This window comes from Niabella aquatica (assembly GCF_054779315.1).
In genome coordinates this window covers 1-57,384 of the sequence record NZ_BAAGYM010000013.1, presented here as the reverse complement: position 1 = coordinate 57,384, position 57,384 = coordinate 1, and the positions used below count along the sequence as shown (strand labels likewise).

The window sequence follows — 57,384 nt, the reverse complement described above, 5'->3', positions numbered from 1 at the left end:
TCTTTCGGGAGATATTCTTTATAATAATCCCGAAGCTCTTCCAGCACCGAAGCAGGCAGGTTGACATAGCGGTCTTTTTTACCTTTTCCTTTGTTGATGCGCACTTTCATATCCCTGCTGTCGATGTCCGAAATTTTCATATTCACGATTTCGCTTACGCGAAGACCCATTCCATAGCAGAGTTGCAGGATGAGGCGGTGTTTAAGGTTTTCGGTTACGGAAAAGAGGCGTTTTACTTCATCGGGGTTCAACGATTTAGGCAGCAGTAAAGGTTTTTTAGGACGGGGAATATCGAAGAATATTTTTGGCTGGTGCAGTACCTGTTCATAATAGAATTTAATAGCATTCATCCTACTGTGGATTTGATTTTCGGATAAATGCAGTTCTTTGTGGCAATACAGGAAGTAGCCTTGCAGTTTTTCGGCAGAAAGGTTTTGCACAGGGAAGTCCTTTAGTACATACAGTAGTTGGGCAAACTCTATAGAATAGGTTCGGATAGTATTGGCAGCGTAGGCCTTGAGCGTAAGCATATTTTGGTATTTTTCAAATTCAGGCAGGTTGGTTGGTGAAATTTTGAGTAAAACCTCCTTGCCTACAACATCTGGTTTCAGACCACAAAGATCCCTGTTGTGCTGATTGTCGGCCATGTACCAGGCTTTTTGTGATGCCGACCAGCGTGCTTTTACGTGGTTTCGCAAATGTTGGATAAGCGCTTTATCATAGTTGAACCGTAGCCAGATCACTTTTTTATCATGATGTATGCCCAAAGAAACCCCGAACAAACTGGTATCAAAAACAGGCTTCGCATTTTGTGTATCCATAGTGTTTCGCATTTTGTATATCCTAAAGGTAACAAATCATAATCAACTGACAGGCAAGGGAATAAAAATTTTATGGTATGCGAAAAGTTTCGCATATTTGGGAGTTAGCGGCAAGCATAAAACCGACATTGACCATTGACAACAAGAATGACTGCAAAAGAAAAACAGACCGAGTTCATCAAAACTTATTTGAAGCCGACTTTAAAAAATCTCGGTTATCAGACAAGTGGACAAACTTGGTGGAAAGACAAGGGCGACTTTTTTACTTTAATCAACTTGCAGAACTTTTCTTGGAATAGTAAGGACAGCGTTGACTTTTGTTTCAATATTGGTGTTGCTTTAAAAGCGACAATGAAAGATGCGGACAAAAAGAAACCAACCGTTCACGACCTGACAGTTTATTTAAGAGAAAGTTCATACTTGCCTGATAGCAGACGGGAATATAAATTTAGAAACAAAACAGGTTATGTTTTGACGGAGAAAGTAGACACCAATGACTTTATAACTGAACTTAAATCTGACTTTGACAATCATATTTTGCCGACTTTAGACAAATTAAATTCACTTCAAAATTGTGTCGACAAGTTTGGCGACATAACATTTTGGGGCGACAACTTGAAAAGAGTAATTGCGGAAAATAAACTTTTAGCACAATGACGACAAGAATGCCAGCCGCTAACAAGGTATTGCCAAAAGCGAGGCTGAACGACTTCGACTGGACATTTGTGCAAGGTTCAACATTGAACTTTGGTGCTAATAACCCCCGCCTTCGGCAATACCTAAACCGTTAGCGGAAATGCAAAAACAAACCGCACAAACAAATTTCTAAAGAGAATATAAATGAGCAATGAAAAAACAACTATTCACGAATTTGACATAAAACTGATTTATGAATATTTTGCAAGCACTCAACGACAAGGTCCTGGAAACGCAACCGAAACAATCAAAGCATTGAATTTTATAAGTGGACTAAATGAAAACTCAAAAATTGCTGATATTGGTTGTGGAACTGGTGGTCAAACCTTGACTTTAGCCGAAAACACTAATTGTGAAATCATTGGAATCGATATTTGGCAAGACTTTATAGACAAATTGAATAACGAAGTTAAAAACAAAAATCTTCAACACAGATTAAAAGGAATCGTTGGAGATATGGAAAATTTTCCATTCCAAGAAGACGAATTGGATTTAATTTGGTCAGAAGGCGCAATTTATAATATTGGGTTTGAAAAAGGTTTAAACGATTGGCGTAAATATTTAAAAATGGGTGGATATATCGCTGTGACAGAAAATACTTGGTTTACAGAAGAAAGACCAACGGAAATTGAAGAATTTTGGCAAAAAGCATATCCGCAAATTGATACAATTGCTAATAAAGTTGACCAAATGCAAAAAGCAGGTTTTCTGCCAATTGCAATTTACACATTGCCCGAAACTATTTGGACTGACTATTACGCTATCACCAAAAAGCTTCAAGAGCTTTTTTTAGAGAAGTATAAAGGAAATAAAACAGTTGAAGAATTTGTAGCATCTCAAAAATACGAAGCTGAATTATACGATAAATACAAAGATTATTATGGATATGTCTTCTATATTGGTAAGAAAATATAAGTTGTAAATACAGAATTTAGAAACCGCACTTCCGCTAACAAGGGTTTTGCAAAATGGCGGGGTTAAGTCTAAGTTGAAAGTTTGTACATTCTATGCCACAAAAGCCAATTTTATTGGCTTTTTTTCATAAATTAGCAAATAGAAATTGGCTTTTGCTACGTTCCGTCTAAATCGAAACTTTCGGCTTCGATTTTCCGCCACTTCGCAAAGCCCCGAACCGTTATAGGCAAGGCGCAACCAACAGCCCTCTAAAAAATAAAACCAACGTGACTTACCCTATACTATTGGACTGTTCGCATAGTGACAGCTACTAAGGAAATAAAATTCCATTTGACACTTGGCTGCATAATAAATTTCCTATATTTGCCTTGCGAATATCCCAAAAGACAATTCAATGATAACTTCATTATTTAACAATATGCCTGGCAGAGAGCAGGTGGAAGTCCTGTACTTCTCAAGTCTTCTTGGGTGTTCGCAGCACTGCCGGGCTACTTTTTTAAAATCTTCTAAAAGTTATGCGAACACCCAAGAAGAAAAAAGTAAGCAAACGACCAGAGGTCAGGAGCTTAAAAATTCAGCCAGACACCAGGTTTAACGAATGTAGCAAGACTATAGTTCCTGTTATCAGACTAAGTGGCGTTTGGCTTGACAAGTTAGGGTTTGCTCCGGAGCAACGGGTGACAGTCACTACAATGGACAAATTACTCATTATCCGGCTGGACGAACAACAGTAAGACTTAAAGCCGTCAGTTCAAAACGAATTGGCGGCTTTACTCACCTCGACACAGTACGGAAACTCTTGAATGCCCTGCCTATAACAGGTGCATTTGTGTTATGTCGGCGGACAGATAACGCCGCTTCAGCTTCACCTATCTATCATCTATAGTTCCGGCCGGACGTTATAAATTGGGCTATAGAATAAACAATGAACTTTTATATCTTTATTCGGCATTTGTACCCAGCGGGACGTTTTCCAAATTCCGCCACAAACACAAATGCTCAACCGTTAGCTGTCACCCTATCAGCGACAGTACGTATATCAACGGACGGACACAAAACACTACATTTGATTTTACCACGATAGATGAATTATTCTAAATAGGAAATATGATAACAGTAATTTTTGAGGTAACACTGAACGAAGGGATGAAAGACGCTTATTTGAAAATGGCAGCTAACCTTTCCGATGAACTTTCCAAACAGGAAGGGTTTATATCAATTGAAAGATTTACAAGTATTGAAAGTGAGAACAAAATGCTTTCTTTGCAGACGTGGAGAGATGAAGCAGCAATTGTGAAATGGCGGGAAAATGAAAAACATAAAAAAACGATGCCTGCCGGTTACAATAAGATTTTTAAAGATTACAAATTGAAAATTTTGTCCAATATTCGCACTTACGGTAAATACGACAGAACGGAAGCCCCTATAAATATTTCACACTTTGGCAAATGAACCTCCTATAAAAAACTAAAGCCGCTTTCATCATCGGCACAAAATCCGAGAGAGAAGGAAGCGACATCACACTGAAAATATACGACATAAATTCGGATTGGTGCATTTTTTTTGCAGCTTTGCACCGATTTTATGACAGCACAGCAGTTAAAATACTATCTATCAAGCCCAAGATTTAATGTATATCTTGCCAAAACAAACAACAATTTTGGTAGAGCCTATCAACTTTATAAGACAAACATAGAACTTTCAGAAGCATTCTACCCTGTTCTTTCAGTGCTTGAAATCAGTTTACGAAATGCTGTTCACGAAACGTTGAAACAACATTTTCAAGACGAGTATTGGTTTAAAAACTGTTTGCCTGTTGAGTTTTTGCCGTTTGTTTCAGATGCTACACAAAAATTAGCCAAACGATACAGAACTATTACGGCAGACAGAATTGTTGCTGAACTTACTTTTGGTTTTTGGGATAGATTATTTAATCGCAACTATACAGGCTTGTTGTGGAAACCGCTACGGACTATTTTTAAAAACACACCAAAACAGCTACGACAAAGAGATACAATCGCAGACACATGAGTGGCATTCTATAGGACAGAAAAATCATTGTATATAATAAAGCCCTACTGAAGGAGAGGAAATGAATCCTTATCTTTACCCAAAACACAGACAATGACATCTGAAGTAGTATATAAAGGAGGGTTACGCACCACCTGCACACATTTGAAAAGCAGCTCAAACTTTGAAACAGATGCACCCGTTGATAATAACGGTAAAGGTGAACGGTTTTCCCCTACCGACCTGCTGGCTACCAGCCTGGCCGCCTGTATGATCACGGTAATGGGTATTAAAGCGCGCAGCCTGGATTTTGATCTTAATGATATTAAAATAGAAGTGCTTAAAACAATGGCTGCTGACCCGCGCCGTGTAAGTGGTATTGATCTGAAGTTCCATATACCGGCCTCACTTGCAGGTATTGATGATAAAACAAAAACAATCTTAAAGAATACGGGGCTTACCTGTCCTGTAGCTAAAAGCCTGCACCCTGATATTGTGGTAAATATTGAATGGGGGATGTGGGCCTGATCTTTTTAACCAATGTTACGTTAACTGTAAGTTGTCCATTACAAAGTTAAGTGCTAAAAAATAAGCAATAATCAACGCTCAATATTCAATAATCATTTTAGGAATGATTAGCATTGTGTATTGAGTAATTACTTTTTGCCACGAAAGCACTAATACCCGATTGGATATCCGTTTCGTATAAGATGCTAAGTTTTTTCTTTGTGACTTCGTGTCTTTGTGGTAATCATTCTTTTGCAACAGCCTTTTTTAGCTTTCCGTTAGTATTTAACCTCATCGGAAAAATCATATTTCACGCCCTCATAACCCAAGGCACGGCGCATAATACCTAGCTGACCCAGCAGGTAACTTTCCCTGTCCATTGCCATGCCCACTGCGTTCAAAATGTTTTCTTCTACAAAATCAATACCCATACCCAGGTTATAGGGCTGAGCCAGATATTCATCTGTAATTCGGTGCAGTTTATCGTATAGCTGGGGAGAGACCCGGTGCCATTGCTTTCTCAGTTCTTCCAGTTCAGGATAAGTTATACTGGTATCCAACGCTTTGGCATCTTTGAATAATGTTTCATTCGGATCTTTATCTTCAACACCCAAAATATTCGCCAGCCAATAACGGGTATTAACCATGTTTCCTGTTATCCATATAAAATGGTTGGTGGTGTTATTAATGCGCTTCAAAGCATCAAGTCCGGTTATGTTACGTACCATATTATCAAAAAGCTGGGTATGTGTACGATATTGCGGGATTACAATCTGTAGCGCCTTTGACTGAAGCATCAACTCCTTTTCTTTAACATCAAACATAATAGCTGTTTTAAAGGTAAAAAGAACAATTACAGTTAAAAATGGCACTAAAAACATGCCATTAGATGTGTGTTCATTATTTTTTAACTATCCTTCTTCCGCCAATTTTTTCACTTCAGCAATTCCTTTTGTAAATCCGTTGATCATCATCTGTTTGAAATCTTCAAAAATTTCGACCGACATTTGGAGGTGTGTAATCCCGTCTTTTTCTTCCAGGTCATACTTCTCCAAAGCTCCCGCAAAAGCTTTTACCTCATCGCTGGTCGTATCTTCCACACCTTTTAGTATGTGGCCCTGATGAGAAAAATAAACTTTACGCGGCACATCCAGCTCTATAATAGTAGCAATCATGCCATTACCATCGGGATCAAGAAAAACAGTTCTGCCCCCCACCTCCCAGTCACTTTCCATGCGCGACCCTTCTGTAAAGAACCTGGTCCAAGTACCATAGGTATCCTCGTTCCATAATATATCCCAAACTTTTTGTACAGGAGCATTGATCTCTCTTGAAAATTTCAGCTCTTTCATTTTTAGTTGTTGATGATTAAAATATTATATCTCAGAAGCCGCTTCCAGATCGGCTATTACAATTTTTTTCATTTTCATCATAGCTTTTGTAACTTTTTGGACTTTTTCTTTATCAGGCTGATTTATTCACCGGATTAGCTGCTGGGGTACAATTTGCCAGCTTACGCCAAATTTATCTTTCAGCCAGCCGCACCTGCTTTCCCCGCCCCCATCTCTGGTCATATTATTCCAGTAATAATCGGTTTCCTCCTGGTTTTTTGTTAATACTACCATAGAGATCCCTTCATCGAAATTGAAAGGATGTGGGTACGAACTATCCATACAGGCTAATGTATAGCCGCTTATACTAAACTGCGCATGCTGCACATTACCTTTTATATCTTCCTTTCCATCATACTCGAGAATGCCTTCAGTTTTAGAGCAGGGAAACAATGAAGTGTAAAAATCAATGGCCGCTTTTGCCCTGCCATTCTGCTGGTTTACAAACATCAGTGTTGGCGTAAAATATTGGTCCGTATCACCTTTGTCACCTGTATAAAGCTGCCAGGTTACACCATACCGGTCGCGTACCCAACCATACTTTTTGCTAAACGGATAGCTATCCAGCGGCATCAGCACCATTCCGTTAATTGACAGCTCATGGAACAGCCTTTCAGTTTCTGCTTCACTTTCATTTGCTATTAAAAAGGAAATAGAAGCATTAGGCCTAAACATAGGACCGGCAGTGAGAAACATCATGTGCTGCCCGTTTATGCTTAATATTTGTACCGTTCCCGTATCAGTACTGATTTTTGTATCTGGGAAAATGCCGCAATAGTATTGAGCGGCCTCAGTACCCTTATTATCAAACCATATGCATGGGTAAAACTGATTATTCATAACAGCTATTTTAAAGAGTTTCAGGAAAGTAACGATCAAAACTAATATCATAATAAAAAAAATCTCTTATCATTTGGCAAGAAATGAGGAATACTATTCACTTGTAAAAAACAACACCCCTCAGGTTAAGGGGTAATTTTATATATGGAACTAACAGGATAATGATCGGAAGTACTGCCCGTTGTATAATCAGGCACCACATTAATTACATCCGTTCTTACTTTTGCCAAAGCAGTAACGTACCACCGCGTCATGGCGCAGCTGATGATCTGCTGATCGATAACAGAATTTGCAAATCCCAGCGAAGACTGGTTTCCCGGAATATTCAATGGCCACGTAATAGCATGATAGCGGGCAGAATCATTCAAAAAAACCTGGTAAGGAGTAACTTTTCCCGGGGTGATACTCTTATCGAAATTATCATTGAAATCTCCCAGTATGATAAAGCTCCCGGACCGGAAATAAGTATCCAGGCTATCTTTCAGTTCTATAGCACCTGCCTGTCTGCGGTTGTAGCTGTCATTATCGGTATTGGCTTTGGCATGGATCAGGATCAGGCTGATATTTTTCCTGACGCCATTTACAGCTACATCTGCATTTAGCAAATAGGGATACCGGTTACCAAAATTATAATAGGCCTGCGTACTCACACCCATGAATGGCCGTACTGTAATATTCCGGAAGATATTTTTATTATATGCAAATGCCAGCTTTTGGGTGCCGCCGGTAAAGTAAGAAACAACATACCTGAACTCGCTACCCAAATAGGTCCTTATCATGCGCCCGAGCCTTACGGTATCTACAATTTCACAAAGCCCATACAGATCTGCATCCAGATACTTCAATACCTTGCCGACATTGTTTTCCTGGCGGTCCAGGTCGCTTTTGAAATACGCAGCATCTCCAAACCATTCAATGTTCCAGTTTGCGATAATAAGGTTTTTATTATAATGAATTAACAGCGCAGTATCATCTTCCGGCTGGCTCTGTGTTGAAACAGGCTTTTCTTTTTTGCATGAAAAAAGAAACAGCAACAAGAGAAATCCTAACAGGAAGTGTTTCATAAGTTTGACTAATCGGCTATCGAATATAATCATTTTTTGCGGGCAATGTTTCAGATCAATTAAAAGCCTGATTTCTTCACAAAATGTAAGTTTTACATGCCCGGAAGGAACGATCGGAAAATTTGATTTTGAGCGCCGGATCTATACAAAAAAATATCAGGCAGTCATTATATTTGCCGGATTGAACAACAATCATAAACATGACAAAAAAATCCGCAATCTTGCTGCTCCTGCTGTTATCGTTGTTGCATTTTGCCAATGCTCAAACCAAACAGGAACAAACAGGATGGCTCTTCTTTTTAAACAGCACCAAACTGAATAACAAATGGGGGATCCATTTGGACCTGCAGGTACGCAGCCATGATCACTGGAATGGACTGCGCAATGTGCTGGTAAGACCGGGCATTACTTATTATATAAAACCTAATCAGAATGCAACTATCGGGTATTTATTAACCCCGACTTTTACAAAAGCTTACGGCAGTGCAAATACAACGATTACAGAACACCGTATATGGGAACAATACATTGTATCACATAAAGCATTTACAGGGAGCCTCAGCCACCGTTTCAGGCTTGAACAGCGGTTTATAGAAAAATCAAATAACAACCGGGCTTTTGCTCAAAGATTCCGCTATTTCTTCAGACATGTACAACCACTGGCCAAAACTGAAGGAACATTTGTAAAAGGACCATTTGCCGCTTTGCAAAATGAAATCTTTTTCAATATACAAAATAAAGAAACTACCAATAATCGTTTTCTTGATCAAAACCGTTCGTACCTGGCAGCAGGTTACCGATTCTCACAAAAACTGGATATTGAAGCTGGGTACATGAATGTGTTTGGGAAAGGGGCTGTTACAGATAATATAAACAACGTAGCCCAGCTGGCGGTTTACACAAGGTTTTAACTTGCCATGCTGATTTACATCAGATGGATTAGTATGATTTTTTAAATACATAATAAGTATAGCCGGAGATACGGTCTTTTCCATAGCAGTAAACAGATGCCAACTCCCATCCCATTTTGGCCATGAAGTTCAATGCAGCAACCCTTGTATTAAATGAGAGCGCCTTTCCGTTTTCGTCCTTCAAAGTTCTTTTCCCCCCGTTATCTTCTATATCCACGACAAACCCTTTTTTAAAGAGAGTGCCAGTGATTGTCACCTCACAATACCGGAGTGTGCTGTCTGCGTTTTGGCTAAAACAGCCCAACGACAGCAGCCAAAAAGAAAACAGAAAAATACACTTCATAACAGCTGTTTTAAGAGTCATGACGCGTTTCTGTTTTGCAGAAAAGTTAAAACAAAGCCAATTTTAAAATTAGATCCTTGCACCAAACAACAAGCTTCCTATTCGTACCATATTGCTTCCCTCTTCTATAGCAATCTTATAATCGTCACTCATGCCCATCGACAATATCGAATGTTGAGTGCTGAATGTTGAATATTGAATGGAATCGAACAGCCTTTTCAAACCGGCAAACTCATTTCTCACTTTTTTTTCATCGTCTGAAAAACTGGCCATGCCCATCAAACCCCTCAACCTGACATTTTTCAGGTCAGCGGTTTTTTCAAGTATTTCTTTGAGTTCCTGTTCGTTTATACCAAACTTGGTTTCTTCCTGCGCAATATGCATCTGCAATAAACAATCTATAGTACGGTTATTTTTTGCCGCCTGCTTGTTGATTTCCTTTAGCAGGTTATAGCTGTCTACCCCGTGTATCAAATGCACAAACGGCGCAATATATCTTACTTTATTGCTTTGCAAATGGCCAATAAAATGCCAGCGGATATCTGATGGTAATTGGGTCTGTTTCTCCACCAGCTCCTGCACGTAGTTCTCTCCAAAATCGCGCTGCCCTAAATCGTATAAGGCTTTAATATCGGATACAGGCTTTATCTTGGATACCGCAACAAGGGTAACATTTTGTGATCCCAACTCTTTTCTTAACTGCTGATATGCTTGCTGATTTACTGCCATAGCTGCAAAAGTAATTAATGTGCAAACGTTTGAACAAAACTTTACAGCAGCCTGTCTGCTAAACCCATATAGTTTTCAGCAAAGGCGATAATATTAGGCTGATTAAATTCTTCTTTACTATGCATCGTTGTCAGTACCACACTATCCATTCCGGCCCGCTGCGCAGATTCCACGCCTTTAGGAGCGTCTTCAAAAACCAGGCATTCGCAGGGTGTTATGCTTAACAGTTCAGCACATTTTAAATAAGTTTCAGGATCGGGCTTGCTGTGCAATACATCGTCGGCACTTACCAGCACATCAAAATAGTTGCGAATACCCAACCCATCCAAAACAAAGTCAATATTAAACTTGATAGCTGCAGAACCTATTGCCATTTTAATTCCTTTTTCAAAAGCATCCTTTAAAAACACATCCAGGCCGCCGATCAGCTTCAGGTTGGGCCGAAATTCATGCTGGTACTGTCTTTCTTTTTCAAAGCTCATATTATACTTTTCTTCATCGGAAAAACGCCCCGGGAAAATACGCTCCAGCAGTTCATAATTCTTACCATAACATTCTTCCTTGGTACGCTCTAAAGTTATAGCCGCGCCCAGCTCATTTAAAATACGGTGCCATGCTTTAATATGGTAATCCATATCATTGATCATAGTTCCGTTCAAGTCAAAAAGAAAAGCTTTATACTTCATTAAAAAATGATTTATACACTGTACTATACCACAATCTTATTCCATTTCAAATCCTTCACCTGCTTCTCTGCAATCCAGCAACCTGCAAGGGACACAGGAACTAATACCCATACCAGCCAGGTTATTTTTATAGCAGCCCAATGCAAACCTACCAGCGCCGCGATCAGCAAAAATCTCAGCATCACAGACACAAACTTACCGGTTTGTTCTTTTATGCTGGGCTGCTGGGAAAAAGGAAGATAATGTTTAGACAGTAATATATTGATATAAAAAATAAGCAGGCTGTTTGCCATCGCCAATAATATATCATCTATTACTTCAGCTCCCCAAATGATAAGCACAGCCATGTTAAGTATAACAAAAACAGGAACAAAAAACTTTATAAGCAAAGATTTTGCGGCACCGTTGATCAGCTCTCCCGGCCTGCTTACCGGAGCGCTCTGATATACCCATGCTGCAGTATAATTTTCGTAGAACGCAGTAAGGCTGAGGCTTAGCAACACTGCAAACATGCCTATATATAACAGCCATAAAAACATATTTCCTTCGGGCAGCGCTGCCAGCGTCTGATCTATCTGTTTAAAATTCTTAAAGAATATAATAAATATAAATACCGGAATATAAGCCAGATTTGGATAAAACTGCATTTTAAAACTTTTATCCCTGCCCGTCATTTTCCATACCTGGGAAAAAGTGGCCCTTTCATAATCAGACCGGCAAATGATACGTCCCAGCTTTTCAGACAGGCTGTTCTTGTCGTGTTTTTCGTTTTTACTATTTTGTTTCGCAGCGCCATCTGCCGGCGCCGACATGAATTTAGAAAAATAAGGCGCCAGGTACTTTATTATTACAAAACCGGCAAGTACAGGAACTCCAACGGCGCATATCATCAATCCTATATGGGCAGCATCAAAGCGGCCGGTATACACCGATTCCAGTAAACCTGCCATCCAAACAGGGGGAAGCAAATATGAATACCAGTGCAGCTCAAATCTGAAATCCAGCTCACTTAAGCTTATCATTCTGGGAATTAGCTGGTAACCCGCTACAAAAAACACCGTCATGAATATCTGGAAATAGCCAATAATGTCTTTTACTTTTTGCTCGCTTGTATAGCGCAATACCAATCCGTATAAAATATAGGTAAGAAAAATACCGATGGCGGTAGTAAGCAATGTGGTCAGTAATGCAAAAACGCCTACCGGCACACCATATTTCAGAAAAGAAAAAAACAGCGGAAAAATCATGATAGCCAGTACCAGCTGACCCAGATACACTACTATGTGTAAAGTGCGCGCTACCAGCAAAGTGCGGCTGGTAACCGGCCTGGGTAAAATGATCTGCGAATCGGATGTATCCAGCAATACGTTGCTAAAATCTGTTATCAGCGTCATGATCAGCATAAACAAAAGATAGGAATGCAGGATAATCATCATCAGCATAACGGAAGGCACACTCAAAATCAGCATTCCTACAAACAAACCCATCAGTGCATAAAAGAACATAGCTATTAACATGCCATTGCTCGTTTCTTTTTGGCGGGAACGTTTCCAGGTAGCAGGGGTACGTCTTCTGTCCATTAGCAGTTTGACAGACACAATTATACGCACCTGCTCCATATTAACACCGCCCGGGGACAACAGCCTGAACAGGCCAAAAAATATTCTGAAGAAAAAGGTATCCATAAAATCAGCTGTTTAATACCTCAATAATTTCTTTGGCGGTATTACTGGTTTCGTTATCGGAAGCAGTAAGCGATTGAAAGATATTTTCCAGCGAACCCTGCTGTACACTGGCTTTCAGCGCTTCAATAGTGCCATCGGCAATGATCTGTCCTTTATCAATCAATATAATACGATCGCTTATTTTCTCCACCACATCCATAATATGGGAAGAATAAAATATGGTTTTCCCCGATCGTTTTAACTGCTGCAATATCTCTTTCACCAAAATAACGGCATTAGCATCCAGGCCACTCAGGGGTTCATCTAAAAATATTAAATCAGGATTGTGCATCAACCCGCTGATAAGCAGCACTTTCTGACGCATGCCCTTGCTGTAAGCATTCATACGCATTTCTGCCTTATCTGCCAGGTCGAACAATTTTAAAAGCTCCCAACCCTTCTCAGCAATCACTTTATCGCCCAGGCCATATAGCTTACCGGTAAATTTTAAGTATTCTACCGGCGTAAGCACATCATATAATGCAGCAAGCTCCGGTATATAACCTATGCGGCGTTTTACTTCAACTGCATCCTGTCGTACATCCATTCCCAGCACCTTTACCTCCCCTTCAAACGCATCAATTATTCCTGCCATTATTTTGATCGTTGTACTTTTACCTGCGCCGTTCGGTCCTATATAACCCAATATCATACCCGTATCAACCTGCAGGTTAATACCTTTCAGCACATAATTACCTCCATATTGCTTTTTAAGTTGCGTAATTTCAATAACGTTCATGTGAGCCTATCCATTTTGCTTTTATTATTCCATCAGTAAATATAGGATAACTTCGTTTTCTTCCTGCCTCCCCTGTATAAATAATCAAGCCAGGCATTTTGACAATACTGGTCATACCGCTGTCAGCTCAGCACCCCCCGGCTGATTATGATCCTTTGCACTTCGCTGGTGCCCTCGTATATCTGTGTGATCTTTGCATCGCGCATCAGGCGCTCCACATGGTACTCTTTTACATACCCATAGCCTCCATGTATCTGAACCGCTTCAATGGCAGTCCACATAGCTGTTTCTGAAGCATAGAGCTTAGCCATAGATGAGCTGATGGCATAATCTTTCTTATTATCTTTTTCCCATGCAGCCTTTAAACATAGCAACCTTGCGGCTTCTATTTTCAGGTGCATATCAGCCAGCTTAAAAGCAATGGCCTGGTGATTCATTATTTCTGTACCAAAAGTCTTTCGGGTTTTAGCGTACTGCTTTGCCAGCTCATAAGCACCGGCTGCGATGCCTAATGCCTGCGCAGCAATACCAATACGCCCTCCTGCAAGGGTTTTCATAGCAAACGTAAAACCGAATCCCTCTGCTCCGATCCTGTTTTGTTTGGGTACTTTTACATCGGTAAACATCACGGTATGCGTGTCGCTTCCACGAATGCCCAGCTTATTTTCTTTTGCTGCAACCGTTACGCCGTGCCAGCTCTTTTCAACAATAAACGTTGTAATGCCTTTAGCTCCTTTGCCGGCATCGGTCTGAGCCATTACCAGGTACACTGAAGCGGTATTACCATTAGTGATCCAGTTCTTTGTGCCATTCAGCAAATAGTGATCGCCTTTATCTGTTGCTATCGTTTTTTGAGAAGCGGCATCACTTCCTGCTTCCGGTTCACTAAGCATAAACGCGCCAATGTAGAGCTCGCCTTCTTTTTTACCCCGGGCTAACGGTACTAAATACTGCTGCTTTTGTTCTTCTGTTGCGTAGGCTTCCAGCCCATAACAAACCAGGCTGTTGTTCACGCTCATACATACGCTTACACTTGCATCTATTTTGGATATTTCTTCCATGGCCAGCACATAGCTTATTGTATCCATACCAGCGCCCCCGTATTTTTCTGGAACCATCATCCCCAAAAAGCCCAGATCTGCCAGCTTCAATACCTGTTCTTTAGGAAATTTCTGAAGCTCATCGCGTTCAATAACTCCTGGCAGGCACTCCGTTTGTGCAAATGCTCGGGCAGCGCTTTGTATCATCAGCTGCTCTTCGGTGAGTTCAAAATTCATACAGGCTCGTTTTCTATAAATATAAAATTTTTAGCCCACTTACAAGCAACGATACAGAAATTCGATAACAGGGCAAGCCTGCGCAGAATATTCAATAGGGCTGGTGGCAGGCTTTAAAATAATTTCAGGCTTTTCTTACATCTGCTTATGGCAGGCAGGAATATTTTGTATAGCACTAAAAAAAAATCCGGACTCTATGCCCGGACCTTATATCTTTTTGCAACCTTCTGCTTACCACTCACTACTTTCTCCTTCCTCCTCCGGTTGCAGCGTCATTCATCCTTATTTTTCTGCCTCTATAGTTTTTACCATCCAATGCCCTGATCATTTTCTTCCCGGCGTTAGGCTCTATCTCAACCCAGCTGTTCATTTCCTTCATATCAATATTGCCTAATACGTCTTTGCTCAACCCGCTCATATCTAAAATAAACTGCAGGAAGCTGGCTTTATAAAACCCGTCTTTTGTTCCCAGGTTTACAAACAGCCGCTGGTAATTGCCCCCGCGGGAAAACCCTTTACCACTCTGTCTTTCGCGCGAACCTTTAGGCTCTCTATCATTACGCTGGTTCAGATCTGCGGCATTCTCATAATATTTTAAAAACCTGTCAAACTCCAAAGCTGCTACACGTTGCAGGATCTCCTCTTTTTCCACACCTTCGAACTTTTCTTTTAATACAGGCAGGTAGGTTTCATATTCGCCATGACTGATATCCGCCTTCAGCATTTTATCTATAAAATGAAAAAACTGTTTACGGCATACATCTTTACCGCTTGGTATATCCATTTTATGGAACCTGGTGTTTACCAGCTTTTCTATCTGTCTTAAACGGTATACTTCTCTTGGAGTAACAATTGAAATAGAGACACCGCTTCTCCCCGCCCTTCCGGTACGACCGCTCCGGTGTGTGTACACTTCGGTATCATCGGGAAGCTCATAGTTAATTACATGGGTAATGCCCTGTACATCTATACCCCGCGCGGCCACATCGGTTGCTATGAGCAGCTCCAGTGATTTCTCACGGAAACGGCCCATTACTTTATCGCGCTGCGTCTGGGTTAAATCTCCATGCAGGGCATCAATATCATAACCCTCCCTGATCAGCTGCTCAGTAATTTGCTGGGCATCGGCCTTGGTACGCGTAAAAATAATACCATAAATACCCGGGTTAAAGTCTATAATGCGCTTTAATGTTTCGTAACGATTTATGTGCTGCGTTAAAAAATACTGGTGGTCTATATTTACATTCGTTGAATTGACTTTACCTACAGCAATCTCAGCAGGCTTATCCATAAACCGTTTGCTAACGCTTCTTATTTCGGGAGGCATGGTAGCGCTGAACAGCCACATACTATGACGGTTAATGGTTTCTTTAAGAATAAATTCAATATCCTCCTTAAAGCCCATATTCAGCATTTCATCGGCCTCATCCAGCACCACGTAATTAATATCTTCGAGGTTAATGGCTTTTCGCTCAATAAGGTCGATCAGCCTTCCCGGAGTAGCCACTACAATATGCGTTCCCCTTTTAAGGTCGCGCACCTGCTGTGTTATAGAAGTACCGCCATATACCGCAGTAACGGATATGTGCCCTTTCTGCGCAAAACGCTCCAGATCTGTAGTGATCTGCAAACAAAGCTCGCGGGTTGGGCAAATAACCAATGCCTGCGGTGTGCGTTGTTCTTTACTAATCAATTGTAATAAAGGCAAGCCAAAAGCCGCTGTTTTACCGGTACCGGTTTGTGCTAAACCTACAAAATCTTTTGTACCTTGTAATAAAACCGGAATAGCCTGTTCCTGGATGGGTGTGGGAGTTACGAAACCTATAGTTTCCAGAGATTGAAGCAGCCCAGCTTCTATCCCTAATGATTCAAATGTTGTCATAAAAAGGGTGCAAAGTTACGATAATAGATGGATATTGATGAATTTAATACAAAGGCGGCCATGACCCTTGGTTGGGGCAGGTGACCCGGCATCCTGAAAACCGCATCTCCTTAAACAAAAAAACCACCCCGCCGTAGCGGAATGGCTCCTCTATATTGCTTGCCGAAAAAAATTATGGATGAACAACAGACGAATCCGTTGCAGCCGAAGTTGTATCTGAGTGAATCATTGTATCTGCAGGATTAACCGGAGGATTTCCGGCAGAGGGTTCGATAACTGAACTGTCTGAAGAAGGTTCCGTAGAGGTTTCATTGGATGAATTATTACAGGCCAAAAAACCTAAAGAGCTGACTAACAATAAAATAAATATCTTTTTCATTTGTATATTTTTATGAGTTAAGAGATTTGCCATCAAAGCGATTTAAACACCTTTCTATACTGAAAAATTTGCTAAATGGGCATTTTACGCGCAGGGCGGGTTCTTATTAAAAATATTAATACCCGTGCTGCGTGAAAGGTAACCCATAAATAAATATTTTTTTCTGACTGCAAAAGGGTTACTATTTTTAAAAATCCGTATTAAATTAACACAGGTTGAAAGATTCTACATTAGAACAGGAAATAAGTTTACTGAAAGGATTAGCCCGCAGCGACAAAAAATCGGTGGAAATAATCTATAGCCAGAATTACAACCTGGTGCAGGCATTGGTAGTCAATAATAACGGAACCGTAGATGATGCCAAAGACATTTTTCAGGAGGCAATGATGGTTTTGTTTGATAAAGCGAGATCGGGGGATTTTGAATTAAACTGCCAGATCCGTACTTACCTTTACTCTGTGGCCCGGAGGTTATGGTTAAAAAAACTCAGCCAGGGTAACCGGCATGTTGCTGAATTTGACGACACAAGCGAAACACAGGTAGCTGTTGAAAATGATGTGGTGGAGCATGAACAGAAAGATGCTGAATTTGATATGATGCATACAGCTATCAGTACATTAGGCGAGCCCTGCAAAAGCCTGCTGGAAGCGTTTTATTTTAAAAGCCATAGCATGCAGGACATAGCAGAAAGCTTTGGGTACACGAATGCAGAAAATGCAAAGACCCAAAAATATAAATGCCTGATGCGTTTGAAAAAAATATTCTTTTCTCAATATAAAAAACCTGATAATTAAGTGATGAATGAGCAGCAAAATAATATTACTCTCTTAGATGCCGTTGAGCGGTATATAATGGGGAATATGAATCCTGACGAGCGCCTTCATTTTGAAAATTTGCGTAAAGCTGACAGTGAAGTAGACCAGATGGTGGTAGAACATACCCTGTTCCTGCAAAAGATGAACCGCTTTAATCAGTGGCAGAAATTCCAGTTCTCATTAAACGAAATACATAACAACCTTTCGGTACAGGGGAAAATTGATGCGGCCACTCCTAAAGGCGGCAAAATGCGCTACCTGTTTAACCGCTTTAAGAAAACGGCAGCTATTGCAGCTTCAATAGCCGGTATTACAGCCCTGATCGTAAGTGGTATTGTCGGATCTGTAACTCCTAAGGCCACTAACACTCAGTTCGAGAAGCTTAAAAGAGATATCAATAACCTGGCACAGAAATCCAAAATACAGGACCGGGAAATTAACAACCTGAAACAAAGCGATATCCACAGAACGCCAGAAATCCCTTATACCAATAGCGGTACCGGCTTTTTGATTGATGCAAAAGGTTATCTGGTAACCAACAATCATGTAATCGAAAATGCCCAAAATGTAGCCGTTCAGAATAATGCCGGCAAAGAGTTTTTAGCTCAAATAGTGTACACCAACCCGGTTACCGATATTGCCATACTTAAAATAAACGATCCCGATTTTAAATCCTTACCCGGAATCCCATACAGCTTTACAAAAAAATCAGTTGACCTGGCAGAGCCGATATTTACCCTGGGTTATCCTAAAGATGATGAACTGGTTTATAAGCAGGGATACCTGAGCTCCAGAACAGGTTTTGACGGAGATACATTAGGCTGCCAGATCGATATAAGAGCCGACCGGGGTAATAGCGGAAGCCCTGTGCTGAACAGCAATGGCGAAGTAATTGGTATTCTGAACGCCAGGCAAAGAGACGCGCAAGGTGTGGCCTTTGCCGTGCAGAGCCGTACCATTTTTAATGCACTGAATGAGTTAAAGTCTCAAAATAAATCAGACTCTACGCTTAAGAATGTGAAGCTCAATACCAAAACATCTCTTACCGGGTTAAAAAGACCTCAGCAAACCAAGAAAATAGAAGATTATATATATATGGTGAAAGTGAACTGATGTGTGATTATTAAGCCAAAACCGGATAGGCGCTACCCACCAGTAGCGCTTTTTTAATAAGGTACGATCATAAAAACCCTGCAATCACTTTTGATTGCAGGGTTCTTTAATTAATCTTTAAGAAATAACATTAAGCGCCCCAAAGATCGGTGCTATAGGCTCCATTCTCTATTAAATCATTCAGTTGTTTTTGTACTGCAGGCGCATCTTCTTTATAAGTTACGCCAAACCACTGGGCTGACGTAGGAATAACTTTTACCACACCGCCATCCTTAATGAAATTATCTACTACCGCAGGAATCAAAAACTCCGACTTGGGAACCGCAATGCTTTCTTTAATAAACGCTTTGAAGTCTTTTTCATATAACTCATACACAGATGGATGAAAGCACCAGAAGTTCATAGATACAACAGTATCTTTTGAAAGCTCATCCGGCTGAAGGCCATCATCTACCTTTACCTTATCGCCCTGTACACCAATACCAATACGCTCTACCACGCTGGCCAGGTTACCTTTATCATCCAATCCGCAAACACCCCGGTTCACGGTTCCGTGCTCCGATAATGTGTTCATCAGCGGATAAGCAATAACAGCATATGTTTTTTCATCACACACTGTAGTTAAAAACTCAACCGCTTTCTTGAAAGCATCAAAGCCATAAAAATCATCAGCATTAATCACTGCAAAAGGAGTTTTTACTACATTTTTAGTACATAAAACCGCATGACCCGTGCCCCAGGGCTTGGTACGTTCTTCAGGAATCGCAACACCATCCAGGTACATATCCAGCTCCTGGAAAGCAAATTCATAATCTACCTTACCGTCAAGCTTCGAAGCAAACAGCTTGCGGAAGTTATCCTCAAATTGCTCCCGGATCAAAAAAACAACTTTGCCAAAACCTGCCTTTACAGCGTCAGCAATGGAATAGTCCATTATGGTTTCACCACTGGGACCAAAGGCTTCTACCTGTTTCATACTGCCATAGCGGGACGCCATGCCTGCTGCTAATATCACTAGTGTGGGTTTCATAATAAATGAAAAATATTAAATGATAAATTTAAATATTGAATAATAATCGTACTGATACATAAACGGTTTCAAAAATAAGGTAATTTAGCTAACAGCTATTATGATATGGATATTATTGATGAAGATTTAGTAACAACCGATTACATCCCTTTTCTTGGCAATGGCACCGTTTCTGTTTCTGTTTTAAGGCTTGACAAAATTCATCCTGTAATCAGCGGCAATAAATGGTTTAAGCTCAGGTTTCATCTACAGAAAGCAAAAGAAAATAACTTTAAAACAATTATCACCTTCGGAGGTGCTTTTTCTAATCATATAGCAGCAACTGCCGCAGCCTGCAACAGCTACGGCTTCAATAGCATTGGTATTATCCGTGGAGAAGCCCCTAAAGCATACTCCCATACGCTAAAAGCGGCGGCGGCGGCCGGCATGCAATTGATCTTTATTTCCCGGGAAGCTTATAAAAACAAAATCATTCCCGAAGCGGTCAATAAGCAGGAGCATTACATAATACCTGAAGGCGGCTACAGCCAGGCAGGTGCTGACGGGGCGGCTACCATTCCTTACAACCGCTCATTATTCAATACTGTTTGCTGCGCTGTGGGAACAGGCACCATGATAGCGGGGCTGCTCAACAGCAAATCGCCCGGCACAGAAGTGCTCGGATTCAGCGTGCTAAAAAACAATACCGGCATCGAAGCTGAAATAAGAAAGATACTGGCAAACCCTAATGAGAAAGTCAGCATCAATCACCTCTTTCATTTTGGGGGCTATGCCAAATATAAACCCGAGCTTATCACTTTTATGAATACGCTTTACGCTCAAACCGGTATTCCTACTGATTTTGTGTACACGGGAAAACTTTTTTACGGCGTACAGCACCTGATCAAAGAAAACTATTTTTCTAAAGGTTCCCATATACTTATTATTCACTCCGGTGGGCTGCAGGGTAATTATTCTTTACGAAAAGGAACGTTAATATTTTAAACCAATCTTTTGTGTCACTTATCTTTGCTGGTTAAGTAGTTAATGGCTTTATTATGAAGAAGATTTTATTTGTTTTTCTGACCGGCTTTGTTTTTAACAGCTTAAAAGCACAGGAGATGCTTCCTGATTTTTCTGCTTATAAAGTGGGGAGCGGAAGAGTGGTAATAGCCTGGGAGCATAATTACCCTGCTATAAAACAAATCAGCATACAGCGCTCTACCGATAGTTTAAATTTTTTCAAAACCATAGCGACCATGCCTGACCCCAGTCTCAAACAGAATGGGTTTGCAGATACCAAAGCCCCGGCTGATAATATGTTTTACCGTGTTTTTATAATGTTTGAGGGTGGGCAATATCTTTCTACAAAGTCAAAACGCCCCGTTGTTGATTCTACCGGCCTGGCCGATGCTTATAATAGTGGCAACAGCGAGAATACCGAGGTCAACCTGAACCCTAATTTTATTCCACCTGGGTTTGTGCAGTCTACTTATATTTTTACATCGCCCGACAGGTATGTTAGAGTAGAGCTTCCTATGGACAAAAGAAAATACGATATCAAATTTTTTACAGAGAACGGCCAGCCCTTATTTGAGCTGAATAGCATCAAAGAAAAAAGATTCAAGCTGGACCGCTCCCTTTTTTTTACCGCAGGATACAGTAATTTTGAACTCTATGCCGATGGTAAGCTGATTGAAAAGAACAGAGTGTTTTTACCGAAGGATTTTTAAATCCATATCGCTGTATGATAAAGTTGAGTGCCGGAGCAGAAATGATTAATATTCATTATCAGGTATTTTTAACCTGTCTGCGACTGCTTTTGGTTACCCCAATTCACCGATGTGGCAGTATCATCAATATCGTTTAAGCAAACAACATTGATTTATATTTGAACATTTAAAAAAAGAACAGATAACAGTAGCTGCATGCTAAAGGCTGACACCGGAAGCTCAGACTGTCAATGGTCAACTAACTACTACTCCCCATTACCATTTCTGCCTCAAACACCTTTTCAAAGTTCCGTTTCATTTTTTCTTTTACCTCGTTCATATCTACAGTTCTACCCAGCTCCTTTTGCAAAGAAGTAACCTGCTTACCCTGTATGCCGCAGGGTATGATCATATTGAAATAATCAAGATCGGTATTTACATTCAGTGCAAAACCGTGCATGGTGATCCAGCGGCTGGTACGAACCCCGATAGCGCAGATCTTTCTTTCCCGGCCCTTCGTATCGGGATCAAGCCATACACCGGTTTCTCCCGGAGAACGATCGCCGTGTAAGCCATATTCGGCCAGTGTAAGGATCGTTACCTCTTCAATATTACGCAGGTATTTCCCAATATCGGTATAAAACTTTTCAAGATCGAAAATAGGATATCCTACTAACTGCCCGGGCCCATGAAAGGTAATATCTCCCCCCCTGTTGATCTTGAAAAAATCAATCCCAAGCCGGGTAAGGTGTGCTTCACTCATCAGTACATGATTCATGTCGCCGCTTTTACCCAATGTAAAGACCGGTGGATGCTCTACAAACAGCAGATGGTTGCTGGTCGATGGCCGCTGGTCGCCGGTTTCAGGCATCCCTGCGCCATCTTCCAGTTCCCGCAGCTTTGTTTTAATAACCACGTTTTCCTGCAATATATTTTCCTGGTAATCCCATGCATCTTTATAACGCATATTTCCAAGGTCCCGGAAATGTATTTTCTGTTTCACTAAATATTTAAAATTTGAACGTTTGAAAGCCTTCCTGATTCTTCGACCCTTCTACTCTTCAAAGCATTTAAAATAATACATCAACAAAAATAAAACACAAACTGTTCAAAATAACATTTGGGTTTACCTTTGCGAACAATGAGCCAGGAAGATATATTGACAGAGCAGCAGGATGCTAATGATGAGCTGTACCAGAAGTTTGTTTTTAGAACAGATGCAGGACAGGAACCATATCGCATCGACAAGTTCTTAATGAACCGTATAGAGGGCGCTACGCGTAATAAAATTCAGCAGGCGATTCACAATAAGATGGTGCTGGTAAACGGGAACGAGGTAAAGCCCAACTTTAAAGTAAAAGCCAGCCAGGAAATTGTAGTGTATACCGATACAGCACCTGATGAGAATGATATTGTACCGGAACAGTTACCGCTAAACATTTTTTATGAAGACAGCCATATCCTTATTATTAATAAAGCCGCCGGTATGGTAGTGCATCCGGGTAGCGGCAACTACTCAGGTACTTTGCTGAACGGAATCGCATGGTACCTGCAGCAGCAAAATGCTATCATTGATGCCACCAGCCTTCCCCGCTTCGGAATGGTGCACCGGATTGATAAAAATACAAGTGGCTTACTGGTGTTAGCTAAAACAGAGCTGGCCATGCGTAACCTTGCGAAGCAATTCTTTGATCATACCGTGGACAGGAAGTACATAGCGCTGGTTTGGGGTGATGTAGAGCAGGATGAAGGAACCATCGTTGCCCATGTGGGACGCAACCTGCGATTCAGGAAACTGTTTGAAGCCTATCCTGAGGGCGATCATGGCAAGGAAGCTATTACACATTACAAGGTTTTGGAACGCTTCGGATATGTTACTTTAGTACAATGTATTCTGGAAACAGGCCGCACCCACCAGATACGGGTACATATGAAGCATATAGGACACCCGCTTTTTAACGATGATTTTTATGGAGGAGATAAAATTGTAAAAGGTACCGTATATGCCCGGTATAAACAATTTGTAGACAATTGCTTTAATATGTGCCCCAGGCAGGCTTTGCATGCTAAAACATTAGGTTTTACACATCCGGCAACAGGCGAACGCGTTTTCTTTGAATCAGAGCTGGCCGCCGATATCAGCGAAGTGATTGAGAAATGGCGCAGGTACACCGCCGCTTACCGTCATGCAGAATAAACACGGAAGCACCTGGAAGAGATTTTTTAATCCCTTTTTTGCTCTTCAATTATGTTTTCCATTCTTTCTTCCTGGGCTTCTTTAATCAGTGTTTCTTTTTTCTTGCCCCCTTTTACAATTTTCAAAATAATAGGCAAAGTAGTTACCACAACAATACCCAATACTATTATTTCCAGGTGTTGTTTCAAATCAAAACCAAAGGCAGACATTAGCCATTTTTGCAAAAAATGGCCGGCAAAAACCATACTGAATACCCAGGCGAGGCTTCCAACGATGTTGTAGAACATGAATTTAGCCCGGCTCATTTGCACAATACCTGCAATAATGGGAGCAAAAGTGCGAATAAACGGCAGAAAGCGGGCTACTATAATTGCTACGCCGCCATTTTTTTCGTAAAAATCATGAGCCTGTTCCAGGTATCTTCTTTTAAAAAAGAAATTCTCTTTCCAGCTATACATAGCTGGTCCCACTTTACGTCCTGTCCAGTACCCCACCATGTTGCCCAATATACCACAGGCAGAGATCAGGGCCAGTAAAACAAACAGATCTAACCATTCATTTTGAACATGTCCCAAACCAATTAATTTCATAAACTGGTAGGCTAGGCCCGGTTCGGCGGTCACGCCTTCTCCAATTTTATGAGCATAAATGCCGGCTATAAAAAGCAACGTATCTCCTGGCAGGAAAAAGCCTGCAAATAATCCGGTTTCGGCAAATACAACAAATAGTAAAAGCCATAATCCCCCATTTTCTATATACCATTGAGGTTGTAATAAATCGGTCCACTGAAATCCTGTGCTTAATAATTCAATCATGATATTAATTTATCGTCTGTTTTGACTGGTATACCTCCCTCATAACCGGCCTGGTTCTAACATTTAGCAAAAAACAAAAATGCTGAAAAAAAGTTTGATTTACTGAAAATATTTTGTTTAAGGCGTATAAATATTTTTTTCGGTTCGCTGGTGCTCAAAGAATGCAGCAGCATCCATATTGCGAAAAATACTTTATGCTTACTTTACTCCTGCTGAAAATTCATGGCTTTGCTATCATCAAACTCGCCCTCCCATTTCGCTATTACAACCGATGCCAGACAGTTACCTATAACATTTACAGAGGTACGGCCCATATCCATCAGTTCATCAATACCCAGAATAGCAGCTATAATAAATAAGGGCAGCCCGAACTGGTCGGCAGTAGCTATAAGTATTATTAAAGAGGCTCGCGGAATAGCGGCTACGCCCTTGCTGGTTATCATTAAAGTAAGCGCGATCAGCAGCTGGTGGCCAAAACTCAGGTCCATACCGGCAGCCTGCGCCACAAAAATGGATGCCAGTGACAGGTAAAGCGTGGTACCGTCAAGATTGAAACTATATCCTGTAGGCACTACAAAAGACACGATCTTACGGGGAACACCAAATTGCTCCATGTTTTGCATCACTACAGGCAATGCGGCATCAGAGCTGGTGGTGGCAAATGCAATAGATACCGGCTCTTTAATGGCCTGTACAAATTTCCTTACAGGTATTTTAAGATATAAAGCTACCGGCAGCAGCACTATTAGTATAAAAGCAATCAGAGCAGCATATAATGTTATGAGCAACAGGAAAAGGTACTTTAAAATATCAATACCCATATGGCCTACAGTATAAGCCATTGCTGCACCTACCCCGATAGGTGCAAAATACATAATAATATGTGTGTACTTAAACATGGTTTCAGCCAGGCTTTCCATAAAATCCACAATCGGCTTTTTCCTGTTTTCAGGAAGCTTTGCAAGGCCAATCCCAAATATTACTGCAAACACCACTATCTGTAATACCTGGTTTTCGTAAATGGATTTAATAATATTTTCAGGAAAAACATCTCTGAAAAAAGCAGTAGTTTTATATATCCATTGGTTGCTTTCCGGGATGTCCTTCAGAGCCAGCGCATCTGTTTCTTTTACAGTAGATTCTTTCGGCAGTTCATGATGCGGCACTTTAGAAACATCCACTCCTACCCCTGCTTTAGAGATATTAATAGCTGCAAGCCCTATAAATAATGCAATAGTGGTAGCCGTATAAAAATACAAAAGAGATTTCCAGGCCATACGCCCTACCTGCTTCAGATCGGAGTGTCCGGCAATACCATACACCAGTGTTGCAAAAAGTATAGGGCCCACAATAGTTTTTACCAGTTTTATAAAACCCTGGCTCAGGGGCCTGAGGGATAAAGCCACACCGGGATAGTCGTGTCCTATTACCGTACCCAGTAATATGCTGACCAAAATCCATGTGGTCAAAGATCTTTTATAGAACGCAAAAACAAATAAAACAACCATTAATCCCCATCGGGAAGCTGATAAAACAGCATCTGAAACAGGCGTTATATAAAAACTAATAAGATGCAGAACAGCTACAACCGTAAATGTAACGAGTGCGATTAAACCAGATCTTTTCTTTCTCATAAATATATTATAGGGGACTAAACTATGTATTTAAAATCCGAATCTTGGTAAAATAGCAAATAATCTGTCGAACTACAAAAAGTTTTGCCAAGTCGTTTATAATTATTTCTTATTTTTCATCTTTAAAAACAATTTACAAAAAATAATATATTACCTCAAAGCAAATCACTACTCATGGGACTATTTGTAAGAAAGCCACTGAATATTTTATTAACAGAAACAGAAGAGCACGATGCCAGCCTCAAAAAAACACTTGGTGCCTGGGGGCTTGTTGCCCTTGGAATCGGAGCTATTATCGGCGCAGGTTTATTTTCCATTACCGGTGCCGCCGCTGCTAACAATGCAGGCCCCGCTATCACCATATCATTCATAATAGCAGCTTTGGGCTGTGCATTTGCCGGTTTATGCTATGCCGAGTTTGCTTCTATGATCCCTGTTGCCGGAAGTGCTTACACCTATAGTTATGCCACAATGGGAGAATTTATTGCATGGATCATTGGCTGGGATCTGGTGCTGGAATATGCTGTAGGTGCGGCCACTGTTGCTATAAGCTGGAGCAGGTACTTGCATAAGTTTCTCGAAGGATTTGGCATCCATCTTCCCAACAACCTGATGGCCGGCCCGTGGGACGGAGGCATGATTAACCTGCCTGCTGTGCTGGTAGTGGTTTTAATGAGTTTATTATTGATAAGAGGCACAAAAGAAAGCGCTATGGTTAACAGCATTATCGTGGCGCTGAAAGTATCTGTTGTATTAATATTTATAATTTTAGGATGGGGCTACATTAATTATTCAAACTACGACCCTTACATACCGCCTAACGAGGGCAATGGCATATTCGGCTTCTCGGGAATAATGCGGGCTGCCGGTATCGTATTTTTTGCCTATATAGGATTTGACGCGGTAAGTACTGCCGCCCAGGAGGCCAAGAACCCGGGCAAAGATATGCCTAAGGGTATTTTAATATCCCTGCTTATTTGTACCCTTCTTTATATTTTGTTTGCGCATGTAATGACGGGAGTTACTTCGTATAAGTCCTTCCAGGGGCAGGATGGCATTGCTCCTGTGGCAGTAGCCATTGAGCATATGGGAAAAGCAGATGCCAATGGTGTGTACCATGCAGACTATCCCTGGCTGAACAGGGCCATTATTGTAGCCATTTTAGCGGGATATATGTCTGTAATACTGGTAATGTTGATGGGACAGAGCCGTGTCTTTTACAGCATGAGCCGCGATGGCCTTGTACCAAAGGTTTTCAGCAAAGTGCACCCCGTTTACAGAACCCCAAGCAGGAATAACCTTGTATTTATGCTGCTGGTTAGTCTTTTTGCAGCATTTATTCCGGCCAGGATTGTAGGTGAAATGACAAGCATTGGCACTTTATTCGCCTTTATACTGGTGTGTATCGGTATCATTGTAATGAGAAAAGCACTTCCCAACGCGCCCCGTGCGTTTAAAACCCCATTGGTACCTTTTATTCCTATTATGGGGGTTATTACCTGCCTGTATATGATGATCGCCTTGCCGCCCGACACCTGGATCCGTCTTATTTTATGGATGATTATCGGAATGGATATTTATCTTACTTACGGAGCCGGCAAAAGCAGGCTGGGTAACGGAACTTTTAACAGGAAAGGAATGAGCATTGCCATCCTTTCCAGTATAGTATTGTGCATATTATTGTTCTTAAGCGCATGGTGGCATCATTATGATCTTACCCAGCAGGCTGCTATTGCCGTTTCCAAACTAAGCGAAGCGCAGACGCAGCAATTACCAACAGTAACGGAATTATCGGCTAAACTAGATGCCATCAACGACACTATTAAAAACGATTACCTGGTTGAAATTGCCAATGTGATCGGCATTATGCATATCCTTTTCTTCGGTTATCTGTATATTAAACGGCAGCGGCAAAAAAAGAAACAACATATATAAATTGTTATAAAGGTTGCTTCGGCAGCCTTTTTTTATTGCATAAAGCAGAAACCGTAAATTTGCAACCTCTTTCTAAAACAAAACAGTCAGATATATTATATGGGAAGGATTTTTGAAGTACGTAAAGCTACCATGTTTGCCCGCTACGATCGTATGGCAAAACAGTTCACAAGAATCGGGAAAGAAATTGCAATAGCTGTAAAATCCGGCGGTCCGGATGCTGCCACTAACCCTGCGCTTCGCAGGTGCATGCAAAATGCCAAAAGTGTCAATATGCCTAAAGACCGTGTAGAAGCAGCGATCAAACGTGCACAAGGTAAGGAGATGGAGAACTATGAAGAAATCCTTTACGAAGGATATGCGCCTCATGGTGTGGCCATACTGGTTGAAACCGCTACAGATAATCACGTTCGCACCGTTGCCAATGTAAAATCGCATTTTAATAAAGGGGGCGGCGCCATGGGAAACAGCGGCAGCGTAGCTTTCCAATTCAATAAAATGGGCGTATTTAAGCTAAAGCCTGAAGGAATGAATATAGAAGAGCTGGAGCTGGAGCTTATTGACCATGGTTTGGAAGACCTGGGTGAAAGCACCGATGATGAAGGTAATGACATCATTGTTCTGCGCACAGCATTTACCGACTTTGGCAATATGCAAAAAGCGCTGGAAGAAAAAAATATTCATCCTATAAGCGCCGAGCTCGAGTGGATCCCTTCCACTACTGTTCCGGTTACTGATGAGCAGGCAGAAGAAGTAAGCAAGCTTATTGAACGCCTGGAGCAGGATGAAGATGTTCAGAAAGTATTCCATAATATGGGATAAATCAGGAAGGTCCTAGTCAGAGGCCGGAGGTAAGAAGTAAACCAGCTTTAACCTTTTGTTTTCGGCCTCAACCCTCTGTGGCCGTGAAACGGCCTATGGGTTGATGGTTATAGTTTATGAGGACGGATATCAGAAATTGCCTGCTCGCTATCCGCCATGAGCTATGAACCACCAACTATCCCTATATTTGTTTCAATGAATAATGACAAAGAAGTTGAAGCATTACTCACCTTGATTGAAGATCCTGATACCGAAGTTTTTGAAGCGGTAAGCAACCGTATTATTGCTTATGGCACACCCATTATTGTCCAGCTCGAAGATCTTTGGGAGCATACGGTCGACGATAATATCCAGGAACGCATAGAACTGCTGATTCACCGGCTCCATTTTACCAGTCTTAAAACTGATTTTGCTGCCTGGGGTGATGCCCCGCATCACGAGTTATTGCCCGGTGCGCTGCTGGTTGCCAAACTGTTATATCCCGACCTGCACACCGGAAAAGTAATACAGGATATAGAGCGTTTACGCCGTAATATCTGGCTCGAGCTCAACAATTACCTTACGCCCTTAGAGCAGGTAAACGTTATCAACAGCATCCTGTTCAATTACTTTGGTCTGAAAGGCGTACCTGCAGCAGATCAGCAGCCCAACGACTTCCTGCTCTCTCATATTATTGAATCCAAAAAAGGCAATCAAAGCGGTAATGGAGTGTTGTATCTTTTGCTTACAGAGCTGCTGGATGTTCCGGTAAGACTGCTTAATGTGCCCAACCAGTTTGTACTTGGATATTTTAAATCAAAAACAGACAGCCATGTTGAGAAACTTCACCTTAATATAGAATTTTTCATTGACCCTGTAAACGGTCAAATGTTCTCTCATAATGATCTCTACAATTATTTCAACCGAACTTCCACTCCTGTAAAGCCTGAATATTTCAAACCACAAAATACCAAGCAGGTTATTGAAAAACTGTTATATAACCTGGGGCAATGCTATACTGCCGGTAACCAGAAATATATGTTGTCAGAAATAGAAGAACTGATCACAATTTTAAGAAACTAAGCGCCTGTTTAAAATTACATCAGGCAGGCGCGGCGCACCTCAGCGGTAATGCATGGCACTAGTCCGCATTCTATCAAATAATTGTTAAAAAAATTAATGGAAACCCCATCGAATTATCAATTATACGAAAGAAATCGTAAATTGCTTCAAATTCTACGTGTATGACGCAAGTGAAATCAATAAAACCTACGGAAAGTGAGCTGGAAATTTTACAGGTACTTTGGCAAAAAGGTAAAGCAACGGTAAGGGAAGTACACGAAGAGCTGGTGACTGCTAAAGACATTGGCTATACCACCACACTGAAGCTCATGCAGATCATGAATGAAAAAGGACTGGTGAGCCGGGACGATTCTGCAAGGACCCATATTTACAAGGCCTCTACTAATAAGGAACATACGCAGAAATTTTTGCTCAACCGGTTTATCAGCAATCTTTTCGGCGGCTCTCCTTCCCAGCTGGTAATGCAGGCATTAGGCAGTCAGAAAGTTTCTGCCGAAGAGCTCAACCAGATCCAGTCCTTAATCGACGATCTAAAGAAAAAATAAATCTATGAGCGAAGGCTTGCAATTACTACTTATTGCTTTAGGTAATGCCATCATCAGCAGTATATGGCAAACGGGATTGTTGTGGCTGGCCGTATTGCTTTACGCCAGGATATACCCACTGGCAACGCCCGCGCATATAAGTATGATCAGTTTTTCAGCACTTATTACAGGCTTCGCCGCTTTTGTAGCCTCTTTCATTATTTCGCTTTTTACACCTCAGCCAAAAGCCGGTATACTTCAATGGATCATGCATGCAGATTTTTTGCAGTCGCTGATTACATATCTGGCCCTGGTGTATGTTTTGCTGCTCTTTATACCGGTTATAAAACTGGCCAAGGAAATAGCGAACGTTTACCAGCTCAAAAGAAGCGGCCTGGGAAAAGTGCCCGGGCATTTAAAAATATTCTTGCTGAATGCTTCCCAATACCTTAACATAAAAAGGAAAGTAAAAATATTCACTTCAAGTTTTATTCAATCACCTCTGACCATAGGTTTTTTAAAGCCGGTAATATTATTGCCGGTTGCCCTGATCAACCAGCTGAGCGTACGTGAGGCAGAAGCGGTAATTTTGCACGAGCTAGCCCATATAAAGAGAAACGATTACCTGCAGAATATGATTACACAGTTCATACTTACGGTGCTCTATTTTAATCCTTTTGCAAAAGCACTTGCAAAAATGCAGGGATTAGAGCGCGAAAAATCGGCCGATAAATGGGTGCTGCAGTTCGAATACAATCATTGCATTTATGCTGATATGCTTTTACTATTAGCTAAACAAAATATACATAACACAGGGAGCCTGGTAATTCCTGTTTCAGGGAAAAGCACTTCGCTCCTGGAAAGAGTGGAATACCTGTTTGGTGCCGGCAAAAGACGTTTTCCATCATTAAAAAGCATCGTGTTTTCCTGCATTTTAATACTTACAGTATGTACGGTTCCTTTTGGGGAAAGGAAAGCCCCAGCGCATTTGTCAGACCATACCACCGCTTTTTATGAACCGGCTGTAAACCGCCAATATATACTAAATGATCCCACTGATAATGTGATGCCGGTTACTACCGGTGCTGATTTTTCGGCTACCTCGCAAGCCATGCCGCATCCGGTTAAAAAAGGCGTTCCGGTTTACAAGCCCGAAAACAACAGCGATAAAGCAGAAAACAACAGCGATGCAGAGGAGGCCGGGCTGTTGCCTATGTTCGTAAATCATGTTGATGCGATGGTTCCGGTTTTGCAGGAAAATGAAGAAAAAACAGTTCAGGAAGCCTTAAATAATACGAAAAAAATTGCAATAGTCTTTGGCTGGAAAGCGATTGACAACTCGCTGGCTGAAACCGTAACCAGCGAAAATAAAGAATCGCTTAAAGTGGCCTATCAGCAAAAAATAGAAGCAGCAAACTGGGAAAAACAAGCCAATACCCTGCGCCTGCAATACGAAAATATAAACTGGGAAGAAGCGAATAGAACACTTTCTGCTATTATTGGTGCAATAGAAATTGACAGCATTTACCATACATATCAAGAAGCTGCCCATTCACTTGGCAACTACAAAAAAGAGCTGGAAAAAGAGAACAAAATTACAGAAACAGGGGCCATTAAAGAGCTGCTGCAGCAATATAAAACTGTTTTACAAAAAATAGACAGTCTCCGCCATAAAAAGATAGTCGAACTATAAGATTCTTTTTTTATACAAAAAAAAACCAGGCAGCATCTGCTGATTTCCTCAAAACCACCACAGAAGCACATTTAATCTGGCAGGTTCAGGGTTATTATAAGCTGAAGTATTTTACTCCAGGAATGCACGAAATAGATAGAAAGGAAATTATTCGAAAATTTGTAGCTATGTTTTCATTTGTTGTACAGCACATGAATGAGTACCGGAAGATGATTTTGTAGTTAAGACAACAATATATATGTGCTCTTGGCAGCTATTCTTGCATTTGGCGCAATATTTTGCAAGTTTATGCGGTGATTGTGTCAACAAACCTGCTCTGAATAGCTTTATAATTTTTAATTTTACCTTTTGAATATATTGTTATGCGTATTACTGCCGAGAACAGGTTTAAGAAGTTAATTGTTGTGGGCGACAGGGTTTTAATTAAGCCGGCAAAGCCACATGAACGTACTGCCACCGGGCTTTACCTGCCACCAGGCGTACAGGAAAAAGAAAAAGTACAACAGGGTTACGTTATCAGAACCGGGCCGGGTTACGCTATACCTATGCCTGTAGATGATGAGCCCTGGAAGAACGATGACGACCATGTAAAATATGTTCCTTTACAGGCAAGAGAAGGCGATCTTGCAATTTTTTTGATGAGTGGGGCTACAGAGGTAATGTATGAAGATGACCGGTATTTTATTGTGCCCCAAAGCGCTATTCTGATGCTGGAGCGGGAAGAAGACTTATAAATGCCACTTACAGCTGGTAGCTGTTGATCGACTCAAAAAAAGTGCACAGGAAATGCGGTTATCACCCTCTACTCATTTGGAGCTCTGGAAATATTATAAATACAATTTTATTAAAAGTAAAACGATCGTTTATGAAAGGTTTTAACGCGAACATTGAGCAACTTACGGTGAACAATGATCATTTCAGAAAAGTATTGTACACCTCGAAACATTTTCAGCTGGTATTGATGAGCCTGTTACCAGGTGAGGAAATTGGTGAAGAGATCCATCATGAAAACGACCAGTTCTTTCGTTTTGAACAGGGCAATGGTACATGTATTATTGATGGCAATGAATATGCAGTTGCAGATGGCGACGCAGTAATTGTTCCTAGCGGCGCCCGGCACAATGTTATCAATACCGGAACTGAAGCGCTGAAAATGTACACGATTTATGCTCCACCGCATCATAAAGATGGGATTATTCGTGCTACTAAAAAAGACGCTGAAGAAAACGAAGAAGATTTCGATGGCGAAACAACAGAGTAAAAAACCTGCCTGGTTGATCCTCCTTTACAGTAAAAAAAACTGCGTGGCTGCTCTATACTTCCTTCTAAGTATATCCATGTTGTGCGCACAACCGGCTCCCCGGCTGCCGGCAGTGTGCTCGTATAAGAATTATAAAAGAACAGTAAAAGCAGTTCCTGCTGCACAGATGATCGAACTCAAACACCATATTCCTTCTCTTGTTTACGATTTACGTTATGCAGGTAAAAACAATTTCATGGGGCGATTAATGTATCCTAAACATACGACCACAGCATTTTTAAGAAAGCCGGTAGCTGAGGCCCTGGCAAAAGTACAGCGAGAGCTCAGTAAAGAAAGCCTGGGCATTAAAATACTGGATGCTTACCGCCCTTATTCAGTAACAGTAAACTTTTGGAAGCTGGTAAAAGATGAACGTTATGTCGCAAACCCTGCTAAAGGCAGCAACCACAACCGTGGCACTGCGGTTGATCTCACTTTAATAGACCTTCAGACAGGCAGGGAGTTAAATATGGGTACGGGATTCGACAACTTTACCGATACGGCGCACCATAGCTTTAAACACTTACCTGCAGCAGTATTAGCGAACCGTAACCGCCTAAAAACCGTAATGAACCGGTATGGCTTTACCGAGCTGGAAACAGAATGGTGGCATTATAGTTTTAAAAGTCCGGTAAATTTCGATATACTGGATATACCATTCAAAAAGTTAGGAAAGCGATGATTTTCTGTTGTAAACGATGAATTGTAGAATGAACGCCAATAAGTATACCATCAGGGCACCTATCATATTCAGCCATAAAAAGCCCAGGCTGATAGTATCAAACTCATTAAGAATAAATAAGGCAATGATAACAATCTCTGTAATTACTGCAGCCATAAATACCGCGTTGCCCTTTACTTTTTTAGCATAAAAAGCCACGAGGAACACACCGAGTATGGTTCCATAAAACAAAGAACCTAAAATATTCACCACTTCAATCAGACTGCTGCTCCAATTAGACACAAACATGGCTACGCCTATGCAAAACAGGCTCCATACAATCGTATATATTTTAGAGTAGGTATAATCATCTCGCGTGGCTTTAGGAAAATATTTTTTATGAATGTCGATAATAGTACTTGAGGCCAGTGAGTTTACAGCTGCCGCGATACTGCCCCAACTGGCAAGGAAAATCACAGCGATGATCAGCCCCACCAGTCCTTCCGGTAAATAATCAATTACAAATCTCAGGAAGATATAATTAGTATCGTTATCACTGCCTCCATTCTGTTTTACGAGCGCTTTAATTCCCGTCCGTATCATATGCACACTATCCTGTAATTGTGAGAGCTGAGCAAATACCGCATCATTATTCTCTTCTTTATTATAATTGTTTAATACTGTCAACTTCTTTTCATCAATAACAGAAAGTTGCTGTTGAAATGCCTCCAGTTTATCCTTATGCCGCGACTTTTCAAGTCTTGTTATTTCATATTGGTTAAAAAATGCCGGTGCCTTATGAAACTGGTAAAATGCAAATACCAAAACACCTAACAGGAGAATGAGGAACTGCATAGGTACTTTTACAATACCGTTCATCAATAAACCGATTCTGCTTTCTTTCAGGTTCTTTGCTGTTAAATAACGCCCCACCTGCGATTGGTCGGTTCCGAAATAAGAAAGTGCTAAAAAGAAACCGCCTATAATACCGCTAAAAATGTTATACCGGTCGCCCCAATCAAAGCTCCCGTCTTCATACCCTGTAGTAATCACATTAAACCGGCCCAGCTTTCCTCCTACCGTTAAAGCATCTGTAAAACCAATACCTTCAGGTAACCGGGACACCATATAATAACCGGCTAAAAATAAAGCCAGCATAATAATAAAAAACTGTAGTTGCTGCGTATAAGCTACTGCCTTGGCACCACCCGCAACAGTGTAGATAATTAAAAGCCCGCCTATTAAAAGATTTGTGAGGTAAATATTCCAGCCAAATAATACAGACAATATCAGCGATGGCGCAAAAATACTGATACCTGTTGACAAGCCTCTTTGCAATAAAAACAGGAAGGATGTAAAAGTCCTCGTTTTTGCATCAAACCGGCCCTCTAAATATTCGTAGGCTGTATACACTTTCAGCCTGCTAAAAACCGGGACAAAAGAAATACAAATAATAATTGCGGCCAAAGGCAGGCCAAAATAATATTGCACAAAGCGCATTCCATCGGTATATGCCTGGCCGGGAGCGGCTAAAAAAGTAACCGCACTTGCCTGTGTGCCCATAATGCTCAGCAAAATAATATACCAGGGCATGCTTCTGTTCGACAGGAAGTAACCCTCCAGGTCTTTGCTGCCACGGCTTTTGTATACCCCATATAAAATAATGAGTATAAGCGTACCAGCAAGCACTATCCAGTCGAAAAGCCTCATGAAAACTTTTTAGTCAAATAATAAAAAAATAAGATCAATACCGCCAGTACCAGCACTACCAGTACATACCATACATTCCACGAAGGGAACAAAGGCGGTTTATCATCGTTATCATACATAACTTATCGTTTTGCACGGAAACTATTGAGGAAAACAATACCCAAACCAATTATCAGGCCCAACATCAGGCCCAGCCTTACTTTCTTGATCAGGGTACCAATTACAAGCCCGATCACGATCGCTACGAAAAAGGCCATTTCACCCCGCCGTATATCGATAATGGGTTTTCTATTCTTATTCATTTTTTTATATTTCTTTTACCCGGCAGGTGAATATATGGCACCGGTATTGCGTCGCACAGCGTCGTCGTTCCTGATTTTTACGCATCCTACATAAACGACCGCTATTGTTATAACCTTATAATAATCCTTATCAACTTTTAAACTTATTGACTACTCCTTATTCAACGCAATTAAATTCGCCATCAGCCTCATGGCTCCCGGTACCGCTGCCGGCAGTTCCCTAAAAAACACCAGGCCTGTATAAGTAAAATATCCCTTACCATATTTTGCAACGATCAAACTGCCCTCATCTGCTCTTTCTCCGGGATCGGCCATAGATAGCAGGGGCTGGAAATGACTATCCCAGTTACCGGCATGGTAAATGCTGCGCTCCTGTATCCAATGTTCAAAATCTTTACCGGTAATTTTATTAGGAAAATTAAATGCTTTATGAGTGGGGTCCAGGATAGTTACCTTAGCCTCTTCATCAGTAATACGGTTACGGGTAATGTTAAAATCATAAGGTCCTATTCTTGATCTTACCGTTCCTATGTTATTACTTGTATTATACTGAACAATAAGATTACCTCCGTCTTTTACATAATCCATCAGCTTATCGTAAAACTCATCCATCCACTCGTTGGTATTATAAGCGCGTACCCCTGTTATAATAGCATCAAAGCTTTTCAGGTTGCTTACAGGCAGGGTTGCTTTATCAAGAACAGTTACCTCATACCCCATCCGCTCCAGTATCACCGGAACCTTATCCCCTGCTCCCGGGATATATCCGATTTTCTTACCGGCTGTTTTAAGGTCAATATTGAGCACAGTAATAAAATCAGGATAAAAATACCTGATAACCGGTATATGGTCGTAAGCAATGCTTCGCAAAGCCAGGTGATAACCAATAGTATCCCTGCGGTCTTTTTTATTGGCATAAGCGGTTACTGTGTACACTTCTTCAGGCTTATGGTCATCGGTAACCCCGAAATCAAAAGTTTCCGTTTTGCCATGGGCCAGCTGAACAGTGTGGGTTTGCACACCCGAATAATCAATACCTGTAAGCCCCGCAGTAATATTCCCGTCAATTGCGGTATGTGCGTGCAGCTGTGCTTGTACTTTTTGTGTACGGTGATCCGCTTTGTTAAAGATCAGCATATTCGGAGTGGCTGTTAGTGTAGCCTGCGGAATTATTGGCAAAGGCTGATATACTTCACCCTTTACAGGATCTGTATAGCGATACCTTACCGGTTTTTCAAAAACAAAGTCCTGCCCGGCTATGGTTATTATCAGTTTCGCCGTATACGCCGCCTGTACGCCCGGTACACCAATAAGCTGTTGGTCTGGTACATCAAACAATCCCTCCTCCATTCTTTCCTTCAACCAGTAAGGCTGCGTTATTTCTTTGCTTAATGGAACAGGTATCCTTTTTTCCAAAGTAAAATTCTTATTCTTATCAAGCACCTTATTAACATCTTCCGCAATATCATCAATAAAGAATTTCTTCATTACTGCATCAGTACCTAACCGGTTATTTACTACAAGGTTCACCTGAATATCGGTAGTTTGAACGGCAAACGCCTGGTTACTGTAGACATCTATGTACAAGCCACTGCATTGCGCCACCAGTTGCTGTACTTCTTCTTTCTTCTGACAGAACCAGTATTGGTCGCCCGCCTCATCCATCATCTTATACAACGCCACCAAAGCCGGTACAGATTTTTGAGGCGCGGTTGCATCAAAACTGCTTTCAATAGCTGTAATGGCTTTTTGAATCGCTTCGCCCGCTTTGCCAACCCTGCTCCAGCTTACATCCACGCCATCGAACAGATCTTTTTGAGGAGCATCGCCACCGGTTGTCCTGAAATACTCATAGCTATCCCCTCTTGTAGCTGCCGAACCAAACCCCTGAGATTTATGCTGGCTGCGGCTTTGGGCAGCTATCTCGCCGTAACTTTTGCCCAGCAGGCTATTATAGCCACCAACATTGATGTTAAACTGTGATGGGTCAGTAGTATTGTTACCGCCAAAATTGAAGGTGTTCCATAAGATTCTTTTTGCCTGCCATGGCTTTACATATCCGCCTGACGGCGAGGCATTTTTCAGTTGTGTGGGGAATTGCTTAGGATCAGCCGCAGCCCTAAAAGCTTCTTCTGCCAGAATAGCGCTTGCGGTATGGTGCCCGTGCCCGCCTTCACCGGTTGTGGGGAACCTGGTGATAATAACGTCAGGCTGAAATTTGCGTATTACCCAAACTACATCTGCCAGCACCTGTTCCTTTTTCCATTTGGTAAATGTTTCTTCGGGATTTTTAGAATAGCCAAAATCATACGCTCTTGTAAAAAACTGTTCCCCGCCATCAATACGGCGCGCGGCCAATAGTTCCTGTGTGCGGATCAGGCCCAGCTCAACGCCCTGCTCATCCCCTATGAGGTTTTGCCCGCCATCGCCCCGGGTTAAAGACAGGTAGCCAGTCCGATACAATTGATCATTGGCCAGGTAAGTGATTAAACGTGTATTTTCATCATCGGGATGCGCAGCCACATATAATACCGAACCTAATACGTTCAGCTTTTTGATGTTCTGCAAAATACCTGAGGCCGGTACAGACTGGGCAGCAACTGTGACGGCAAAAAATAAGCATATATAAATAAGGAGTCGAAACTTCATCTCACGAAAATAAAAGAAAACTCCTAAGCGTTCTCCATTTTCCGTTTAATAAATGAATTATCCGCCCGTATCTAAGCATCAGCCTTCGCTAAGCTCTGGTAAAGCCACCAGTTCCCTTACACTTTTTACTACTATAATATTTCTCATAGGGTTTTCATACAAAAAACCACTATACAACATGGTTTGTATATGAGCCAGCAAATGATCATAATAACCATTAAGGTTGATGATATAAATTTTTTTATCATGTATGGAAAGGTTATTCCAGGTGATCATTTCAAACAACTCATCCAAAGTACCGTAACCACCGGGCAAAATAGCTGCCGCATCGCTGAGCTCGTACATTTTCATTTTCCGGGTATGCATATTTTCCACGACCAGCAATTCCGTTAATCCCTTGTGTGAACGCTCCCTGGAGTCTAATATCCGGGGAATGACACCGGTAACTATACCTCCATTATCCATTACTGCATTTGCTACAGCCCCCATCAGCCCAACATTTCCTCCGCCATATACCAGCTTTATACTTTTAGAGGCCATCCAACGGCCCAGTTCCTTCGCCTCCTCAACAAACAGTTCTTCTTTTCCATTTTGAGAGCCGCAAAACACGGCCATACTTTTTATAAACATATTGTACATTTTTACGCTTTCTTATATTCCTTCAGAAAGACCCTAAGGTCTTAAAGACCTATACGTATCGGATTTTTTTACAAAAGAGCAGCAATTTTACCTATCTTCAAAAATTAAAATTGTATTCATACATCCACAAACCAAAAGTTCAATATGTCCGCAGGTTTTTTATTTTCAATAGTTATCGCCTATTTTCTTTTGCTGCTTGCTGTAGCCTGGAGAACCAGCAAGAATAGTAACAATGAATCGTTTTTTATAGGCAACCGGAGTAGTAACTGGATGCTCGTGGCCTTTGGCATGATAGGCACATCGCTGAGCGGCGTAACTTTTGTGAGTGTGCCCGGTGCAGTGGGTAAAGATGCTTTCGGATATATGCAGATTGTACTGGGTTACACCATCGGTTACTTATTGATCGCTTATGTGCTGCTGCCCCTTTATTATCGCTTAAAGCTCACTTCTATTTACGGGTACCTCAAAACCCGTATGGGTATGCTATCTTACAAAACAGGCGCCTGGTTTTTTATTATATCGCGGCTGGTGGGGGCTACGGCGCGGTTGTACCTGGTGGTAAATATTTTACAATTCACCATTTTAGACAGCTTCGGCATCCCCTTCTGGGTTTCAACACTGATTATATTGGTGATGATCATTCTGTATACTTTCGAAGGTGGTGTAAAAACGATTGTATGGACGGATACGCTGCAAACCACCTGTATGCTTGCCGGCCTTATTATATGCAGCATCTATTTACTGAACCATATGGATATGGGTGTAGCCGAAAGCCTCAATGCCATGCGTTCCCAGGGGCTTTCAAAAATATTTAATACAGATGCCAGTTCTGCGGGATATTTTGTAAAGCAAATTCTTGCCGGCGCTTTTATTACATTAAGCATGACCGGTATTGACCAGGAGATGATGCAGAAAAGTATTTCTGTAACCAACCTTAAAGATTCTCAGAAAAACATGGTTTCTCTTTCTGTGATCATGATCGTTGTGATCGGCCTGTTCCTGTACATGGGCGGCCTGTTATATATTTATGGAATCAGCGAAGGCGGCCAGTTTACAGAAGTGGTTCATAATGGCGTTAGCCAGAAAGCTTTTATGCTGGATGGCAAAAACGTGTTGGGCGATACTATATTTCCCGAAGTGGCCGTACATCATATGCCCCCGGTGATTGCAGTTATTTTCGTTATAGCGCTGATATCGGCATTGTTTCCCAGCGCTGACGGGGCAATGACAGCCCTTACCTCCTCTTTTTGCATTGACATTATGGGATTGAAACGCCGTACAGATATGAATGAAAATCAAAAGAAAAGATTTCGCCAGAAAGTGCACCTCGCAGTGGCCTTTTGTTTTTTGATATTAGTATTGATATTTTACTGGATTAATAACAATAGTATGATCGGTATTATTCTTAAACTTGCCGGATATACCTACGGCCCGTTACTGGGCTTGTTTGCCTTTGGCATTTTAACCAAACGCCGGCCCAATGATAAACTCGTTCCATATGTATGTTTTATAGCCCCGGCGCTTTGCTTTTTAATCGATAAATATCAATCAGTCATTTTCGGAAACTTTCAGATCGGCCTTGAACTGATCATTATTAACGCCTTCTTAACATATATAGGTTTATACCTGATTTCAAAACCTGTAAGTGCCGGGGAGCTGGAGCAGGATAGTGTGCATTAAAGCCGGGAAGATCCGGGGACAGATGTATGATGTTGGATTCGGGAATGCTCCTACCCCCACTCAAAACTCACCATCCACAACTCACCTACCATGAACTTTGAACTCCTAACGCAATTCTCTGATCAGTATACAACTCCTGAACCGGACCTGCTGGCCCAAATCAATCGGTTTACGCATCAGCATCACAGGGAGCCGCATATGCTGAGCGGTCATGTGCAGGGCCAGTTACTTAAGATGTTCAGCCAGATGATCCATTCCCGCCGTATCCTCGAAATAGGCACATTTACCGGCTACAGCGCGCTGTGCCTGGCCGAAGGGTTAACGGATGACGGGATACTGCACACTATTGAGTTCAGGGAAGAAACGGCTGCAATTGCTCAGGATTTTTTTAACAGATCGGCATACAAAAACCAGATCAGGCTACATACAGGTAACGCAGCCGAAATTATACCGCAGCTAAACGAAACCTGGGACCTGGTGTTTATAGATGCAGACAAAGTAGGTTATATAAATTATTTTGAGCTGGTTTTGCCTCAGGTTAGGAAAAATGGCTTTATCTTAGCAGATAATATTTTTTTTCATGGCGAAGCGCTGAAAGAAAATACCAGGAGCAAAAGCGCTAAAGCTGTAAAAACGTTTAATGATTTTATTAACCAAAGAACGGATATAGAAAAAGTGGTGCTGACAGTAAGGGACGGGCTTTATTTGATCAGGAAATTATAGCCGCCAGAAAATCAGGGCAACTTCAGAAATTTTTACAATGATTCGGAAATTTATAGCAGCCTCTGTATTTGCTTTTTTAATGCTTGCTGCCCAGGCGCAGACTACCGAGGTAATCACCGGACAATATATTAAAGCCTACAGCGGTATTGCCGTAGAGGAAATGCAACGCACCGGTGTGCCGGCTGCAATTAAATTAGCCCAGGGTATACTGGAAACCATGTCCGGACAAAGTCCGCTGGTATTAAAGTCAAACAATCATTTTGGTATAAAATGCAAACAGGGTTATGACGGGCCTTATGTATTACATGATGACGACCGGCCTCAGGAACGTTTCATGAAATATGAAAGTGCGGACCAGTCCTACCGGGATCATTCCGATTTTTTAAAAAACCGTTCCCGCTATGCTTTCTTATTTGAGCTGGAGCCTACCGATTATAAAGGCTGGGCCTATGGTTTAAAAAAAGCCGGCTATGCCACTAACCCTAAGTATCCGCAAATACTCATTACACTTATTGAAAGATATAACCTTGCCGACTACACCCTGATGGGCCTCGGTAAAATAGCAATGAATGAGGATGTAAGGTCTTATATGGCAAAAAAAGCAGGTATGCCTGTTCCCGAAAAGGCCATTGTAAAAAAAGAGGAGATTCACATATACCCTGAAAGTGATTTTTTGATCAATAACACCAAAGTAGTTTATCTTAAAGCCGGTGCCTCATTAAACGATATTGCAGGAAAGTATAATATTCCGGTAAACAGGCTATATGATATGAATGACTTTAGCGCCCCTTCTGATATCGTAAAAAAAGGAACGCTGGTTTTCCTTCAGCTAAAAAGAACCGTGTCCGATAAAGCGCATCACGAAGTGCAGGCCGGGGAAAGCATTTACGATATTGCCCAGACTGAGGGGATCAGGCTGGCTTCCCTGTTAAAGTATAATAACCTTACCCCATTCGATTCGCCGGCTATAGGTACTCAATTAAAATTGCGCGAAGATGCCGTTTCTCTGGCAACCACCCATTCAGTAACAACCAATTTATGAGCACTATAAAAGTCCACGATAAAACTTTTACAATCTACCTAAACGAAGCGCAGCTGCAAAACCGCATTAAAGAGCTGGCAGCGCTGATCAACAGAGATTATGAGGGCAGGCAGGTGGTTTTTATTGCTATCCTGAATGGTTCGTTTATGTTTGCTGCCGATATTTTTAAATATCTTACAGTAGACAGCAAAATAAGTTTTATTAAGCTTGCTTCTTACAAAGGACTTAACTCAAGCGGAAGCGTAACCACTGCTATAGGCCTTGATACCGACCTTCACGGTAAAAATGTGGTGATCCTTGAAGATATTATCGATACCGGCAAAACCCTGCATTATTTTCTGCCACAACTGCAGCACCAGCAGCCCGCATCGTTAAAAATAGTAACATTACTGCATAAAGCCGAAATGACCACTTACAAAGTACCTATCGATTATACAGGCTTTGTCATTCCCAATAAGTTTGTAGTAGGCTATGGGCTCGATTATGATGGTCTTGGCCGGAATTATAAAGAAATTTACCAGCTGGCTGATTAAGTTTTTATTACCAGAATAATCTCTCCGCATCATTTCATTAGCTGTTGCGTTCTGCTGCAGAACTACGTTATACCTCTAAACCCGCAGATATGAATAAACTATTATCAGGTACAGGAATTGTCATTCTGTTAATTGTGTCATTTCATGCCTGCCAGAAACAATCTGAAGCGGTTAAAACAGAAACGCGTTACGGCTTTTATTTAAAGAATGAGCTAAGTACCCCTGTTTATGTACAAAACGGGTTCAGGTATATCTGGCAGGAAAAGGACACTGTCTTTATTTCCGAAAAGCAAATTATTCAACCCGGAGCAATTATTAAATATTACCCCTATCCGTCTAATCTTACCGGGGTCACTATACCCCGAACTTCAATAGTATCACCGGCTAATACGCTCTGGATAACAATTGGCGACAAAGTCAAATATGACTATAATTGTTACCTTTTTGGTAATACAGGCACTAAGAAACAATGCGATGAAGATGAAGTAAACTTTTTTAACAAGCAAGGCAACTGGACAATAATAAATCATCCTGAAAAAGATAGCGTCAGCAACATATATACGATCAACACAAAAGATTCTTTAGAAGCCCAATAGTTGTAAATTGCAGCATGAAGCGCAATTATCTTTTACTTCTTTTTATACTGATTTGCTTATCCGCTTTATCCGGTGGCCTCACTGCAGGAGTTTCCTTCATTGGTAAGATCGGCATCAGCTTTTTCTATAAGCAATTTTCGTTTTTTCAAAGCTGGTGGCAGTCTGCACTGGTATGTTTTGCCTTAATGCTGATTATTGGCATTATCTTATATTTTATTGACAGGACGCTCAAAGGCATCAAAAGGAAAATGGTGCTGACCCTGTTCTTTCTTATTTTCCTGGCAGGACTTTATTTTACTTTCAGGGATTTCAGGAACGATCTTACTCACCGCTGGCTGGGAGAACGCTTTCATGTAGGTATTTATTTGTATTGGATCGGCTTTTGTATCATCAGCCTGTTTTTTGCATTAACTGATAAAAAGAAAATCACGGTGAACGTAAGGCCGCCGGAGCCGACAGCGTAAAAAAGAGGCTTTTTCAAAAGGATGGTTCAGAAGGTACGCCACAAACCTGACTGGCACAGGCAGGGGTCTAAAGACATAAAGCGTTGTTTTTTATATTTTATTTTTCGCAGCCTTGTGGAGGAAATAAACCACGAAGACTCTAAGACACAAAGAAGAACTTCGTAGTAGCTACAAAGATCTCTCAATCAGCTTTTCCACTTCAGATTTGTTAACACCAGCTTCGGCATATAAAATCCTGCCTTCTTTGTCAATAAGAATAATAGTTGGAAAACCATTTACTCCGTATTCTTTTGCAATACCTCCACCATTTATTAAAACAGGATAGTTTACTTTATGTCTATTACAGAACCAAATCACATCTTCTTTTGGATCGTAAACGTTAATGCTCAATAGCTCAAACTTTTTATTACTAAACTTTTCTTTCAGTTCATTTAAGTGCGGGACACTTTCAATACAAGGTCCACAATTTTTTATCCAAAAATCGAGTAAAACTACTTTTCCTTTAAAAGCGGATAAGGAAAGATTTTTATCTTTATTATAGAATGGAAGTATCCAATCAGGAGCAACGGAACCAACTGTTAGCAGAGGAAATACTTCTTTTTGTTTTGCAATTTTATATTCATCCATGTAAGTTGAGTAATACCATGATAACTCTGATGGCTGCTTCGGATCTGTATTGAAATTTGTAAAACTTGTTTTAATAAGGTCCTCATTTGCGCTATTTGTTTGTATTACCTGTACAGGTAAATATGTTTCTTTGTCAATGATAATTTTGTACAGCAGATTTCTTTCTAATGTTATTGGAAAAAAACTTCCTAAAGGAGTTATCCCTTTTTTCACAAAAGAGATACCAACCCGGTAAAAATAGGTACCGTTCAAAACAGTATCGCCTAAAATTTTGTGTATAGTGCTGTCTGCAATAAATTCAGGCAATACATTTTTTAAAGTAATAATTGAATTATTAAAAAATGAAAAGTTTGCAAATACTTTTTTTCGAGGTTGACTCTCTAACTCAACAGTCTTTTCATTTTTATTTAAATCAAACTTTTCTGTTCCATTGAAAATCCTTATCCATTCTTCGTCTTCAATTTGATATTTCAGACCAACAATAGTGTCGTTACTTTGAAAATCTAAATATATATTTCCGTCTAGTTTATTATAGTAATTTTCTGATGCATAATTTAACTCTAATTGATAATGATAATTTATGCGCTTCAGGTTATCTAATTTATCTAAAGTTTTTTTAAGAACACTATCTGCAATATTGTCTTTTGAAATATCCGGGGTTTCGACCTGAACATTATTTGCAATCCAAAATAAAAGAGGAAAAAAGGTAAAAAATATTGTTTTCATCATTCTCAACTACTTTTTTAAGGGATGCTCATTTTAATCTTATCCCGAATAGTTATGCATCGCAACACACAGCGGCGCCTCAATGAGAGTTAACATCTAATTTTTCACCTGGTGGTAATGATAATAGCCCCTTCTTTGGCTTTTGCGCCATAATACTTCACAGCGCTTTCGCCTTTTAAAACATCTATGGATTTAATGGTATTAGGGGCAAGTTTATCCATATCCTTCTTTTTAGCTTTTTTCCCGTCTATTACGTAATAAGCATTTGCCGGAAGAACTGAGTTACCTCTTACTACGAAATTATTTTCCTGTGCCGCCGGTGATTTTCTGCCATATCCTACCACTACCACCTCATCATTTTTTTTAGTATTTACCTGCACACCGGCCACTTTGCCTTTAAGTGCAGGCACCACGCTTTTCGCTTCATCACCAGAAACGCCCATTTCCGGCCGTTCCGCAAGCGGATTTAAAACCATAGTATCAGCGCTTATTTTAGTATCACCAGGAGAAATCCATCCTTTCGCATTACCCGCAATCACCATGTATTTCCCGTCGGCACTCATTATTACTTTATTAGCTTCCATTTCTTGTAATCCACCACTTCCGCCCTGTCTTAAATATACCCTGTCGCCTTTTGCAGAAATAGTAATAGTATCCCTTCCTGGACGGTGTTTTTTTGTAGTAACTAATACAACCCCGTTTTTACTTCCTTCAGCGCCATATAAAGATGTCGCGGCAGCATCTTTTAAAATATTAATACTTTCAATATAATCCGGCTTTACATTCTTTAGTTCACTGCTCTTGATAGGCAAGCCATCTAAAACATACAACGGCTCTTTGCCATCAGATGCTTCTATCCCTCTTATTACAACTGGAGTTGATGCCGCGTCTTTGGTTGTGATTTTTACTACGCCATTGGCAGCTTTATCGCCATATAAGGAAGTAGCTTGGGCATCTTTCAAAACACTAATACTTTCTATATCTGCTGCATCAATCAGGTTTAAATCAAACCCTTTTTCTTTTTCATCGCCATCCACAATTATCAATGGTAGTTTTTCTGCGCGAATCTCATTCTTAAAAAAAATAAAGGCAGGTGGCTTTTTTTCTACTGGTATGGTATCTATTGCATTACCTGCTAATGCAGGTGCTGTAACGGGTTTTGTTACCAGCATATTTGCACCTGTTGTATCTAAACTACTAACCGTGGAATTGTAAACAGCCTGATTCTTTTCTTCGTACTTTATCACTTCTTTTCTAAAGCTAAGTAATAAAACAGCCACTACCGGTAACAAAAACATAAATTTTATTAAATGTACCTTAGCGCTCTGGAGGGTATTCATCATCGCAATACGTTTTTTAAGAGATGAAAAATTAAAATGATTGGTAAAAGCGAACTGCCGGTTGCCCATTACTTTTAATAATAAATACTGGTACTCTTTTTTATCCAGGCCGTTTTGCAGCACTTTATGGTCTGCTATAAACTCCAGGTTTTGCTTTACATTATGGCGTAGCAACCATACAAACGGGTTGAACCAGTTAAGGATACAAATCCATTCGCACCAAAGAATGTCTATGGTATGCCTTTGCTTTACATGCACAAACTCATGGCGTATAATTTCTTCCAGTTCTTCGCCATAATGCATTTCCATATTAATGAATATAGAATTACCAAAAGAAAAAGGAGTGATATGATCATTCAGCTGGTAAATTCTTGTTTGATCGTCCGACAACAGCTGTGCCCTGGATTTCATCTTTTTGAAAGAGTAAAACCGTATAAAGAATCTTACCAGCAAAACCAGGCTTCCGGTTACCAGTACGGCAACAGACCAATCCCAATAGGTAAGTGTTTCAAAAAAGCCCTGCTCCTGCGGTATAGTAAAATTTATAACAGGTATCCATTGCATTACCACAGCGCTTTGCAGATCGCGCTTTTGCAGCGATGGCATAATATCAATTAAAGGGATAATAAAGCTTAAAGCCGTATAACCCAGCAGGTACCAGCGGTTCCAGTTGTAAAAAGTAAGCCTTCTTAAAAACAGCTGGTAAAACAGGTACACTACTCCCAGGCATATATTGAGTTTGAGTATATAATCTATGATAACAGGCATATAATTAAGCGTTGAGTAGACAGATGACAGTTGACAAAAAACAATTACTTCCTCTCTTTTGAAGAGCGTTGGGTTGGGGCGAGGTTACTTCTTTTTTCCTCCTTCAATCATTTTCACTATTTCTTTCAGCTCATCAGCAGAAAGCTTCTTCTGATCTACAAAAAAATTAACCAGCTCTTTGTAAGAGTTGCTGAAATAGTCTTTAACCACGTTCCCCATAAATTTCCTTTTATACTCTTCCTCGGTAACGACAGGTTTGTACACATAAGTATTGCCAAAAAGGCGGCCTGATATATAACCTTTTTTTTCCAGGTTTTTAATAGTTGACGCAATGGTGGTATAAGGGCCAGGGTTCGGTATATGCTCCATATAAGCTTTTACATGCCCTTCTCCTACTTTCCATATTGCTATCATCAGCTGCTCTTCCTGTGGTGTAAGCTTTATCATTTTTACGATTTTAATGCCAAATTACGAACTTATCGTAGATAAACAAATTTTTTTCTTCTTTGCAGCCAAATGGCTCCGAAATACATCAAAACATTACCTTTATCTATTGGCACGAAAATTTCCGGGATATTACCTGTTAATTAATAAACAGGGTTCAGGATTGGATCAAAATAAAAATTTACGCATGAAAAAATATGTATCAGCATTATTGATCTCGTTTTTTATCAGTTGTATGGCACTGGGCCAGGAAGCGCCTTTATATCTGAAGCAGAAAACGCCCCCGCCTGCGGTACTCTTACTTACCGACAGCACTACCAAATGGCCCTTAAAAGCAAGGTTACAAAAAGATAAACCTTTGCTGATTATATTTTTCAGCCCCGATTGCGACCATTGCCAGCATGAAACTGAGGAGCTTATTAAGAATATCAGTAAGTTCAAAGGTATACAGATCGTAATGGCGACTACCCAGCCTTTTGGCGACATGAAGCAATTTGCAGCGAAATACAAATTATTACAGCATGGTATTACCGTAGGACGGGATATTGCTTATGTAATGCCGCCCTATTACGAAATGAAAAACCTGCCTTACCTGGCCTTTTATGACAAGAACAAAAAACTGATCTCCACTTTTGAAGGGTCTTTAGGTATCCCGGGCATATTGAAAGCCTTTGGAAGGCAATAGTTGTGTTAAAGGAAATCTTTCGGCAGCGAGATGGAACGTGTATATGCCAGCGCCCTATATTCAATTTTCAACGCTCAATCGTCCAATACTGAATATCACATATTGAGTATTGTAAAAAGAAAATACTGATTAGTCGTATATATTTATAGAAAATCCTCCCTTGCAGGTGTAAAAGCATCTATCAGTGTACCGGCTTCTTTACAAATGCAGCCATGCCATACACCGGGAGGCACAAAATAACCATCGCCCTGCTTTAATATTTTCACTTCATCGCCAATGGTCAGTTCAAAGCTGCCGCTTTCTACATAACTTACCTGTACATGCGGGTGCTGGTGCATGGCTCCTACAGCTCCCGTTTCAAACTTCACCTTTACCATCATTAATTTATCATCGTGGCCCATCATTTGTCTTGAAACACCATTGCCAAGATCCGTCCACCCGATATCATCCTTCATCTGGAAAAAAAGCTCGTTATACATAAGGCTAAGATAGGATAACCTAAACGAATATGAATACTTGATCATACTCAAAGACAGATTTGAGCTTTTATAGCGCTATTCAATGAAATTTTTGCACCGGAACTGTCAATCTGGCTTTCTGGCTCCCTACGGTATCAATTTTGATAAAAAACCATAAAAAATATATTCAATATGGTTCAGGAAAAAGGTACTATATCCATTCACACAGAGAACATATTCCCTATAATTAAAAAATTTTTATACAGCGACCATGAAATTTTTCTTCGCGAGCTGGTTTCAAATGCTGTAGATGCTATTCAAAAGGCTAAAAGGCTGGTTTCCTTAGGTCAGTTTAACGGAGAGCTCGGCGAACCTCTGGTACAGGTAAAGCTCGATAAAGCGGCTAAAACCATTACCATTTCCGATAATGGAATTGGTATGACCGCTGAAGAAATCAGGAAATATATCAATCAGGTAGCATTTTCAGGTGCAAGTGAGTTCCTGGAAAAATTTAAAGAAGCAAAAGATGCTAACGAGATCATTGGCCAGTTTGGGTTAGGCTTTTATTCTGCGTTTATGGTAGCTGATAAAGTTGAAATTCAGACCCTAAGCTACCAGGAGGGGGCAACGCCTGCCCAATGGGTTTGCGATGGCAGCACCGAGTTTGAAATGAGCCCGGGAAGCCGTACCGAACGCGGAACGGATGTGATTCTTTATATTAATGAAGAGAATAAAGACTTTTTAGAAGATTATAAAATACAATCGATCTTAGATAAATACGCGAAATTTCTTCCCGTTCCTGTTCAGTTTGGCACCAGAACCGAGAGCCAGCCTGACGGAGAAGATGCTGATGGCAAACCAAAGTATAAAGATGTTGAAGTTCCTAATATTATCAATACAGTTAAGCCTATCTGGACAAAGCCGCCATCTGAATTAAAGGATGAAGACTACCTGAGTTTCTATAAGGAGCTTTACCCGTTCAGCGAAGATCCCTTGTTCTGGATACATCTGAATGTAGATTATCCTTTCAACCTTACCGGCGTATTGTATTTTCCAAAAATTAAAAACGAGGTAGAAGTACAGCGTAATAAAATAAAGCTGTTCAGCAGGCAGGTATTTATCACAGATGATGTAAAAGATATTGTTCCCGAGTTTTTAATGCTGCTGCATGGTGTAATTGATTCGCCTGATATTCCGCTGAATGTGTCGCGTTCTTTCTTGCAGGCCGATGGCAATGTAAAAAAGATCAATACCTATATCACTAAAAAAGTAGCTGATAAACTGGCTGAGTTATTTAAGAATGACAGGAAAAGCTACGAAGAGAAATGGACCGACATTGGTGTGTTTGTAAAATATGGAATCATCAGCGAGCCGAAATTCGCTGAGAGGGCTAAAGACTTTGTGCTGCTGGGCAATGTAAGCAAAGAGTACTATACTTTACAGGAATACCGGGAAAAAGTAGCGGCTAATCAAACTGACAAAGACGGGAACGTTGTGTACTTATATGCTGCCAATGCAGATAGGCAACACAGCTATATCAGCGCTGCGGAAAAGAAGGGATACGATGTATTACTGCTGGATGGTCCGCTGGACAACCATTTCATCAGCCACCTGGAGCGCGATCTGGAGAAAACCCAGATCAAACGCGTTGATGCCGATGTAGTGGAAAAGCTGATCTCTAAAGATGAAAACATAGAAAGCAGTCTGAGCGAAGAGCAGAGCAAACAGCTGGAGAACGTATTTAAAGAAGCCATCACCAAACCAGGTATGGAAGTAAGCATTGAAAATTTATCTCCCGATGCGATGCCTGTTACCGTAACTATGGATGAATTTATGCGTCGTATGAAAGATATGGCAGCCATGGGTGGTGGTATGAGCTTTTATGGCTCCATGCCGGACAGGTATAAAGTAGCGGTAAACGCCAATAGCCCGCTGGCAGGCAAAATTCTGGCTGAAACAAATGCCGATACTCAAAAAGCATTGGCACAGCAGGCTTTTGACCTGGCTTTATTAGCCCAGGGCATGCTGACCGGAGCAGAGCTGACCGCTTTTGTCGAAAGAAGCGTAAAAATGATTTGACGCCAGGAACCTGGTAATCATTCAAGAGGCTGTATTATTTTTAATACAGCCTCTTTTTATTCTTTAAAACACAATGTAAATCCGCTACCCATATTTGCTGATCTAAATATAAAAAAGCCGCTTTTGCACTGCTGCCAACGAAGAATAGTATACAAATTTTAAACAAATACATTCATTAGCTTCACATACAGAAGAAGGTTCCTTTTTACTGTAGCATATCCTCATTGCTGTTTTAAGAATCACAATAAACAACTCCGTTTTCATAAGCCGGTAAATAAATAAGAAAAATTGGACGAATTTTTGATATATAAGAGTAAGTTTTCTAAAATGAAAACCATGACTAATATTTTATTATATTTAATTCAATTTAATCATCAGTAAATAATAATCCTATGAGTACAGAAAACCTGCACAACCACGAAGCCATCGGGAAGCTCAAAGAAATGATCGATAAAATCGACGTTGGCATGTTGTGTTCCTTTACTTCACAAGGCGACTATCCCCACGCCATTCCCATGAGCCGGCAGGAAGTGGATGAAGAGGGCAATATCTGGTTTCTTTTTTCTTCGGAAAGTGAAACATATCACAATCTCCAAAATAATAAAAAAGTAAGCCTGCTCTATGCGCATGTAGGCAATTACAATTTTTTAAGTATCAACGGAACGGCTGAAATTTCTCAGGACCAGGCAAGGATCGATAAATACTGGAACAAAATGATCGGAGCCTGGTTTGAGAAAGGAAAAGAAGATCCCCGCATACGGGTTCTGAAAGTAATACCTGCTGAAGCATACTACTGGGATAATAAGTCCAATAAGCTGGTTACAATAATGAAAGTAGCGGCCAGTGCAATTACTGGCCAGCAACTGGATATTGGCCGGGAAGGTGAACTGAACTTATAGTATTTTTACCGGTTACTATATGGATTTAAAATCGAATGAACCATTCTGGCTGATTAAGAACGGGCTGCTGACTACTTATCCTTCCCTGAAAGAAAAGGTGGAATGCGATGTACTGGTGGTAGGTAGCGGAATTACCGGAAGCCTGATAGCACACCAATGCATCAGCGATGGCTATAAAACCATCCTGATCGATAAGCGGGAAATTGCTAACGGCAGTTCGTCGGCAACCACTTCTATGTTACAATACGAAATTGATACCCCTCTCTATGAATTAATAGAAAAGATTGGCGAAAAAGGGGCGCTGGCCAGCTACATGGCCTGCTCCCGATCCATAGACCAGCTAGGTAAAATTGCGGGGAAAATAAGATCCCGTGCAGGTTTTGAAAAGAAAAATTCGCTTTATTTCGCAGCTTTGAAAAAAGACGTAACAGATCTGAAAAAAGAATTTGAAGCCCGCAAAAAAGCAGGATTTAATGTAAAATGGATGGAACCCGATGACATTGTAAAGCAATATAACCTGCATGAAACCTATGGCGGCATTCTTTCCCGGCAAGGCGGCAGTGTAGATGCATTTATGCTGGTGCACGAGCTGCTGGCATATAACCAGAAGAAAGGATTGCAGGTGTATGACAGAACGGAGCTTATAAAGGTGAGATACAAGGGGCGCACCAATGAAGTTACACTACATACAGGGGCCATCATCAGGTGTAAAAAAATTGTGTATTGTGTAGGTTATGAAAGCGCTGCTATGATCAAAGAAAAATTTGTTGACCTGATCAGCACTTATGCGATCGTATCTGAAGTAATGCCTGATATCAGCAGGCGATATAAAAATTTGCTTATTTGGAATACGGCCGATCCGTATATTTATATGCGTACTACCGATGATGACCGCATGCTGATCGGGGGCGAAGACGAAACATTCCGCAACCCTCAAAAGCGAGATGCGCTGATCCATAAAAAAGAAAAAAAATTGCTTAACACTTTTGAAAAATATTTGCCGCATACGCCGTTCTGGTCAGACTTTGCATGGGCGGGTACTTTTGGTAAAACAAAAGACGGCCTGCCTTATATCGGCCCGCATAAAGACTTTAAAAATTCGTATTTTGTTTTAGGATTTGGAGGTAACGGTATTACTTTTTCCGTTACCGGGATGGAAATGGTATCCAACTGGCTGAAAGGTAAAAAGCACTTGCTGGCTCCCTATTTTGCGTTTGGCAGGTAGCTTTGCAAAAGATCAGGAATGGTTTGTTTAATGGCACCTCAGTAAACCTACCTCTAATGGGGCATATCAGAGCATATTATGAGCATATCATACATCTAAAAGAAGCAGAATGGGACTTTATTGCTGCCCATTTTGCAAGAAAAGTGTTTGCCCGGAACGAAATTATCACCCGCCGGGGCGAAACTGAATCACATCTTTCATTCATTGAAACAGGAATTGTGCGTTTTTATATCCCTGATGCTTCTGAAAGCTTCCCGGACGAATTGACCTTTAACTTTAATTTCAGCAAGGAGTTTACCTGTGCTTATGACTCTTTCCTAACCCAAACTCCTTCAGAATACGAGATGCAGGCTCTGGTACCCACTATTGTCTGGCAGATTTCTTATGAGAACCTGCAAAAAGTTTATTCCAGCACAGAAGCGGGAAACTACTTAGGCAGGTTCGCATCTGAAAAGCTTTTCCTCGCGAAAAGCAAAAGAGAACTTTCCTTGTTGAAATATACTGCAAAAGAGCGGTACTTAAATCTCTTTAAAGAGCAACCTGAAATTATAAGGCTCATTCCGCTTAAGTATGTAGCCTCCTATATTGGTATTACACCACAGGCACTGAGCAGGATACGCCGGGAAATTATTTAACATAGGTTCATTGCCTGGCCCGTTTGTTCTTCGGAATTTTGTCAAAACAAAATGAGAAGAAAAATTATAGCATACGGACACAGCGTCTTAAAACAGAAATGCAAAGAGATCAGCAGGGATTTTCCTCAGCTCGATCTGTTGATTGCCGATATGTGGGAAACAATGATAAAAGCCGATGGCTGTGGATTATCTGCATCGCAGATTGGCTTTCCTATCAGGCTTTTTATCGTTGACAGTAAAACAACTTTCGAAAATCTTGATGAACCAGACCGGCAAATTTATTACGGTAAAGAAGACAAAGGGATTATGGAAACATTCATCAATGCAAAAATCATTGAACGTTCCCTGGAAACATTGGAAGATGAAGAAGGCTGTTTAAGCATCCCTGGTCTCAGCCGGAAAGTAGTAAGAAACCAGACGATCAAAATAGCATACAGTAATCAATATTTTGACAGGAAAATAAAGATATTTGGCGGCACAACAGCCCGGATGATACAACACGAATTTGACCATACCGAAGGAATCTTATATCTTGACTATTTGAAACCATTAACCAAAAAGCTAATGGAGTCAAAACTCAGGAAAATAATGAAAGGGCAAATCCATCCCAAATACCCAATGAAGTTCGGATAGCATTCATTCATGCACTGCAATAAAAAAAGTTCAGCATTGCTGCTGAACTTTTTTTCAGTCGGGACGACTAGATTCGAACTAGCGACCCCTTGCACCCCATGCAAGTGCGCTACCGGGCTGCGCTACGTCCCGAAACCGATTCCGCATAATCGCCGGAAGAGGTGCAAAGGTACAAAATTTTCTGTTCAAAATATATGTATAATTTTAAATTTCAAATGGCTGTATAACCATTGATGAAAATAGGTAAACCTGTTCTTGGAAACCATACATACGATAAAAATATTACGATCCTACCCAAATTACCAGCTATCATTGGCTTATTATTGACCTGGAATCCTTTTAATTTGCAAAAACTCAATAACCAAGGTCCTTCATGCATCCATATATACAACATCTCATCCATTGTATTCATCTCGAAGAGAAAGAGCAGAAAGAGCGCTATCAGCTTAACCAGGCGCATACCTTAAAAGCGCTTAAGGCAGAAGGCTTGGCTTTGCATCCGTTAACTATTACAGGAAAAAGTTTTGGATATGCCGACTATCCCGAGATAAACTTCAGGTTAAAATATCCGGCCGAAACCAATTTGTTCAGGGATAGCGCAGCTATTGAATGTTTTATACAAGGGCAGGAGCCTGTTAAAGGACTGTTGCTGAATATAGAAGGAAGATCCGGCACAGTCAGGTTGTTTGCGCCCGATTTTCCGGACTGGATAGAAGATGAAGGAGTTGGTATTAAGCTGGCTCCCGACACAAGAACCACCGGCATCATGAAGCAGGCGCTGACAGATATTGAGAACAATAAGCGCCTTTTCCAATTGTTTGAAAAATTACATGGAAGTAAGCAGGCAGTTGCCATATCTTCCATTCGTTACAATAACCTTTCATTCTACAATAAGCATTTAAATCAAAGCCAGCAGCAGGCAGTAGCAGCCATCGCCCAAAATCAGGAATTAATTATTGTGCACGGGCCTCCAGGCACAGGTAAAACCACTACGCTTATAGAAGCTATCCGGCAGCTAACCGCCAATAATGAAAAAATACTGTTATCGGCTCCCAGTAATGCAGCTGTAGACAATATCTGTAAAGGATTGCTTCATACAGGAGTAAAACTATTACGGGTTGGAAATACCGGCAAAACAGATGAAGCCGTGCTTCCGTACACACCAGAGGGAAGACTAAGCCAAAGCAAAATGCAAAAAGATATCCGCCAGCTAAAGCTGCGGGCAGAGGAGTTCAGGCGCATGGCCCTTAAGTACAAACGCAATTTTGGAAAAGCAGAAAGAGAGCAGCGCCATTTATTGCTAAAAGAAGTAAAAAATATACGCGGCGAAATAAAACAATTGCAGCAATACAACGAAGAAAAGCTGTATGCGGAAGCCCAGGTAATCGCAGGTACTCCTGTTGGCTTATATGATGCCGGCGTCGAAAAAATCACATTCAGCCACCTGATTATTGACGAAGCCGGGCAGTGTATTGAACCCCTGGCCTGGTGCATCTTTCCGTTTGCGCCCAGGGTTGTATTAGCAGGCGATCATTGGCAGCTTCCTCCAACGGTGCTGAGCACAGCTGCCATCAAAGCAGGACTCAACCGTTCTGTACTTGAAATAGCTATTGAGCACGCTACCCGGGTGTACCTGCTCAATACCCAGTACAGGATGCGCCCATTAATAGCAGGTTTTAGCAATCAATACTTCTATAATGGCTTATTGCAATCAGCAGCTCACCTGGTAAACTCCGGCACGCATCTGACTTTTATTGATACGGCAGGATCAGGATTTAATGAAACACACGGTCCTGACGGCGTCAGTCTTCAAAACGAAGGAGAACTTTATATTATGAAGCAGCTCTTATTGAACGAAGCATTTATACCAGAAAATACCGCCTTTATTTCACCTTATGCCGGACAGGTTTTATTATCAAAAGAAATCCTTCCCGGGGGAATACGTACCAGTACCATTGACAGCTTCCAGGGACAGGAGAAGCCTGTTATCCTGCTGTCATTGGTAAGAAGCAATGAAGAAGGTCAGATCGGCTTTTTAAAAGACTATCGCAGAATGAATGTAGCCATTACCAGGGCCCGTGAACATCTGATTGTTATTGGAGACAGTGCCACTATAGGCGCTGATAGCTTCTACCAGTCTTTTTTAAATTATGTGGAACAACAGGGTACTTATAGAACGGTATGGGAATTTAGCATGGAATAGCGCTTACTTTTCTTCAGGGTGTTCCCGAAAATTAAAAGATAGTCGTTGTACGATTATTTTCGTACATTAAGAGAGGGTGTCAAATTCATCATTTGTTTGTTGGGTGAGTATTTTTACT

The 57,384-nt window shown here is 40.9% G+C and carries 60 protein-coding genes and 1 tRNA gene (1 of these 61 only partly in view); 34 read left to right on the top strand and 27 right to left on the bottom strand.

Annotated features, from left to right (window positions below; genetic code table 11):
• Positions 1–821: the 5' portion of a tyrosine-type recombinase/integrase gene (locus tag ACYVBM_RS11390; protein ID WP_460685782.1), read on the bottom strand. Its footprint begins 274 nt before the window's first position; the window shows 821 of its 1,095 coding nt (coding positions 1–821); its start codon is at positions 819–821; its stop codon lies off the left edge, out of view.
• 135 nt (positions 822–956) lie between these two features.
• Between ACYVBM_RS11390 and ACYVBM_RS11385 the strand changes: the two genes are divergently transcribed.
• The 7 genes from ACYVBM_RS11385 (at position 957) to ACYVBM_RS11355 (ending at position 4,970) form a co-directional block, all read left to right on the top strand.
• Entirely contained in the window at positions 957–1,478 is a 522-nt protein-coding gene (locus ACYVBM_RS11385) for a DUF4304 domain-containing protein (RefSeq protein WP_460685781.1), read from the top strand.
• A complete protein-coding gene (locus ACYVBM_RS11380) occupies positions 1,475–1,612 on the top strand; it encodes a hypothetical protein (protein ID WP_460685780.1) in 138 nt (45 codons plus the stop codon). The genes ACYVBM_RS11385 and ACYVBM_RS11380 overlap by 4 nt, the downstream gene beginning before the upstream one ends.
• Before the next feature lie 49 nt (positions 1,613–1,661).
• Positions 1,662–2,432 carry a class I SAM-dependent methyltransferase gene (locus ACYVBM_RS11375; RefSeq protein WP_460685779.1) on the top strand — a complete coding sequence of 257 codons (771 nt, stop codon included), beginning with the start codon at positions 1,662–1,664 and terminating at the stop codon, positions 2,430–2,432.
• A gap of 515 nt (positions 2,433–2,947) precedes the next feature.
• The gene (locus tag ACYVBM_RS11370) at positions 2,948–3,166 is read left to right on the top strand and encodes a SymE family type I addiction module toxin (RefSeq protein WP_460685778.1); all 219 of its coding nucleotides are present in this window, start codon (positions 2,948–2,950) and stop codon (positions 3,164–3,166) included.
• Between the two features lie 373 nt (positions 3,167–3,539).
• Entirely contained in the window at positions 3,540–3,884 is a 345-nt protein-coding gene (locus ACYVBM_RS11365) for an antibiotic biosynthesis monooxygenase family protein (protein ID WP_460685777.1), read from the top strand.
• Between the two features lie 132 nt (positions 3,885–4,016).
• Positions 4,017–4,463 carry a hypothetical protein gene (locus ACYVBM_RS11360; protein WP_460685776.1) on the top strand — a complete coding sequence of 149 codons (447 nt, stop codon included), beginning with the start codon at positions 4,017–4,019 and terminating at the stop codon, positions 4,461–4,463.
• Between the two features lie 93 nt (positions 4,464–4,556).
• Entirely contained in the window at positions 4,557–4,970 is a 414-nt protein-coding gene (locus tag ACYVBM_RS11355; RefSeq protein ID WP_460685775.1) for an OsmC family protein, read from the top strand.
• Positions 4,971–5,227: 257 nt separating this feature from the next.
• Here the strand turns inward: ACYVBM_RS11355 and ACYVBM_RS11350 are convergent, their stop codons facing one another.
• From ACYVBM_RS11350 to ACYVBM_RS11335, 4 genes are all read right to left on the bottom strand, one after another.
• Positions 5,228–5,773: a DinB family protein gene (locus tag ACYVBM_RS11350; protein WP_460685774.1), complete on the bottom strand. Its 546-nt coding sequence runs from the start codon at positions 5,771–5,773 to the stop codon at positions 5,228–5,230.
• A gap of 87 nt (positions 5,774–5,860) precedes the next feature.
• On the bottom strand, positions 5,861–6,301 hold the full coding sequence (locus ACYVBM_RS11345) for an SRPBCC family protein (protein ID WP_460685773.1): 441 nt from the start codon (positions 6,299–6,301) through the stop codon (positions 5,861–5,863).
• 126 nt (positions 6,302–6,427) lie between these two features.
• A complete protein-coding gene (locus ACYVBM_RS11340; RefSeq protein ID WP_460685772.1) occupies positions 6,428–7,180 on the bottom strand; it encodes a VOC family protein in 753 nt (250 codons plus the stop codon).
• A 125-nt stretch (positions 7,181–7,305) separates the two neighbouring features.
• A complete protein-coding gene (locus tag ACYVBM_RS11335; protein ID WP_460685771.1) occupies positions 7,306–8,244 on the bottom strand; it encodes an endonuclease/exonuclease/phosphatase family protein in 939 nt (312 codons plus the stop codon).
• 200 nt (positions 8,245–8,444) lie between these two features.
• On the opposite strand from ACYVBM_RS11335, the gene ACYVBM_RS11330 reads away from it, so the two are divergent.
• Positions 8,445–9,155 carry a DUF2490 domain-containing protein gene (locus ACYVBM_RS11330; RefSeq protein ID WP_460685770.1) on the top strand — a complete coding sequence of 237 codons (711 nt, stop codon included), beginning with the start codon at positions 8,445–8,447 and terminating at the stop codon, positions 9,153–9,155.
• 28 nt (positions 9,156–9,183) lie between these two features.
• Here ACYVBM_RS11330 and ACYVBM_RS11325 read toward each other — a convergent pair whose 3' ends face one another.
• From ACYVBM_RS11325 to ACYVBM_RS11290, 8 genes are all read right to left on the bottom strand, one after another.
• On the bottom strand, positions 9,184–9,498 hold the full coding sequence (locus ACYVBM_RS11325) for a hypothetical protein (RefSeq protein WP_460685769.1): 315 nt from the start codon (positions 9,496–9,498) through the stop codon (positions 9,184–9,186).
• A gap of 69 nt (positions 9,499–9,567) precedes the next feature.
• Entirely contained in the window at positions 9,568–10,227 is a 660-nt protein-coding gene (locus ACYVBM_RS11320) for a YggS family pyridoxal phosphate-dependent enzyme (RefSeq protein WP_460685768.1), read from the bottom strand.
• A 41-nt stretch (positions 10,228–10,268) separates the two neighbouring features.
• Positions 10,269–10,913, bottom strand: coding sequence for an HAD family hydrolase (locus ACYVBM_RS11315; RefSeq protein ID WP_460685767.1), 645 nt, complete (start codon positions 10,911–10,913; stop codon positions 10,269–10,271).
• Positions 10,914–10,936: 23 nt separating this feature from the next.
• Positions 10,937–12,598: a hypothetical protein gene (locus tag ACYVBM_RS11310; RefSeq protein WP_460685766.1), complete on the bottom strand. Its 1,662-nt coding sequence runs from the start codon at positions 12,596–12,598 to the stop codon at positions 10,937–10,939.
• A gap of 4 nt (positions 12,599–12,602) precedes the next feature.
• Positions 12,603–13,376: an ABC transporter ATP-binding protein gene (locus ACYVBM_RS11305; protein ID WP_460685765.1), complete on the bottom strand. Its 774-nt coding sequence runs from the start codon at positions 13,374–13,376 to the stop codon at positions 12,603–12,605.
• Between the two features lie 122 nt (positions 13,377–13,498).
• Positions 13,499–14,653, bottom strand: a complete 1,155-nt coding sequence (locus ACYVBM_RS11300; RefSeq protein WP_460685764.1) for an acyl-CoA dehydrogenase family protein — start codon at positions 14,651–14,653, stop codon at positions 13,499–13,501.
• A gap of 241 nt (positions 14,654–14,894) precedes the next feature.
• The gene (locus ACYVBM_RS11295; protein ID WP_460685763.1) at positions 14,895–16,535 is read right to left on the bottom strand and encodes a DEAD/DEAH box helicase; all 1,641 of its coding nucleotides are present in this window, start codon (positions 16,533–16,535) and stop codon (positions 14,895–14,897) included.
• A gap of 172 nt (positions 16,536–16,707) precedes the next feature.
• Positions 16,708–16,914 (bottom strand): hypothetical protein, encoded by a 207-nt coding sequence (locus tag ACYVBM_RS11290; RefSeq protein WP_460685762.1) that lies wholly within the window; start codon positions 16,912–16,914, stop codon positions 16,708–16,710.
• A gap of 215 nt (positions 16,915–17,129) precedes the next feature.
• On the opposite strand from ACYVBM_RS11290, the gene ACYVBM_RS11285 reads away from it, so the two are divergent.
• Positions 17,130–17,708, top strand: coding sequence for an RNA polymerase sigma factor (locus ACYVBM_RS11285; protein WP_460685761.1), 579 nt, complete (start codon positions 17,130–17,132; stop codon positions 17,706–17,708).
• A 3-nt stretch (positions 17,709–17,711) separates the two neighbouring features.
• Complete coding sequence (locus ACYVBM_RS11280; RefSeq protein ID WP_460685760.1) at positions 17,712–18,842, top strand: S1C family serine protease; 1,131 nt, start codon at positions 17,712–17,714, stop codon at positions 18,840–18,842.
• Between the two features lie 130 nt (positions 18,843–18,972).
• Here the strand turns inward: ACYVBM_RS11280 and ACYVBM_RS11275 are convergent, their stop codons facing one another.
• On the bottom strand, positions 18,973–19,872 hold the full coding sequence (locus ACYVBM_RS11275) for a nucleotidyltransferase family protein (protein WP_460685759.1): 900 nt from the start codon (positions 19,870–19,872) through the stop codon (positions 18,973–18,975).
• 105 nt (positions 19,873–19,977) lie between these two features.
• Here ACYVBM_RS11275 and ACYVBM_RS11270 point away from each other — a divergent pair, with 105 nt between their 5' ends.
• Together ACYVBM_RS11270 and ACYVBM_RS11265 are read left to right on the top strand one after the other, a co-directional pair.
• On the top strand, positions 19,978–20,856 hold the full coding sequence (locus tag ACYVBM_RS11270; protein ID WP_460685758.1) for a 1-aminocyclopropane-1-carboxylate deaminase/D-cysteine desulfhydrase: 879 nt from the start codon (positions 19,978–19,980) through the stop codon (positions 20,854–20,856).
• Positions 20,857–20,909: 53 nt separating this feature from the next.
• Positions 20,910–21,584: a hypothetical protein gene (locus ACYVBM_RS11265; protein WP_460685757.1), complete on the top strand. Its 675-nt coding sequence runs from the start codon at positions 20,910–20,912 to the stop codon at positions 21,582–21,584.
• 238 nt (positions 21,585–21,822) lie between these two features.
• Here ACYVBM_RS11265 and lipB read toward each other — a convergent pair whose 3' ends face one another.
• A complete protein-coding gene (lipB, locus tag ACYVBM_RS11260; RefSeq protein WP_460685756.1) occupies positions 21,823–22,566 on the bottom strand; it encodes a lipoyl(octanoyl) transferase LipB in 744 nt (247 codons plus the stop codon).
• Between the two features lie 138 nt (positions 22,567–22,704).
• Here lipB and ACYVBM_RS11255 point away from each other — a divergent pair, with 138 nt between their 5' ends.
• The gene (locus ACYVBM_RS11255; protein WP_460685755.1) at positions 22,705–23,760 is read left to right on the top strand and encodes an RluA family pseudouridine synthase; all 1,056 of its coding nucleotides are present in this window, start codon (positions 22,705–22,707) and stop codon (positions 23,758–23,760) included.
• 26 nt (positions 23,761–23,786) lie between these two features.
• Here the strand turns inward: ACYVBM_RS11255 and ACYVBM_RS11250 are convergent, their stop codons facing one another.
• Complete coding sequence (locus ACYVBM_RS11250; protein WP_460685754.1) at positions 23,787–24,575, bottom strand: DedA family protein; 789 nt, start codon at positions 24,573–24,575, stop codon at positions 23,787–23,789.
• Positions 24,576–24,778: 203 nt separating this feature from the next.
• Positions 24,779–26,209 carry a dicarboxylate/amino acid:cation symporter gene (locus tag ACYVBM_RS11245; RefSeq protein ID WP_460685753.1) on the bottom strand — a complete coding sequence of 477 codons (1,431 nt, stop codon included), beginning with the start codon at positions 26,207–26,209 and terminating at the stop codon, positions 24,779–24,781.
• A gap of 174 nt (positions 26,210–26,383) precedes the next feature.
• Between ACYVBM_RS11245 and ACYVBM_RS11240 the strand changes: the two genes are divergently transcribed.
• The 8 genes from ACYVBM_RS11240 to ACYVBM_RS11205 all read left to right on the top strand — a co-directional run bounded on the left by ACYVBM_RS11240 (position 26,384) and on the right by ACYVBM_RS11205 (position 34,227).
• Complete coding sequence (locus tag ACYVBM_RS11240) at positions 26,384–28,144, top strand: amino acid permease (RefSeq protein ID WP_460685752.1); 1,761 nt, start codon at positions 26,384–26,386, stop codon at positions 28,142–28,144.
• A 99-nt stretch (positions 28,145–28,243) separates the two neighbouring features.
• Positions 28,244–28,966: a YebC/PmpR family DNA-binding transcriptional regulator gene (locus ACYVBM_RS11235; protein ID WP_460685751.1), complete on the top strand. Its 723-nt coding sequence runs from the start codon at positions 28,244–28,246 to the stop codon at positions 28,964–28,966.
• Positions 28,967–29,161: 195 nt separating this feature from the next.
• On the top strand, positions 29,162–30,028 hold the full coding sequence (locus tag ACYVBM_RS11230) for a transglutaminase family protein (RefSeq protein ID WP_460685750.1): 867 nt from the start codon (positions 29,162–29,164) through the stop codon (positions 30,026–30,028).
• A gap of 161 nt (positions 30,029–30,189) precedes the next feature.
• The gene (locus tag ACYVBM_RS11225; RefSeq protein ID WP_460685749.1) at positions 30,190–30,573 is read left to right on the top strand and encodes a BlaI/MecI/CopY family transcriptional regulator; all 384 of its coding nucleotides are present in this window, start codon (positions 30,190–30,192) and stop codon (positions 30,571–30,573) included.
• Positions 30,574–30,577: 4 nt separating this feature from the next.
• On the top strand, positions 30,578–32,245 hold the full coding sequence (locus ACYVBM_RS11220; RefSeq protein ID WP_460685748.1) for a M56 family metallopeptidase: 1,668 nt from the start codon (positions 30,578–30,580) through the stop codon (positions 32,243–32,245).
• A 362-nt stretch (positions 32,246–32,607) separates the two neighbouring features.
• Complete coding sequence (locus ACYVBM_RS11215) at positions 32,608–32,979, top strand: co-chaperone GroES (RefSeq protein WP_460685747.1); 372 nt, start codon at positions 32,608–32,610, stop codon at positions 32,977–32,979.
• A gap of 131 nt (positions 32,980–33,110) precedes the next feature.
• On the top strand, positions 33,111–33,506 hold the full coding sequence (locus ACYVBM_RS11210; RefSeq protein WP_460685746.1) for a cupin domain-containing protein: 396 nt from the start codon (positions 33,111–33,113) through the stop codon (positions 33,504–33,506).
• The gene (locus ACYVBM_RS11205; protein ID WP_460685745.1) at positions 33,487–34,227 is read left to right on the top strand and encodes a M15 family metallopeptidase; all 741 of its coding nucleotides are present in this window, start codon (positions 33,487–33,489) and stop codon (positions 34,225–34,227) included. The genes ACYVBM_RS11210 and ACYVBM_RS11205 overlap by 20 nt, the downstream gene beginning before the upstream one ends.
• Here ACYVBM_RS11205 and ACYVBM_RS11200 read toward each other — a convergent pair.
• From ACYVBM_RS11200 to ACYVBM_RS11180, 5 genes are all read right to left on the bottom strand, one after another.
• Positions 34,213–35,916, bottom strand: coding sequence for a sodium:solute symporter family protein (locus tag ACYVBM_RS11200; RefSeq protein ID WP_460685744.1), 1,704 nt, complete (start codon positions 35,914–35,916; stop codon positions 34,213–34,215). The two genes, ACYVBM_RS11205 and ACYVBM_RS11200, sit on opposite strands and share 15 nt — an antisense overlap.
• The gene (locus ACYVBM_RS11195; protein WP_460685743.1) at positions 35,913–36,035 is read right to left on the bottom strand and encodes a hypothetical protein; all 123 of its coding nucleotides are present in this window, start codon (positions 36,033–36,035) and stop codon (positions 35,913–35,915) included. Before ACYVBM_RS11195 ends, ACYVBM_RS11200 begins: the two co-directional genes overlap by 4 nt.
• Before the next feature lie 3 nt (positions 36,036–36,038).
• Positions 36,039–36,218: a hypothetical protein gene (locus tag ACYVBM_RS11190; RefSeq protein ID WP_460685742.1), complete on the bottom strand. Its 180-nt coding sequence runs from the start codon at positions 36,216–36,218 to the stop codon at positions 36,039–36,041.
• Between the two features lie 150 nt (positions 36,219–36,368).
• Positions 36,369–38,867 carry a PIG-L family deacetylase gene (locus tag ACYVBM_RS11185; protein ID WP_460685741.1) on the bottom strand — a complete coding sequence of 833 codons (2,499 nt, stop codon included), beginning with the start codon at positions 38,865–38,867 and terminating at the stop codon, positions 36,369–36,371.
• A 78-nt stretch (positions 38,868–38,945) separates the two neighbouring features.
• Positions 38,946–39,497 carry an LOG family protein gene (locus ACYVBM_RS11180; RefSeq protein ID WP_460685740.1) on the bottom strand — a complete coding sequence of 184 codons (552 nt, stop codon included), beginning with the start codon at positions 39,495–39,497 and terminating at the stop codon, positions 38,946–38,948.
• Positions 39,498–39,650: 153 nt separating this feature from the next.
• Between ACYVBM_RS11180 and ACYVBM_RS11175 the strand changes: the two genes are divergently transcribed.
• The 6 genes from ACYVBM_RS11175 to ACYVBM_RS11150 all read left to right on the top strand — a co-directional run bounded on the left by ACYVBM_RS11175 (position 39,651) and on the right by ACYVBM_RS11150 (position 44,544).
• Positions 39,651–41,186, top strand: a complete 1,536-nt coding sequence (locus tag ACYVBM_RS11175) for a sodium:solute symporter (protein ID WP_460685739.1) — start codon at positions 39,651–39,653, stop codon at positions 41,184–41,186.
• A 90-nt stretch (positions 41,187–41,276) separates the two neighbouring features.
• The gene (locus tag ACYVBM_RS11170) at positions 41,277–41,909 is read left to right on the top strand and encodes an O-methyltransferase (RefSeq protein WP_460685738.1); all 633 of its coding nucleotides are present in this window, start codon (positions 41,277–41,279) and stop codon (positions 41,907–41,909) included.
• 37 nt (positions 41,910–41,946) lie between these two features.
• Positions 41,947–42,951, top strand: coding sequence for a glucosaminidase domain-containing protein (locus tag ACYVBM_RS11165; RefSeq protein WP_460685737.1), 1,005 nt, complete (start codon positions 41,947–41,949; stop codon positions 42,949–42,951).
• Positions 42,948–43,484, top strand: coding sequence for a hypoxanthine phosphoribosyltransferase (hpt, locus tag ACYVBM_RS11160; RefSeq protein ID WP_460685736.1), 537 nt, complete (start codon positions 42,948–42,950; stop codon positions 43,482–43,484). The genes ACYVBM_RS11165 and hpt overlap by 4 nt, the downstream gene beginning before the upstream one ends.
• Before the next feature lie 89 nt (positions 43,485–43,573).
• The gene (locus tag ACYVBM_RS11155) at positions 43,574–44,080 is read left to right on the top strand and encodes a hypothetical protein (protein WP_460685735.1); all 507 of its coding nucleotides are present in this window, start codon (positions 43,574–43,576) and stop codon (positions 44,078–44,080) included.
• Between the two features lie 14 nt (positions 44,081–44,094).
• The gene (locus tag ACYVBM_RS11150) at positions 44,095–44,544 is read left to right on the top strand and encodes a cytochrome d ubiquinol oxidase subunit II (RefSeq protein ID WP_460685734.1); all 450 of its coding nucleotides are present in this window, start codon (positions 44,095–44,097) and stop codon (positions 44,542–44,544) included.
• Between the two features lie 168 nt (positions 44,545–44,712).
• On the opposite strand, the gene ACYVBM_RS11145 is transcribed toward ACYVBM_RS11150, so the two are convergent.
• The 3 genes from ACYVBM_RS11145 to ACYVBM_RS11135 all read right to left on the bottom strand — a co-directional run bounded on the left by ACYVBM_RS11145 (position 44,713) and on the right by ACYVBM_RS11135 (position 48,452).
• Entirely contained in the window at positions 44,713–45,900 is a 1,188-nt protein-coding gene (locus ACYVBM_RS11145; protein ID WP_460685733.1) for a TlpA family protein disulfide reductase, read from the bottom strand.
• A 101-nt stretch (positions 45,901–46,001) separates the two neighbouring features.
• Positions 46,002–48,005, bottom strand: coding sequence for a M56 family metallopeptidase (locus ACYVBM_RS11140; protein ID WP_460685732.1), 2,004 nt, complete (start codon positions 48,003–48,005; stop codon positions 46,002–46,004).
• An 84-nt stretch (positions 48,006–48,089) separates the two neighbouring features.
• Positions 48,090–48,452, bottom strand: coding sequence for a BlaI/MecI/CopY family transcriptional regulator (locus ACYVBM_RS11135; protein ID WP_460685731.1), 363 nt, complete (start codon positions 48,450–48,452; stop codon positions 48,090–48,092).
• 184 nt (positions 48,453–48,636) lie between these two features.
• Here ACYVBM_RS11135 and ACYVBM_RS11130 point away from each other — a divergent pair, with 184 nt between their 5' ends.
• On the top strand, positions 48,637–49,134 hold the full coding sequence (locus ACYVBM_RS11130) for a TlpA family protein disulfide reductase (RefSeq protein ID WP_460685730.1): 498 nt from the start codon (positions 48,637–48,639) through the stop codon (positions 49,132–49,134).
• Positions 49,135–49,277: 143 nt separating this feature from the next.
• Here the strand turns inward: ACYVBM_RS11130 and ACYVBM_RS11125 are convergent, their stop codons facing one another.
• The gene (locus ACYVBM_RS11125) at positions 49,278–49,658 is read right to left on the bottom strand and encodes a cupin domain-containing protein (protein WP_460685729.1); all 381 of its coding nucleotides are present in this window, start codon (positions 49,656–49,658) and stop codon (positions 49,278–49,280) included.
• Positions 49,659–49,784: 126 nt separating this feature from the next.
• Here ACYVBM_RS11125 and htpG point away from each other — a divergent pair, with 126 nt between their 5' ends.
• The 5 genes from htpG (at position 49,785) to def (ending at position 55,063) form a co-directional block, all read left to right on the top strand.
• On the top strand, positions 49,785–51,671 hold the full coding sequence (htpG, locus tag ACYVBM_RS11120) for a molecular chaperone HtpG (protein ID WP_460685728.1): 1,887 nt from the start codon (positions 49,785–49,787) through the stop codon (positions 51,669–51,671).
• 392 nt (positions 51,672–52,063) lie between these two features.
• The gene (locus ACYVBM_RS11115) at positions 52,064–52,570 is read left to right on the top strand and encodes a pyridoxamine 5'-phosphate oxidase family protein (RefSeq protein WP_460685727.1); all 507 of its coding nucleotides are present in this window, start codon (positions 52,064–52,066) and stop codon (positions 52,568–52,570) included.
• A 19-nt stretch (positions 52,571–52,589) separates the two neighbouring features.
• Positions 52,590–53,795 (top strand): NAD(P)/FAD-dependent oxidoreductase, encoded by a 1,206-nt coding sequence (locus ACYVBM_RS11110; protein ID WP_460685726.1) that lies wholly within the window; start codon positions 52,590–52,592, stop codon positions 53,793–53,795.
• A gap of 56 nt (positions 53,796–53,851) precedes the next feature.
• Positions 53,852–54,430, top strand: coding sequence for a Crp/Fnr family transcriptional regulator (locus ACYVBM_RS11105; protein WP_460685725.1), 579 nt, complete (start codon positions 53,852–53,854; stop codon positions 54,428–54,430).
• Between the two features lie 51 nt (positions 54,431–54,481).
• The gene (def, locus tag ACYVBM_RS11100; protein ID WP_460685724.1) at positions 54,482–55,063 is read left to right on the top strand and encodes a peptide deformylase; all 582 of its coding nucleotides are present in this window, start codon (positions 54,482–54,484) and stop codon (positions 55,061–55,063) included.
• 58 nt (positions 55,064–55,121) lie between these two features.
• Here def and ACYVBM_RS11095 read toward each other — a convergent pair.
• Positions 55,122–55,195: transfer RNA gene (locus ACYVBM_RS11095), tRNA-Pro, on the bottom strand.
• Positions 55,196–55,436: 241 nt separating this feature from the next.
• Between ACYVBM_RS11095 and ACYVBM_RS11090 the strand changes: the two genes are divergently transcribed.
• Positions 55,437–57,266: an ATPase, T2SS/T4P/T4SS family gene (locus tag ACYVBM_RS11090; protein ID WP_460685723.1), complete on the top strand. Its 1,830-nt coding sequence runs from the start codon at positions 55,437–55,439 to the stop codon at positions 57,264–57,266.
• Positions 57,267–57,384: the final 118 nt, after the last annotated feature.

Coding starts and splice junctions, on each gene's coding strand:
- ACYVBM_RS11380 (WP_460685780.1), top strand. CDS start 1,475: ATGACGACAAGAATGCCAGCCGCTAACAAGGTATTGCCAAAAGCGAGG.
- ACYVBM_RS11375 (WP_460685779.1), top strand. CDS start 1,662: ATGAGCAATGAAAAAACAACTATTCACGAATTTGACATAAAACTGATT.
- ACYVBM_RS11370 (WP_460685778.1), top strand. CDS start 2,948: ATGCGAACACCCAAGAAGAAAAAAGTAAGCAAACGACCAGAGGTCAGG.
- ACYVBM_RS11365 (WP_460685777.1), top strand. CDS start 3,540: ATGATAACAGTAATTTTTGAGGTAACACTGAACGAAGGGATGAAAGAC.
- ACYVBM_RS11360 (WP_460685776.1), top strand. CDS start 4,017: ATGACAGCACAGCAGTTAAAATACTATCTATCAAGCCCAAGATTTAAT.
- ACYVBM_RS11355 (WP_460685775.1), top strand. CDS start 4,557: ATGACATCTGAAGTAGTATATAAAGGAGGGTTACGCACCACCTGCACA.
- ACYVBM_RS11350 (WP_460685774.1), bottom strand. CDS start 5,773: ATGTTTGATGTTAAAGAAAAGGAGTTGATGCTTCAGTCAAAGGCGCTA.
- ACYVBM_RS11345 (WP_460685773.1), bottom strand. CDS start 6,301: ATGAAAGAGCTGAAATTTTCAAGAGAGATCAATGCTCCTGTACAAAAA.
- ACYVBM_RS11340 (WP_460685772.1), bottom strand. CDS start 7,180: ATGAATAATCAGTTTTACCCATGCATATGGTTTGATAATAAGGGTACT.
- ACYVBM_RS11335 (WP_460685771.1), bottom strand. CDS start 8,244: ATGAAACACTTCCTGTTAGGATTTCTCTTGTTGCTGTTTCTTTTTTCA.
- ACYVBM_RS11330 (WP_460685770.1), top strand. CDS start 8,445: ATGACAAAAAAATCCGCAATCTTGCTGCTCCTGCTGTTATCGTTGTTG.
- ACYVBM_RS11325 (WP_460685769.1), bottom strand. CDS start 9,498: ATGAAGTGTATTTTTCTGTTTTCTTTTTGGCTGCTGTCGTTGGGCTGT.
- ACYVBM_RS11320 (WP_460685768.1), bottom strand. CDS start 10,227: ATGGCAGTAAATCAGCAAGCATATCAGCAGTTAAGAAAAGAGTTGGGA.
- ACYVBM_RS11315 (WP_460685767.1), bottom strand. CDS start 10,913: ATGAAGTATAAAGCTTTTCTTTTTGACTTGAACGGAACTATGATCAAT.
- ACYVBM_RS11310 (WP_460685766.1), bottom strand. CDS start 12,598: ATGGATACCTTTTTCTTCAGAATATTTTTTGGCCTGTTCAGGCTGTTG.
- ACYVBM_RS11305 (WP_460685765.1), bottom strand. CDS start 13,376: ATGAACGTTATTGAAATTACGCAACTTAAAAAGCAATATGGAGGTAAT.
- ACYVBM_RS11300 (WP_460685764.1), bottom strand. CDS start 14,653: ATGAATTTTGAACTCACCGAAGAGCAGCTGATGATACAAAGCGCTGCC.
- ACYVBM_RS11295 (WP_460685763.1), bottom strand. CDS start 16,535: ATGACAACATTTGAATCATTAGGGATAGAAGCTGGGCTGCTTCAATCT.
- ACYVBM_RS11290 (WP_460685762.1), bottom strand. CDS start 16,914: ATGAAAAAGATATTTATTTTATTGTTAGTCAGCTCTTTAGGTTTTTTG.
- ACYVBM_RS11280 (WP_460685760.1), top strand. CDS start 17,712: ATGAATGAGCAGCAAAATAATATTACTCTCTTAGATGCCGTTGAGCGG.
- ACYVBM_RS11275 (WP_460685759.1), bottom strand. CDS start 19,872: ATGAAACCCACACTAGTGATATTAGCAGCAGGCATGGCGTCCCGCTAT.
- ACYVBM_RS11270 (WP_460685758.1), top strand. CDS start 19,978: ATGGATATTATTGATGAAGATTTAGTAACAACCGATTACATCCCTTTT.
- ACYVBM_RS11265 (WP_460685757.1), top strand. CDS start 20,910: ATGAAGAAGATTTTATTTGTTTTTCTGACCGGCTTTGTTTTTAACAGC.
- ACYVBM_RS11255 (WP_460685755.1), top strand. CDS start 22,705: ATGAGCCAGGAAGATATATTGACAGAGCAGCAGGATGCTAATGATGAG.
- ACYVBM_RS11250 (WP_460685754.1), bottom strand. CDS start 24,575: ATGATTGAATTATTAAGCACAGGATTTCAGTGGACCGATTTATTACAA.
- ACYVBM_RS11245 (WP_460685753.1), bottom strand. CDS start 26,209: ATGAGAAAGAAAAGATCTGGTTTAATCGCACTCGTTACATTTACGGTT.
- ACYVBM_RS11240 (WP_460685752.1), top strand. CDS start 26,384: ATGGGACTATTTGTAAGAAAGCCACTGAATATTTTATTAACAGAAACA.
- ACYVBM_RS11235 (WP_460685751.1), top strand. CDS start 28,244: ATGGGAAGGATTTTTGAAGTACGTAAAGCTACCATGTTTGCCCGCTAC.
- ACYVBM_RS11230 (WP_460685750.1), top strand. CDS start 29,162: ATGAATAATGACAAAGAAGTTGAAGCATTACTCACCTTGATTGAAGAT.
- ACYVBM_RS11225 (WP_460685749.1), top strand. CDS start 30,190: ATGACGCAAGTGAAATCAATAAAACCTACGGAAAGTGAGCTGGAAATT.
- ACYVBM_RS11220 (WP_460685748.1), top strand. CDS start 30,578: ATGAGCGAAGGCTTGCAATTACTACTTATTGCTTTAGGTAATGCCATC.
- ACYVBM_RS11215 (WP_460685747.1), top strand. CDS start 32,608: ATGCGTATTACTGCCGAGAACAGGTTTAAGAAGTTAATTGTTGTGGGC.
- ACYVBM_RS11210 (WP_460685746.1), top strand. CDS start 33,111: ATGAAAGGTTTTAACGCGAACATTGAGCAACTTACGGTGAACAATGAT.
- ACYVBM_RS11205 (WP_460685745.1), top strand. CDS start 33,487: ATGGCGAAACAACAGAGTAAAAAACCTGCCTGGTTGATCCTCCTTTAC.
- ACYVBM_RS11200 (WP_460685744.1), bottom strand. CDS start 35,916: ATGAGGCTTTTCGACTGGATAGTGCTTGCTGGTACGCTTATACTCATT.
- ACYVBM_RS11195 (WP_460685743.1), bottom strand. CDS start 36,035: ATGTATGATAACGATGATAAACCGCCTTTGTTCCCTTCGTGGAATGTA.
- ACYVBM_RS11190 (WP_460685742.1), bottom strand. CDS start 36,218: ATGAATAAGAATAGAAAACCCATTATCGATATACGGCGGGGTGAAATG.
- ACYVBM_RS11185 (WP_460685741.1), bottom strand. CDS start 38,867: ATGAAGTTTCGACTCCTTATTTATATATGCTTATTTTTTGCCGTCACA.
- ACYVBM_RS11180 (WP_460685740.1), bottom strand. CDS start 39,497: ATGTTTATAAAAAGTATGGCCGTGTTTTGCGGCTCTCAAAATGGAAAA.
- ACYVBM_RS11175 (WP_460685739.1), top strand. CDS start 39,651: ATGTCCGCAGGTTTTTTATTTTCAATAGTTATCGCCTATTTTCTTTTG.
- ACYVBM_RS11170 (WP_460685738.1), top strand. CDS start 41,277: ATGAACTTTGAACTCCTAACGCAATTCTCTGATCAGTATACAACTCCT.
- ACYVBM_RS11165 (WP_460685737.1), top strand. CDS start 41,947: ATGATTCGGAAATTTATAGCAGCCTCTGTATTTGCTTTTTTAATGCTT.
- hpt (WP_460685736.1), top strand. CDS start 42,948: ATGAGCACTATAAAAGTCCACGATAAAACTTTTACAATCTACCTAAAC.
- ACYVBM_RS11155 (WP_460685735.1), top strand. CDS start 43,574: ATGAATAAACTATTATCAGGTACAGGAATTGTCATTCTGTTAATTGTG.
- ACYVBM_RS11150 (WP_460685734.1), top strand. CDS start 44,095: ATGAAGCGCAATTATCTTTTACTTCTTTTTATACTGATTTGCTTATCC.
- ACYVBM_RS11145 (WP_460685733.1), bottom strand. CDS start 45,900: ATGATGAAAACAATATTTTTTACCTTTTTTCCTCTTTTATTTTGGATT.
- ACYVBM_RS11140 (WP_460685732.1), bottom strand. CDS start 48,005: ATGCCTGTTATCATAGATTATATACTCAAACTCAATATATGCCTGGGA.
- ACYVBM_RS11135 (WP_460685731.1), bottom strand. CDS start 48,452: ATGATAAAGCTTACACCACAGGAAGAGCAGCTGATGATAGCAATATGG.
- ACYVBM_RS11130 (WP_460685730.1), top strand. CDS start 48,637: ATGAAAAAATATGTATCAGCATTATTGATCTCGTTTTTTATCAGTTGT.
- ACYVBM_RS11125 (WP_460685729.1), bottom strand. CDS start 49,658: ATGATCAAGTATTCATATTCGTTTAGGTTATCCTATCTTAGCCTTATG.
- htpG (WP_460685728.1), top strand. CDS start 49,785: ATGGTTCAGGAAAAAGGTACTATATCCATTCACACAGAGAACATATTC.
- ACYVBM_RS11115 (WP_460685727.1), top strand. CDS start 52,064: ATGAGTACAGAAAACCTGCACAACCACGAAGCCATCGGGAAGCTCAAA.
- ACYVBM_RS11110 (WP_460685726.1), top strand. CDS start 52,590: ATGGATTTAAAATCGAATGAACCATTCTGGCTGATTAAGAACGGGCTG.
- ACYVBM_RS11105 (WP_460685725.1), top strand. CDS start 53,852: ATGGGGCATATCAGAGCATATTATGAGCATATCATACATCTAAAAGAA.
- def (WP_460685724.1), top strand. CDS start 54,482: ATGAGAAGAAAAATTATAGCATACGGACACAGCGTCTTAAAACAGAAA.
- ACYVBM_RS11090 (WP_460685723.1), top strand. CDS start 55,437: ATGCATCCATATATACAACATCTCATCCATTGTATTCATCTCGAAGAG.